General features: G+C 64.9%; 52 protein-coding genes, 2 tRNA genes, 1 pseudogene and 1 riboswitch (1 of these 56 cut by a window edge). Of the genes and pseudogenes, 25 read left to right on the top strand and 30 right to left on the bottom strand.

Annotated features, from left to right (window positions below; translation table 11 throughout):
* The 10 genes from ACE04A_RS09965 to ACE04A_RS10010 form a co-directional block, all read right to left on the bottom strand.
* Window positions 1-917: GlxA family transcriptional regulator (locus tag ACE04A_RS09965; protein ID WP_485820110.1), on the bottom strand; the 917-nt coding region annotated here is incomplete at its 3' end.
* Between the two features lie 127 nt (window positions 918-1,044).
* Window positions 1,045-2,160: an FAD-binding oxidoreductase gene (locus ACE04A_RS09970; protein WP_448718664.1), complete on the bottom strand. Its 1,116-nt coding sequence runs from the start codon at window positions 2,158-2,160 to the stop codon at window positions 1,045-1,047.
* Window positions 2,161-2,169: 9 nt separating this feature from the next.
* Entirely contained in the window at window positions 2,170-3,447 is a 1,278-nt protein-coding gene (locus tag ACE04A_RS09975; protein ID WP_448718665.1) for an aromatic ring-hydroxylating oxygenase subunit alpha, read from the bottom strand.
* A 9-nt stretch (window positions 3,448-3,456) separates the two neighbouring features.
* Entirely contained in the window at window positions 3,457-4,218 is a 762-nt protein-coding gene (locus ACE04A_RS09980) for an electron transfer flavoprotein subunit beta/FixA family protein (RefSeq protein WP_448718666.1), read from the bottom strand.
* Window positions 4,211-5,317 (bottom strand): electron transfer flavoprotein subunit alpha/FixB family protein, encoded by a 1,107-nt coding sequence (locus ACE04A_RS09985; protein ID WP_485820111.1) that lies wholly within the window; start codon window positions 5,315-5,317, stop codon window positions 4,211-4,213. Before ACE04A_RS09985 ends, ACE04A_RS09980 begins: the two co-directional genes overlap by 8 nt.
* The gene (locus ACE04A_RS09990) at window positions 5,317-7,215 is read right to left on the bottom strand and encodes a (Fe-S)-binding protein (protein WP_448718667.1); all 1,899 of its coding nucleotides are present in this window, start codon (window positions 7,213-7,215) and stop codon (window positions 5,317-5,319) included. Before ACE04A_RS09990 ends, ACE04A_RS09985 begins: the two co-directional genes overlap by 1 nt.
* A 2-nt stretch (window positions 7,216-7,217) precedes the next feature.
* A complete protein-coding gene (locus ACE04A_RS09995) occupies window positions 7,218-9,281 on the bottom strand; it encodes an oxidoreductase (RefSeq protein WP_485820080.1) in 2,064 nt (687 codons plus the stop codon).
* Between the two features lie 8 nt (window positions 9,282-9,289).
* Complete coding sequence (locus ACE04A_RS10000) at window positions 9,290-9,811, bottom strand: 4-vinyl reductase (RefSeq protein WP_259252258.1); 522 nt, start codon at window positions 9,809-9,811, stop codon at window positions 9,290-9,292.
* A 12-nt stretch (window positions 9,812-9,823) separates the two neighbouring features.
* A complete protein-coding gene (locus ACE04A_RS10005) occupies window positions 9,824-10,810 on the bottom strand; it encodes a dipeptidase (protein WP_448718669.1) in 987 nt (328 codons plus the stop codon).
* Between the two features lie 27 nt (window positions 10,811-10,837).
* Window positions 10,838-12,115, bottom strand: a complete 1,278-nt coding sequence (locus tag ACE04A_RS10010; protein ID WP_259252262.1) for a serine hydroxymethyltransferase — start codon at window positions 12,113-12,115, stop codon at window positions 10,838-10,840.
* Between the two features lie 291 nt (window positions 12,116-12,406).
* On the opposite strand from ACE04A_RS10010, the gene ACE04A_RS10015 reads away from it, so the two are divergent.
* From ACE04A_RS10015 to ACE04A_RS10035, 5 genes are all read left to right on the top strand, one after another.
* On the top strand, window positions 12,407-13,558 hold the full coding sequence (locus ACE04A_RS10015; protein ID WP_448718670.1) for a GlxA family transcriptional regulator: 1,152 nt from the start codon (window positions 12,407-12,409) through the stop codon (window positions 13,556-13,558).
* Window positions 13,559-13,694: 136 nt separating this feature from the next.
* Window positions 13,695-13,770, top strand: a tRNA-Gly gene (locus ACE04A_RS10020).
* Between the two features lie 55 nt (window positions 13,771-13,825).
* A tRNA-Cys gene (locus ACE04A_RS10025) sits at window positions 13,826-13,899 on the top strand.
* A 120-nt stretch (window positions 13,900-14,019) separates the two neighbouring features.
* Complete coding sequence (locus ACE04A_RS10030; protein ID WP_438858063.1) at window positions 14,020-14,382, top strand: hypothetical protein; 363 nt, start codon at window positions 14,020-14,022, stop codon at window positions 14,380-14,382.
* A gap of 2 nt (window positions 14,383-14,384) precedes the next feature.
* Entirely contained in the window at window positions 14,385-14,975 is a 591-nt protein-coding gene (locus ACE04A_RS10035; protein WP_448718671.1) for a DUF2946 family protein, read from the top strand.
* A gap of 19 nt (window positions 14,976-14,994) precedes the next feature.
* On the opposite strand, the gene ACE04A_RS10040 is transcribed toward ACE04A_RS10035, so the two are convergent.
* Window positions 14,995-15,396, bottom strand: a complete 402-nt coding sequence (locus ACE04A_RS10040) for a DoxX family protein (RefSeq protein WP_259252268.1) — start codon at window positions 15,394-15,396, stop codon at window positions 14,995-14,997.
* Between the two features lie 128 nt (window positions 15,397-15,524).
* Here ACE04A_RS10040 and ACE04A_RS10045 point away from each other — a divergent pair, with 128 nt between their 5' ends.
* From ACE04A_RS10045 to ACE04A_RS10065, 5 genes are all read left to right on the top strand, one after another.
* Window positions 15,525-16,457 carry a LysR family transcriptional regulator gene (locus tag ACE04A_RS10045; protein WP_448718672.1) on the top strand — a complete coding sequence of 311 codons (933 nt, stop codon included), beginning with the start codon at window positions 15,525-15,527 and terminating at the stop codon, window positions 16,455-16,457.
* A 10-nt stretch (window positions 16,458-16,467) separates the two neighbouring features.
* Window positions 16,468-17,049 carry an NUDIX hydrolase gene (locus tag ACE04A_RS10050; protein WP_100852912.1) on the top strand — a complete coding sequence of 194 codons (582 nt, stop codon included), beginning with the start codon at window positions 16,468-16,470 and terminating at the stop codon, window positions 17,047-17,049.
* Window positions 17,046-17,819, top strand: coding sequence for a leucyl/phenylalanyl-tRNA--protein transferase (gene aat / locus ACE04A_RS10055; RefSeq protein WP_448718673.1), 774 nt, complete (start codon window positions 17,046-17,048; stop codon window positions 17,817-17,819). Before ACE04A_RS10050 ends, aat begins: the two co-directional genes overlap by 4 nt.
* A gap of 40 nt (window positions 17,820-17,859) precedes the next feature.
* Window positions 17,860-18,594 (top strand): arginyltransferase, encoded by a 735-nt coding sequence (locus ACE04A_RS10060; RefSeq protein WP_259252281.1) that lies wholly within the window; start codon window positions 17,860-17,862, stop codon window positions 18,592-18,594.
* 64 nt (window positions 18,595-18,658) lie between these two features.
* The gene (locus tag ACE04A_RS10065) at window positions 18,659-19,702 is read left to right on the top strand and encodes a quinone-dependent dihydroorotate dehydrogenase (RefSeq protein ID WP_448718674.1); all 1,044 of its coding nucleotides are present in this window, start codon (window positions 18,659-18,661) and stop codon (window positions 19,700-19,702) included.
* 205 nt (window positions 19,703-19,907) lie between these two features.
* On the opposite strand, the gene ACE04A_RS10070 is transcribed toward ACE04A_RS10065, so the two are convergent.
* Window positions 19,908-20,486, bottom strand: coding sequence for a phasin family protein (locus ACE04A_RS10070; protein ID WP_100852916.1), 579 nt, complete (start codon window positions 20,484-20,486; stop codon window positions 19,908-19,910).
* A 383-nt stretch (window positions 20,487-20,869) separates the two neighbouring features.
* Between ACE04A_RS10070 and ACE04A_RS10075 the strand changes: the two genes are divergently transcribed.
* Window positions 20,870-21,847: a tripartite tricarboxylate transporter substrate binding protein BugD gene (locus tag ACE04A_RS10075; protein WP_259252286.1), complete on the top strand. Its 978-nt coding sequence runs from the start codon at window positions 20,870-20,872 to the stop codon at window positions 21,845-21,847.
* 73 nt (window positions 21,848-21,920) lie between these two features.
* On the opposite strand, the gene ACE04A_RS10080 is transcribed toward ACE04A_RS10075, so the two are convergent.
* The 3 genes from ACE04A_RS10080 to ACE04A_RS10090 form a co-directional block, all read right to left on the bottom strand.
* Window positions 21,921-22,784, bottom strand: a complete 864-nt coding sequence (locus tag ACE04A_RS10080) for an IclR family transcriptional regulator (RefSeq protein WP_100852918.1) — start codon at window positions 22,782-22,784, stop codon at window positions 21,921-21,923.
* A 123-nt stretch (window positions 22,785-22,907) separates the two neighbouring features.
* Complete coding sequence (locus ACE04A_RS10085) at window positions 22,908-23,723, bottom strand: competence/damage-inducible protein A (RefSeq protein WP_259252288.1); 816 nt, start codon at window positions 23,721-23,723, stop codon at window positions 22,908-22,910.
* Window positions 23,724-23,754: 31 nt separating this feature from the next.
* A complete protein-coding gene (locus tag ACE04A_RS10090) occupies window positions 23,755-24,564 on the bottom strand; it encodes an EI24 domain-containing protein (RefSeq protein ID WP_259252292.1) in 810 nt (269 codons plus the stop codon).
* A 63-nt stretch (window positions 24,565-24,627) separates the two neighbouring features.
* On the opposite strand from ACE04A_RS10090, the gene ACE04A_RS10095 reads away from it, so the two are divergent.
* Entirely contained in the window at window positions 24,628-25,011 is a 384-nt protein-coding gene (locus ACE04A_RS10095) for a thioredoxin family protein (RefSeq protein ID WP_448718675.1), read from the top strand.
* A gap of 73 nt (window positions 25,012-25,084) precedes the next feature.
* Here the strand turns inward: ACE04A_RS10095 and ACE04A_RS10100 are convergent, their stop codons facing one another.
* The 3 genes from ACE04A_RS10100 to ACE04A_RS10110 all read right to left on the bottom strand — a co-directional run bounded on the left by ACE04A_RS10100 (window position 25,085) and on the right by ACE04A_RS10110 (window position 28,046).
* Complete coding sequence (locus ACE04A_RS10100) at window positions 25,085-26,581, bottom strand: DEAD/DEAH box helicase (protein ID WP_279994820.1); 1,497 nt, start codon at window positions 26,579-26,581, stop codon at window positions 25,085-25,087.
* Window positions 26,582-26,964: 383 nt separating this feature from the next.
* Window positions 26,965-27,300: a branched-chain amino acid transport AzlD family protein gene (locus ACE04A_RS10105; RefSeq protein ID WP_100852923.1), complete on the bottom strand. Its 336-nt coding sequence runs from the start codon at window positions 27,298-27,300 to the stop codon at window positions 26,965-26,967.
* Window positions 27,297-28,046: an AzlC family ABC transporter permease gene (locus ACE04A_RS10110; RefSeq protein ID WP_167400933.1), complete on the bottom strand. Its 750-nt coding sequence runs from the start codon at window positions 28,044-28,046 to the stop codon at window positions 27,297-27,299. Before ACE04A_RS10110 ends, ACE04A_RS10105 begins: the two co-directional genes overlap by 4 nt.
* Window positions 28,047-28,355: 309 nt before the next feature.
* Here ACE04A_RS10110 and ACE04A_RS10115 point away from each other — a divergent pair, with 309 nt between their 5' ends.
* Genes ACE04A_RS10115 through ACE04A_RS10125 form a run of 3 tightly spaced genes read left to right on the top strand, consistent with a single transcriptional unit; the run spans window position 28,356 to window position 30,161 of the window.
* Entirely contained in the window at window positions 28,356-28,574 is a 219-nt protein-coding gene (locus ACE04A_RS10115) for a zinc-finger domain-containing protein (protein WP_100852924.1), read from the top strand.
* 46 nt (window positions 28,575-28,620) lie between these two features.
* Entirely contained in the window at window positions 28,621-29,043 is a 423-nt protein-coding gene (locus ACE04A_RS10120) for a YybH family protein (protein ID WP_050447305.1), read from the top strand.
* A 17-nt stretch (window positions 29,044-29,060) separates the two neighbouring features.
* Window positions 29,061-30,161: a YheT family hydrolase gene (locus ACE04A_RS10125; RefSeq protein ID WP_485820081.1), complete on the top strand. Its 1,101-nt coding sequence runs from the start codon at window positions 29,061-29,063 to the stop codon at window positions 30,159-30,161.
* Window positions 30,162-30,203: 42 nt separating this feature from the next.
* On the opposite strand, the gene ACE04A_RS10130 is transcribed toward ACE04A_RS10125, so the two are convergent.
* Entirely contained in the window at window positions 30,204-31,727 is a 1,524-nt protein-coding gene (locus tag ACE04A_RS10130) for a M48 family metalloprotease (protein WP_310508927.1), read from the bottom strand.
* A 57-nt stretch (window positions 31,728-31,784) separates the two neighbouring features.
* Between ACE04A_RS10130 and galU the strand changes: the two genes are divergently transcribed.
* The gene (gene galU / locus ACE04A_RS10135) at window positions 31,785-32,636 is read left to right on the top strand and encodes a UTP--glucose-1-phosphate uridylyltransferase GalU (RefSeq protein WP_100852926.1); all 852 of its coding nucleotides are present in this window, start codon (window positions 31,785-31,787) and stop codon (window positions 32,634-32,636) included.
* Window positions 32,637-32,655: 19 nt separating this feature from the next.
* On the opposite strand, the gene ACE04A_RS10140 is transcribed toward galU, so the two are convergent.
* From ACE04A_RS10140 to ACE04A_RS10160, 5 genes are all read right to left on the bottom strand, one after another.
* Window positions 32,656-33,528 carry a cytochrome c oxidase assembly protein gene (locus tag ACE04A_RS10140; RefSeq protein ID WP_438857574.1) on the bottom strand — a complete coding sequence of 291 codons (873 nt, stop codon included), beginning with the start codon at window positions 33,526-33,528 and terminating at the stop codon, window positions 32,656-32,658.
* Window positions 33,529-33,626: 98 nt separating this feature from the next.
* Window positions 33,627-34,733 (bottom strand): porin, encoded by a 1,107-nt coding sequence (locus ACE04A_RS10145; RefSeq protein ID WP_448718677.1) that lies wholly within the window; start codon window positions 34,731-34,733, stop codon window positions 33,627-33,629.
* A 62-nt stretch (window positions 34,734-34,795) separates the two neighbouring features.
* Window positions 34,796-37,600 carry a magnesium-translocating P-type ATPase gene (mgtA, locus tag ACE04A_RS10150; RefSeq protein ID WP_448718678.1) on the bottom strand — a complete coding sequence of 935 codons (2,805 nt, stop codon included), beginning with the start codon at window positions 37,598-37,600 and terminating at the stop codon, window positions 34,796-34,798.
* Between the two features lie 434 nt (window positions 37,601-38,034).
* On the bottom strand, window positions 38,035-38,373 hold the full coding sequence (locus ACE04A_RS10155) for a hypothetical protein (protein ID WP_050447311.1): 339 nt from the start codon (window positions 38,371-38,373) through the stop codon (window positions 38,035-38,037).
* 459 nt (window positions 38,374-38,832) lie between these two features.
* Entirely contained in the window at window positions 38,833-39,840 is a 1,008-nt protein-coding gene (locus tag ACE04A_RS10160; RefSeq protein ID WP_259252306.1) for a sodium:calcium antiporter, read from the bottom strand.
* Window positions 39,841-39,919: 79 nt separating this feature from the next.
* Window positions 39,920-40,085: riboswitch (yybP-ykoY riboswitch) on the bottom strand.
* Between the two features lie 135 nt (window positions 40,086-40,220).
* On the opposite strand from ACE04A_RS10160, the gene ACE04A_RS10165 reads away from it, so the two are divergent.
* The gene (locus ACE04A_RS10165) at window positions 40,221-41,564 is read left to right on the top strand and encodes an aminopeptidase P N-terminal domain-containing protein (protein WP_448718680.1); all 1,344 of its coding nucleotides are present in this window, start codon (window positions 40,221-40,223) and stop codon (window positions 41,562-41,564) included.
* A gap of 7 nt (window positions 41,565-41,571) precedes the next feature.
* Here ACE04A_RS10165 and ACE04A_RS10170 read toward each other — a convergent pair whose 3' ends face one another.
* Window positions 41,572-42,036, bottom strand: coding sequence for a TM2 domain-containing protein (locus ACE04A_RS10170; RefSeq protein WP_448718681.1), 465 nt, complete (start codon window positions 42,034-42,036; stop codon window positions 41,572-41,574).
* 90 nt (window positions 42,037-42,126) lie between these two features.
* Here ACE04A_RS10170 and ACE04A_RS10175 point away from each other — a divergent pair, with 90 nt between their 5' ends.
* The 6 genes from ACE04A_RS10175 (at window position 42,127) to ruvA (ending at window position 47,707) form a co-directional block, all read left to right on the top strand.
* Window positions 42,127-43,296, top strand: a complete 1,170-nt coding sequence (locus tag ACE04A_RS10175) for a UbiH/UbiF/VisC/COQ6 family ubiquinone biosynthesis hydroxylase (protein WP_485820082.1) — start codon at window positions 42,127-42,129, stop codon at window positions 43,294-43,296.
* A 152-nt stretch (window positions 43,297-43,448) separates the two neighbouring features.
* Window positions 43,449-44,474, top strand: a complete 1,026-nt coding sequence (dusB, locus tag ACE04A_RS10180) for a tRNA dihydrouridine synthase DusB (RefSeq protein WP_259252663.1) — start codon at window positions 43,449-43,451, stop codon at window positions 44,472-44,474.
* Between the two features lie 36 nt (window positions 44,475-44,510).
* Window positions 44,511-44,750, top strand: coding sequence for a helix-turn-helix domain-containing protein (locus ACE04A_RS10185; protein WP_006217670.1), 240 nt, complete (start codon window positions 44,511-44,513; stop codon window positions 44,748-44,750).
* A 106-nt stretch (window positions 44,751-44,856) separates the two neighbouring features.
* Window positions 44,857-46,446 carry a bifunctional phosphoribosylaminoimidazolecarboxamide formyltransferase/IMP cyclohydrolase gene (purH, locus tag ACE04A_RS10190; RefSeq protein WP_100852936.1) on the top strand — a complete coding sequence of 530 codons (1,590 nt, stop codon included), beginning with the start codon at window positions 44,857-44,859 and terminating at the stop codon, window positions 46,444-46,446.
* Window positions 46,446-46,994 carry a crossover junction endodeoxyribonuclease RuvC gene (gene ruvC / locus ACE04A_RS10195; RefSeq protein ID WP_448715904.1) on the top strand — a complete coding sequence of 183 codons (549 nt, stop codon included), beginning with the start codon at window positions 46,446-46,448 and terminating at the stop codon, window positions 46,992-46,994. The genes purH and ruvC overlap by 1 nt, the downstream gene beginning before the upstream one ends.
* Window positions 46,995-47,134: 140 nt before the next feature.
* A complete protein-coding gene (gene ruvA / locus ACE04A_RS10200; protein WP_100852938.1) occupies window positions 47,135-47,707 on the top strand; it encodes a Holliday junction branch migration protein RuvA in 573 nt (190 codons plus the stop codon).
* Here ruvA and ACE04A_RS10205 read toward each other — a convergent pair.
* From ACE04A_RS10205 to ACE04A_RS10225, 5 genes and pseudogenes are all read right to left on the bottom strand, one after another.
* Complete coding sequence (locus ACE04A_RS10205; RefSeq protein ID WP_448715903.1) at window positions 47,704-48,630, bottom strand: complex I NDUFA9 subunit family protein; 927 nt, start codon at window positions 48,628-48,630, stop codon at window positions 47,704-47,706. The genes ruvA and ACE04A_RS10205 overlap by 4 nt on opposite strands.
* 135 nt (window positions 48,631-48,765) lie before the next feature.
* Window positions 48,766-49,725: pseudogene (locus ACE04A_RS10210) on the bottom strand (threo-3-hydroxy-L-aspartate ammonia-lyase); the annotation flags it as partial.
* Between the two features lie 90 nt (window positions 49,726-49,815).
* Window positions 49,816-50,889, bottom strand: a complete 1,074-nt coding sequence (ruvB, locus tag ACE04A_RS10215; protein WP_100852941.1) for a Holliday junction branch migration DNA helicase RuvB — start codon at window positions 50,887-50,889, stop codon at window positions 49,816-49,818.
* A 53-nt stretch (window positions 50,890-50,942) separates the two neighbouring features.
* Window positions 50,943-52,547 (bottom strand): sensor histidine kinase, encoded by a 1,605-nt coding sequence (locus ACE04A_RS10220; RefSeq protein ID WP_448715902.1) that lies wholly within the window; start codon window positions 52,545-52,547, stop codon window positions 50,943-50,945.
* Window positions 52,547-53,248, bottom strand: a complete 702-nt coding sequence (locus ACE04A_RS10225) for a response regulator (protein WP_448715901.1) — start codon at window positions 53,246-53,248, stop codon at window positions 52,547-52,549. The genes ACE04A_RS10220 and ACE04A_RS10225 overlap by 1 nt, the downstream gene beginning before the upstream one ends.
* A gap of 227 nt (window positions 53,249-53,475) precedes the next feature.
* On the opposite strand from ACE04A_RS10225, the gene ACE04A_RS10230 reads away from it, so the two are divergent.
* Both ACE04A_RS10230 and recQ read left to right on the top strand, forming a co-directional pair.
* Complete coding sequence (locus ACE04A_RS10230) at window positions 53,476-54,774, top strand: fimbria/pilus outer membrane usher protein (RefSeq protein WP_448715900.1); 1,299 nt, start codon at window positions 53,476-53,478, stop codon at window positions 54,772-54,774.
* A 134-nt stretch (window positions 54,775-54,908) separates the two neighbouring features.
* Window positions 54,909-56,411: the 5' portion of a DNA helicase RecQ gene (recQ, locus tag ACE04A_RS10235; RefSeq protein ID WP_100852943.1), read on the top strand. 327 nt of this gene lie beyond the right edge of the window; only the first 1,503 of its 1,830 coding nucleotides appear in the window; its start codon is at window positions 54,909-54,911; the stop codon falls past the right edge of the window.

Raw genomic sequence — 56,411 nt, forward strand, 5'->3', positions numbered from 1 at the left:
CTGCTGGGCGCCCGCCCGAAGCGAGCGCGGTACGCCTTGCTGAAATGGCAAGGCGACTGAAAACCACAGGCTACCGTCACGCCCATGATGGTCATGCGCGTCTGCAGCAATAGTTCGCGGGCGCGCAGCAGCCGCAACCACAGGTAGTAGCGCATCGGCGACATGCCCAGGTAATACTTGAACATGCGCTGCAACTGCCGCTGCGACAGGCCTATCTGGCCGGCAATCTGCTTGAACGTCAGCGGGTCTTCGATATGCGCTTCCATCAGTTGGGCCACGTTGACCAGCTCTTCGCGGTTGAACCCGACCCTGGCCACCATGGGAATGTGCTGCGGCTCGGTGGACGCGCGGATCCGATCCAGGCCGAACTGCTCTGACACGCCGTCGGCCAGCGCCATCCCGAAGCGCTCCGCCGTAATGCCCAGCATCAGGTCGATGGGCGCGGTGCCGCCCGAACTGGTCAGGCGGTCGCGGTCGATCGCGAACAGTTCGTCGGTCAGTTCAACGGAAGGGAATTCCTCGCGCACGGCGTACAGGTTTTCCCAGTGCATGGCGCAGCGATAACCTGCCATCAGGCCAGCCTTGACCAGCGCATAGCTGCCTGTACAGATGCCGCCCAGCGCCACGCCTTGCCGGGCCAGGCCGTGGAGCAGCCTGACGACGGGCTCGGTGACGTGGTCCTGCACCTGTATGCCGCCGCAGACGAATACCGCGTCCCAGCCGTCTTCCCTTCCGGAAGGAGCCAGTGGCCCGATCGGCAAGTGGTTGCTGGCTTCGACTTCCGCGCCATCCAGCGTCATGACCGACCAGCGGTAGAGCTCGCGCCGACTGACGTAGTTGGCCATGCGCAGCACTTCCACCGCCCCGGAAAACGCAATCATCGAAAACTTCGGCAGCAGCAAGAATCCGAAATGCAGCTGGGGCGCGCCGGCGGTGTGCCGCGCGGGCTCGGGATCGGGCTGTAGCTCGGGTTGAGACACGGGCCAGGACTCAGCAGAAAGGCGCGCGAAAGCTCGGTGCGTAGTCATTGAATCTTGATCCCCATCACTTATCGATGAGCAAATTGCTTAGCGGACGGCTACAGCACAGCAACACCATGCCCTGATCGATCTCGCGCTGGCGGATTCCGCCCTGGTGCCGCATATCCACCCGCCCATCCAGCAAGCGCACCTTGCAGGTGCCGCACAGGCCCTGCGTACAAGACGCCGCCAGCCGCAGGCCCGCGTCACGCGCGGCGTCCAGCAAAGGCTGACCGGCCGCGCATTGTATGGTGCGCTGGCTTTTCTGGAAGTGGATGCTGAAGGCGGGTTGGGCCGCGCTTGCCAACGCCGCGTCGGTTGAAGCGACGGCCTCGGCGGGTTTGGACAGCGCATCAAACGAGAAGCTCTCTTCGTGATGGCGCGCCATGTCAAAGCCGGCCGACTCCAGCATGTCACGCACCGCCAGCATGTAGGGCGCGGGCCCGCAAACGAAAATTTCGCGCCGCAGGAAATCAGGCGCCATCAGTTCCAGCAGCGGCAGGCTCAGGCGCCCGGTCAGCCCGTGCCATCCTGCGTGCTGGCCCAACGATTCGCAGATGAAGTGCGCGCGAAAATGACGCTGGCTTGCCGACAGCAAGGCCAGCTCGCGGCTGAAAATAATGTCGTCAGGCGTGCGGGCGCTATGCACGAACACCGTATCGCGGTCATCGCAGAGATCGCGATGGGTGCGCACCATGGACATCAGGGGCGTGATACCGGAGCCGGCCGACAGGAAAAGATATCGCGGGGCGGGATGCAGGGCCGACGAAAATTCGCCCGCCGGACCCAGCACCCGCAACACATCCCCCACTTCCAGGCAATCATGCAACCAGTTCGACACCTTTCCCCCCGGCACCCGCTTGACCGTAATGGACAAGGTGTGCGGCCGAGTCGGCGGAGACGAAATCGTGTAGCAGCGGTTGAACGGTTCGCCGTCGATGTCCAGCTCCAGCGTCAGGAATTGTCCGGGCGAAAACTGAAACGCATGCCCGGCGCGCGAGCGAAAGTAGAAGCTCTTTACATCGGCCGTCTCTTGCCGCACCTGGCAGCACAGCAGGGTTTCCTCGACGTTGCTGTCCCACGGTGAAGGCAGCCGCTGCCAGAAGCCGGGCTGATGGATGCGTAAAAGCGCGTGCGGCATGGCGGCCTCTTAATCCACGTAGCGGGCCGCCAGGCGGCCGACATACCAATTGCAGAACTTGTCGACCAGGCTCTCGGTGTAAGGCGAATAAGGCCCGGGCTGATACGCCGGGCTGCGCACCCCCTGCTGCGAAAGTTCTACCAGCGCGCGGTCTTGCGCATTGGTGGCGCGCCACACGGCGGTCAGGTTGTCGACGCTGTAGTCCACGTTCTCAACCGCGTCCTTGTGTACCAGCCAACGGGTGCGCACCAGCGTCTTTTCGGGCCCCAGCGGCAGCGCCGAGAAGGCCACGATGTGGTCGCTCATCAAGTGAAACCAGGCGTTGGGCTGCGTCCATAGCGACAAGCCCCCCAGGTCGCGCCGCGACAACCCGCCCAGCAACTTCTTCGACGCCGCGTTGCCGTCCAGCGTCTGGGATTCCCCGGCAAGGTCCAGCGGCAGCCGCCGTACGCGGAAGCCCGTGACACAGCCGTCCAGCGCTTCAAGCTCCGCCGAGGGCAGGCCGGCGGCCTCCCATTCCTGGCAACGCTCTGCCGATATCCGGTCGAAGTGCGCCATTTGCTCGGCGTTCGCGGGCGATGGCTGATAGCCAAAACCGAATTCGAACAGCGACACGGTCAGCTCGGGATGATTCACCGCGCAGTGATAACACTCGCGGTTGTTCTCCATGGTGAGCTTCCAGTTGCAGTCTTCAATGATGTCGATCTGCGCGGCAACCTTGCAGTCGCGTATCTGGTGCGGCCGCAGGTAGGGCTCCACCTGTTCGCGCATCACGGCGAAGTCGTCCGGTGCGTCCGGATCCAGGCAGATGAAGATCAGGCCGCTCAGGCTCTCGACCCGCACGGGCTTCAGGCTGTAGAGGCTCTTGTCGAACCCATCGCCCATATGCTCGGCGTAGGCCAGCTTGCCGTTCAGCGTGTACGTCCATTGATGGTAGGAACACACCAGGTTGCCGACCGAGCCCTGCGGCTGCACGCAAAGGCGCGCGCCGCGATGCCGGCATACGTTGTGGTACGCACGCACCTGCCCTTCGTCGTCGCGAACCAGCACGACGGACTGCCGCCCCACCTCCACCGCCAGATAGTCGCCGGGTTCAGGAATGTCTGGTTCGACGGCTACGAATATCCAGTGGCGCCCGAATATCTCTTCCATGTCCGCATCGAAGATGGCTGGGCTCAGGTAGAAATCGGCCTCAAGGCTGTAACCCTGACGGCGCCGGGCGATCATCGCGCGGACCGAGTCGTCTACAGTCTGGCGAACAACGGGAATCTGCTTGATGAAGGTCATTGATCCACCTCAGTAATCGATCAGGCTGTGGGTGCGCAGATAGGCGATGACCGCCTGCGCCTTCTCAAGAGGGCTGCCGTCGGTGATGACGGCCCCGCCGCGGCTTTCCATCGTGATCGCGGCCAACAGCCGAGCATGACCCGACCGAGATTCGCGCGCCGCCAATTTGCGTGGGCGCCCATGCGCCGCTTCTATCCGCAGCGCGGCAAGCGGGGCGGCCACCGCCGTTGACTCGCGCGCCACGATCCGGCCGGCGCGCTGCCGTGCATAGACGTGGCGCAGGTCCAACGAGGCCAGGGGATGCACCGCCAGCACTGCCGGCAGCGTGGCGGCGACTTCACGCCGCCTGCCTTTGGGCAGCCATTGCTGCGTGACGACGCTGCCCGCGTGGTTCTCGGCCGACAAGACGGCGGGCAACAGCGGCCTGTGCAGCGCCTGCGCCAGCAGATAAGGCAGGAGGCCGCTGCCCGCGCCACTTTCCGCCCGCGTGCCGCAGAGCACCAGGTCGTAGTCGCGCACGTGCTCAGCCAGTGCTTGGAGGACGTCGCCGCCAGGGGCAACGTCAATCGCCTCGATCACGGCTGCGCCCAGCGCCAGGTAGTCGCGCAGCGCCGGGGCGGCGGGGTCGCCCGCGTGGACCACATCCACGTCACCGCCCGCAAGCATCCGCGCCAATGCCAGCGCAAGCGCGTCATTGCGGCTTGAGCGCGCCACCGCGCTGACGGGGTGTTCGCCCACCGATACCAGCACCACGATGCGCGGCTTAGTCATGGCTGGCCTTGGGGTTGCGACGGGCGGCACGCGCCTGCCTGACTTCGGCCAGTAGTGCCTCGGCTACCCGTTTGGTGTCGTCGATGATGCTGAGATCGGCGCGCCTGACCAGCGGCGCGCTGGCGTCCAGGTTGACCGCGATGACGTGCCGGCAATCTTTGATGCCTTGCAGATGCTGCACCGCGCCCGAGATGCCGAATGCCAGGTACGCGCTGGCGCTGACCGTCTTGCCCGTGGCGCCGATTTGCTGGCCCCGCGAGAAGCGCCCATCGTCAACCGCGACCCGGCTGGCGCCCACCGCTGCGCCCAACGCGTCGGCCAAGGCCTGGAAGCCGGACAAGTCGCGCACGCCATTGCCCGCCGACACGATCAGGTCGGCCTCTTCCAGGCCCACTTCCGTTGCGGGTAGCGTGCGAGTGCCCTGATCGCGGTAGGCCGAGTTCATCGGCAGCGGCATGACGCGCGCGCTCTCGCCTTGCCCGACGAAGGGCAGACGGTCATCGATGGCGTCCGGCGCCAGCAGCACGATGCGCGGCAAGGCCTGGCGCGCCCGGCGCAGGCCCGCCCGCAGATAGGGGCTGGCCACGCTATCGGCGCTAAGTTCCACCACATGGGCCGCCGCGGTATCGCCCGTGGCGGCCGCCAAGCGCCGGCCCAGGTCGCCGTCGGGCAGGCCGTTGTCAGGCAGGAAGACATGCAGCGGGCGGTCACGCTCCATCAGCGCCATCAAGATGGCCAGTTCGGCATCAGGCGCATAGGCGGGCGGCGCGGTGATGACGGTGAGGCGGTCCGCGCCCAGTGCCCCGGCATCGCCGTCGAATTCGCCGAAAACCAGCAAATGCACGAAGGTGTCTTGCTCGGCAAGCAGGGCGGCGGCGGCCACGGCCTGCCGCGCGTGCGGGTCCAGTTGGCCACGGTCGCTGTGCGCCACGGCGAGCATGCAGCGCCGTGCCTCGGCGGCCCGTAAGGGCTTTATTTCGGTATCAGCCTGCATGTTCGGGCCCGATGACGGGCTGCCTTCGCCCAGCACGATGCGCCGGATTCCTGCTTCCGTTACGGTGTGGGGTCTGCGCGGATCGACTCTGCGTATGCGATGCATCATGCCTCCAAGGCGTCGGCCACCAGTTCCGCGATATCGCGCACGTCCGGCCTTGGCCCGACCACGCCTTCCAGCATGGCCGTGCAGTTTGGGCAGGCGACCACCACCCGGTGTGCGCCCACGTCGCGAGCGTCCTGGATGCGAATGTCGGGAATGCGCCGTTCGCCCGGAATATCCGTCAGCGCGGCCCCGCCACCACCTCCGCAGCAGCGCCCATTCAACCCATGGCGTGTCATTTCGTTGACCGTCATACCCAGGTGGCGCAATAGCTCACGCGGCGCCTCGGTCTCGCCGTTGTAGCGGCCCAGATAACAGGGGTCGTGATAGGTCAGGGGCGCGGGGTTGTCGGCCGGCTTCAGCCGCAAGCGGCCCGTGCCCGCCAACTGCGCCAGCAAACTGGTGTGGTGCAGTACGCGGTAATGGCCGCCCAGCGCGGGGTATTCGTTGCGCAGGCTGTGCAAGATGTGCGGGTCGGCCGTGACGATGCGCTCGAACGTCAGGTGCGACAAGGTCCGCATGAGGCGGCCGGCCAGAAGTTGGAAGGTGGCTTCATCGCCCAGGCGTCGAGCGACGTCGCCGGTGTCGGTCTCGCAAGCGCCCAGCACCGCAAAGTCCACTCCACCCGCGCGCATCGCCTTGACCAGTGCCCGCAGGCTGCGCTGGTAGCGCAGACCGAATGCGCCCTCGCCGGCAATCAACAACACGTCCACGGGTTTGCCGGGCTGAGCCTCCGCCACATCCAGGTCCACTGCCCAGTGGTAGCGCGCGCCCAGGTCATAGCCCCCGGCCGAGCCCGTTTCGCGCAAGTTGGCCAGCACCGTGGGCGCCGTGCCCGGCACCGCGCCATGTTCAAGCGTCTGCTGGCGACGCATGTCGATAACGGCGTCCACGTGTTCGATCAGCATGGGGCATTCGTGCACGCAGGCGCGGCAGGTGGTGCAGGCCCACAACGATTCGGCGGCGAGCAGCCCCGGCACGATGGCGCTATGGGCCCCGCCCTTGCAGTTGCCCACGGGCCGGCCCGGCATGGGGCTGCCGGCGTACGCGGCGTCCGATCCGCCCGCCATGCCCACCACCATGTCCTGGATCAGTTTCTTGGGATTCAAGGGCTGGCCCGCCGCATACGCCGGGCAGGCGGCTTCGCATTTGCCGCACTGCACGCAGGCATCAAAGCTCAGCAGTTGGTTCCAGGCGAAGGACGCCGGCTTGCCCACGCCCAAGGGCGCGGACGCCGGGTCGGCAAGCAACGGCAGCGGGCGCAAGGCCGCCTTCTGGCCGGGTGACGCGCGGCCGAATCGTTCTGGCCGAGGATGAAAAGCCAGATGCAGCAGGCCCGCCAACGCGTGCTTCATCGGCCCCCCACGGGCCACGCCCACCGTCAGTTCCCACGCGCCCAGCGCCAGCAGCGCCACGGTGGCGACGCCCGCCGCGCCCGATAGCAACGTCGTCGACACCCCACCAAGCAAGAGCAGAGCCAACGCGAAGGCGCCCAGCATCCAGGGCAGACGGCTCCACACCCCGCGCGACAAGCGCGCGGGCGGCTGGCGACGCCGATGCCAGACGAACAGCAGGCCGCCCAGCATCACCAGCGCCGCCACGGCGATGGCATGGTCCAAGGCCGGAACGTACAACGCCAGGCCGTAGTTCACTGCCACCAGCGCCATCGCGGCCACGGCGGCGCCGGCCGTCGCCACGTGCGTGCGGGCGATGTAGGGATCGCGCGCCACCACGCGATGCAGATCGACGAAGTACCGCTTGGGCACGGCCAGCAGGTCGCGCCAGCGCACCGGAGCGGCACGGCCCACGCGCCATAGCGCGGCCCGGCGCAAGCCACCCACGCCCAGACCCAGCAGCGACAGCCAGAACAGCACGGTAATGGCGATGGCGAACGGTTGCATGATCAGAAGTCCTTGCACAGCCGCAAAGCGTCGTAGATGGCCGCGTGGATGTTGTGCATCGACACGCAATCACCCACGCGAAAGAGCAGGAATCGGCCATCGCCCAAAGGCTGGCCAAGCGCGGGTTGCGGGTCGGCCGCGTACAGCGCATGCACGTCGGTCTGCCCCATGTTGGCGGACTTGCGCTTGAGCATGCCGTAAAGCGCGTCGTTGGGCGTGATGCCGTTTTCAATGACCACCTGATCCACCAGGCGTTCTTCGCGCTCTTCGGTGTATTCGTTGCGCAGCAGCGCGACTTTCTTGTCACCCTCGGCGCTGACACGCAGGAGCCAATGGTTGGGGGTTAACACAACCTGCCGCGCATACAGGCGGCGATAGAAGATCGGGAAGGTGGTGCCGCCCACGTCGTCGGCCACCTTGGGGTCGGGCGTCACGATCTCTACTTGTGCGCCCCGGCTGGCCAGAAAGTCGGCCACGCCCGCGCCTGCGTGCGTGCTGACGCCGTCATAGACCAATACGTTGCGAGCGGGCTCGACCGCGCCCGACAGGATGTCCCAGGAGCTGACCGCCAGCCCGCGTGCGACGCCCCAGTCCGGCTGTTCGTGCACATGGCTCAAACCGCCCGTGGCCAGCACCACGATATCGGGACGCTGCGCCAACACCATGTCCTCGGTGGCCAGCGTATCCAGCCGGCAGTCCACGCCCAGGCGTTTGAGTTCCAGCGCAAACCACCGCACGATGCCGTCCATCTGCTCGCGCTGCGGCGCCTTTGCCGCCAGCAGGATCTGGCCGCCGATGGCAGCGCCCCGCTCGAACAGCACCACGTCATGCCCGCGCTCAGCACAGACACGCGCGGCCTCCATGCCTGCCGGGCCGGCGCCCACCACCACTATTTTTCGATGTGGGCCGCGTGAACGCGGAACCACGTGTGGCATGGTCTCTTCGCGGGCGGTCGCCGCATTCTGGATGCACAGCACGTCCAGGCCGTCGTACTGCCGATCGATGCAGTAATTGGCGCCCACGCACTGCTTGATCTCGTCTTCGCGGTCGTCACGTATTTTCACGACCAGATGCGGGTCCGCAATGTGGGCGCGCGTCATGCCGACCAGGTCGGCGTGGCCCGCGGCCAGCAGGCGCTCGGCCTGCACCGCGTCGCGGATGCTTTGCGCGTGCATCACCGGTATTCGCACCACCGACTTGATGCCGGCCGCCAGATACGCAAAGGGTTCGGGCGGAAGCGCCATCGGCGGCATGCAATTGGCCAGGGAATTGTGCGTGTCCGCCCCCGACCCGATCACACCCAGGTAGTCGATCAGCCCCGTCTCGGCCATGGCTTGCGCAATCTCGCGCAAGGCTTCGTGGTCAAGGCCGTCGTCGTGGAATTCATCGCCGCACATGCGCAGACCCACGCAGAAATCCGCGCCCACGGCTTCGCGGACGGCTTGCAACACATCCAGCCCAAAGCGCAGACGATTGCGCAGGCTGCCGCCATAGGCGTCGTTGCGGAAGTTGGTGCGCGGGCTCCAGAATTGGTCGATCAGATGCTGGTGCGCGGCCGATATCTCGATGCCGTCCATGCCCGCCTGCTGCACCCGCTTGGCGGCCGCGGCGAAGTCGCCGATGATGCGCCCGATCTCTTCCACTTCGATGGTCTTGGCGTTGCCCCGGTGCACGGGCTCGCGCACGCCGGACGGTGACAGCAGATGCGGCCAGTGTTCGCCATGCCAGGCCGAGCGCCTTCCCATGTGCGTTGCCTGGATCATGACCTTGGCGCCGTGGCGGTGCATGGCGTCGCTGAGTTTTGCCAGCGGTTCGATGACGCGGTCGGTCGTCAGGTTGACCGACCGCCACCAGCCTTGCGGACTGTCTTGCGACACCGGGCTGGACCCGCCGCAGATGGCAAGACCCAGGCCGCCCTTCGCCTTTTCCTCGTAATAGGCGATGTAGCGGTCACCGGGCAGGCCGCCGGGTTCCGCATGCACCTCGGCGTGTGCGGTGCTGACGATGCGGTTGCGCAGCACCAACCGGTTCAGCGTCAATGGCGCAAACAAATGGGGATAACGCATGACCGGCCTCAGGCGACAGGGCTAACGGTGAATTCGCAGTGCGCGTGCCCTTCCGCGGCGCACTGGCTTTCCACGCACTGCGCCCGCGTGGCGCCACCGTGCTGGTCGGCAAGCCAGTCCATGGCCCCCGCGAACCACCCCGAGAACATGTGGCAACACTTGCCGGCCGCCTGTGGTTGACCAAGCACGAAGGCGGAATGGCGCAACACGATGCGCGCGGTCATCGCGGTGGGATCGGCATCGGTCAGCCTGAACAGGCCCCAGCCTCGTTGCGACAGCCGCGTCAGATAGTGCTCATAGACGGCAAGGCCGGCCAGGCGATGTTCGCGCGCTTCCTGCTCGCACCAGTGGTAAGCGGAACGATGTCCGGCGCCGTACAGGATGCGCGCGTAGGCCTCGTGCCCCAGCGCGGCTTCGACAGCCGCATGGTTGTTGATGAAGAAATGTCGTGGCACATACAGCATCGGCATGCCGTCCGTGCTCCAGACGCCCGTCTGCTCGTTGACGTTGATCGGAACCTGGGGATTCATCTTCACCGCTCCTTAAGCTGCCTGCACGCCCAAGGGCCAGACTTCGCCGAACACGTGCAGCCAGTTCTCGCCCAGGATTTTCCGGATGTGGATCTCGCTCCAGCCCGCGCGCTGCATCGCGGCGGTCAGATTGGGGAATTCGCCGATGGTCTGAATGCCCTCGGGGTTGCGGATGGCGCCGAAGTCCGTCAGCCGACGATGGCGGCCCTTGTCGTGCGTCAGCCAATCGAAGAATGGCTGGCCATATCCTTGCGTGAAATCGGTGCCGATGCCCACCGCGTCTTCGCCGACCAGGTCGACGACATAGCCGATGGCCTCGACATAGTCGTCCACGGTGGATTCCACGCCGCGCTTGAGAAAGGGCGGAAACATCGTCACACCGATGAACCCGCCGCGCTCTGCAATAAAGCGCAACTGCGCGTCGCTCTTGTTGCGCGGGTGTTCTTTCAGCCCGGCCGGCAGGCAGTGCGAATAGCACACGGGTTTGGAAGAAGCCAGGATCGCCTCTTCGGACGTCGTGGCGCCTACGTGGGACAAGTCCACCATGATGCCGACCCGGTTCATTTCGGCGACGACTTCGCGGCCGTAGCCGGACAAGCCGCCGTCACGTTCGTAGCACCCTGTGCCGATCAGGTTCTGGGTGTTGTAGCAAAGCTGAACCACGCGCACCCCCATGTCGGCAAAGGCTTCAACCGTGCCCAGGTTGTCCTGGAATGCGTGGCCGTTCTGAAAGCCCAGGATGATGCCCGTCTTGCCGTCGCGCTTGGCTTGGCGGATATCTTCGGTGGTGCGCACCAAGGTCACCAGGTCTTCATTGGCGCGAATCAGCGCTTTCATGGCGGCGATGTTGGCGACGGTTTGTTCGAACCCTTCCCATACCGACACCGTGCAGTTGGCGGCCGTCAACCCGCCCCGCTTCATGTCTTTGAACACGGACCGGTCCCATTTCGAGATGATCAGGCCGTCGATAACCATACTTTTCTGATGAAGCGTAGTCATGCGGTTCCCCCCCGGGAAAGGTGCCGTTCAGTAGATGGGATGGCGCTGGCAGAGCGCCTGGACCTCGGCTCGGATCCGTCGCTCGGTGGCTTCGTGCTCGTCTGGGCTGGTGGCCAGCATGTCGATCACGTGGACGATCATTTCCCCGATGGCGCGAAATTCGTCCTCGCCGAACCCGCGCGACGTGGCTGCCGGCGTGCCCAGGCGGATGCCGGAAGTCACTGACGGGCTTTGCGTATCGAAAGGAATGCCGTTCTTGTTGCAGGTGATACCCGCCTGCTCAAGGGTGCGCTCGACATGGGCGCCCGTGAGCCCCTTGGAACGCAGGTCCAGCAATAGAAGGTGGTTGTCCGTGCCGCCCGAAACCAGGTCGATGCCGCCCGCCATCAGCACGTGGCCAAGCGTTTTCGCATTGATCAGGACGCGGTCGATGTAGCGCTTGAAGTCCGTTTGCAGGGCCTCGCCGAAGGCCACCGTCTTGGCCGCCACCACATGCATCAGCGGGCCACCTTGCAGCCCGGGGAACACCGCGGAATTGATCTTCCTGGCGATTGCGCCGTCGTTGGTCAGGATGAAGCCGCCTCTTGGACCGCGCAACGTCTTATGCGTGGTCGAGGTCACAACGTGCGCATGCGGGAACGGACTTGGATGCTTGCCGGCCGCGACCAGGCCGGCAATATGCGCCATGTCCACCATCAGCAGCGCCCCGGCCTCGTCGGCGATCTGGCGAAAGCGGGCGAAGTCCGGCTGCCTTGGGTAGGCGGAAAAGCCCGCGATGATGAGCTTGGGTCGGTGCGCCAGCGCCAGGCGCCGCACTTCGTCGTAGTCGATCAGGCTGTCGTATTGGCGCACGCCGTACTGCACGGCGTTGAACCAGCGCCCCGACATCGCGGGCCGCGCGCCGTGGGTCAGGTGCCCACCGGCATCCAGCGACATGCCCAGGACGGTGTCGCCGGGTTCCAGCAAGGCCAGCATGACCGCGCCGTTGGCCTGGGCGCCCGAATGCGGCTGCACGTTGGCGTAGTCGGCCTGGAACAGCTCGCGGACGCGCAGCAGCGCCAGCGATTCCACTTCGTCCATGTGTTCGCAGCCACCGTAGAAGCGCCGCCCCACATAGCCTTCGGCGTACTTGTTGGTCAACACCGAGCCCTGCGCTTCCATCACGGCGCGGGACACCAGGTTTTCAGATGCGATCAGTTCGATTTGCGTCTGTTGGCGGCGCAACTCGCGTTCCTGCATGGCCATCACGACAGGGTCGCGCTTGGCCAGCGGCGCGGAGAAAAAAGACGACGAGGACTGGAACATGACGACCCTGCCTTCGGTAGCAATGACGTTCGGAAATCCGGCATGAACCGGCCGTGTGGAGCATTCTTTCCCAAAGGTCCTGGACGCTGTTATCTGAACCGGACCAGATCTTGTCCGATTACGACAACGGCAATCGCCATCGGCCGGCAAGCCGCCTGCATCAATGTTCTGCAAATTTTCGTATTCGTCCTAAGGGCACGAGCGCGCGGCTGGCCTACGATGCAACGGTCCCATGCCGAATCCTTCGAGCCGGCATCCCAGTGCGCCCACATCCGACCAAGGAGCCTCGCCATGAATGCACGCTTGCCGAGCCCGGATCGCCAGCATCTTCGGCACTTCGGTTTCCTGCCCTTGCCGCAATTCACCATGCTGTCGTTCATGACCGCGATTGAAGTGCTGCGCATGGCCAACCATTTGCTGGGCCGGCCTTATTACCGATGGTCCATCGTCAGCGCTTCATCCGGGCCGGTCGCGGCCAGCAACGGGCTGGCCGTACACGCCAGCGTGCCGAACGATGCCGATCCGCCCGACGCCGTGTTCGTTTGCGGCGGCACGCGCGCAAACGCCGACTTCGACCGCGCCACGTTGCAATGGCTGCAACACCTGGCCGCGCGCGATGTGACGCTGGGTAGCCTGTGCACGGGCGCCCACGCGCTGCTGCGTGCCGGCCTGCTCGACGGCTACCGTTGCGCGACGCACTGGGAAGACCTGGCAATGCTGCAACGTGAATTCCCCAAAAGCCGCTTGTCGCAAGACCTGTTCGTGATCGACCGCGACCGCATCACGTGCACGGGCGGCACCGCGCCGCTGGACATGATGTTGAACCTGGTAGGGGTATCGGTCGGCGCCGGCATCGTCGCCCTGATCGCCAACCAGTTCACCATCGGACATGTGCGCGACCACAAGGACAAGCAGCGCATGCCCGCATCGATGCGCATGCCCGCCGCGCATCCCGCGCTGGCCGAAGTCATCGCGCTGATGGAGGTCAACCTGAAAGAGCCGTTGTCGCTGGACGAGCTGGCGCATCTGTCGGGGGCTTCGCAGCGGCAATTGCAAAGGTTGTTCCGCGAACACCTGGGCACTACGCCCAAGCAGCACTATCTAAGCCTGAGGTTGCGCCACGCACGCGCACTGCTGCGCCAGACGCCGATGTCGATCACCAGCATCACGTCCGCCTGCGGCTTCCAGTCGGCCTGTCATTTCAGCAAGACGTACCGGGCGCTCTATGGGGCCGCCCCCAGCTCGGAACGACGCAATCCGCAGTCGTTTGACCACGATCGGCATGGCCCGGCGTTGGGACCAGGATCGGGGCCGGGATCGGGGCCGGGATCGGGGCCGGGATCGGGGGCCGGGTTGGATGCCAGATTGGGGGCTGGCCTGAGCACGGACCTGGACCCGAACGCCTTTTTCCCCCGCGCCACCCGCAGCGCTACACAAGCCTGAGATTCTGTGTATAATCGCTGTCTTTGGTGAACACGGCCTTCGAGGAAAGCTTCTCGAATTTCACCGAAACCCGCTGAAAATTTTCATGAATTTCAGCAGTGGCAGTGCAGCAATAGCTGTACGACAGCAGTACAACGCGGGAGTAGCTCAGTTGGTAGAGCGCAACCTTGCCAAGGTTGAGGTCGCGAGTTCGAGACTCGTCTCCCGCTCCAAATACAAGAAGGAAGCATCGGCCAACACCGCGCTTCCTTTTTTCTTGCAAGTGCTGGCGCAATGGCAGAGTGGTTATGCAGCGGATTGCAAATCCGTGTACGTCGGTTCGATTCCGGCTTGCGCCTCCAGTATCTTTAAGGCTCGCAGCGATGCGGGCCTTTTTGTTTTCTGGCGCGGCACGGTCGAGCCTCCTACCCCGCCCCCCGCCTCTCGCAACTCGTTACGCATCCCTACGCGCGGACAATCGAATGATTGCTAAGGTGACGCCGTTTTCCACTCACGTCGACACCATGCACCGCATTCTGATTTCCCGCGCCTGTTCGCCCATGCTTGCCCTGTCGACCGCCGCCTTGCTGTCGCTTGCACCGATAGCTGCCCAGGCCGATGACGACGACCGCCATCACCATCGTCACGGACGCGAGTACAAGGAAAAATACTGGGACGGCGCGTGCAAGGTCGAGCGCAAATGGAAGCGCAACGGCGAATACCAGGAAAAGCGCAAGTGCCGCGATGATTATCGGCACGGGTACTATGCACAGCCCCAGGTTGTCGTGCCGATGGCGGCCCCCGCCATTGTCATCACGCCGCCTTCCATCATCATTCGGCCCTGAACATGGATCAATCGGTAAAGGACGCGCTCGCCCGCTGGCCCAACGTGCCGGCGGTGTTTGGCTGGCTGTCGCTGGACGGACGCGGCCGGTGGCGCCTGCATCCGCAGGGCCAGGCCGCGCAAGGCGGCGCGGGCGAATCCATTACCAATACCCAGATCCTGGACTTCATCAACCGCAACTATGAACATGACGACGCGGGCCGCTGGTATTTCCAGAATGGGCCGCAGCGGGTCTTCGTGCGCCTGGACGGCGCGCCGTTCGTGCTTCGCCTGAGCGACGACAACCGCCGCCTGTTGACGCATACGGATGTGGCGGTCGACGCCATCAGTAGCTGGTGGCTGGACGACGCGGGCCAGTTGTACGCGGCCACCCAGGCAGGCGCCGGCTTGCTGCTGGACCGCGACCTGCCCGCGGTGCTGGACAAACTGTGTACCGAGAATGGGGCCCCACTGATTGACACCTTGGCCGACCTTGCGCCTGACACGACGATCTCGGTTTCCTGGCCTGGCGTGTACGCCGCCGCGCCCCTGTGCGCGATTACGCGGCAGGATGTAGCGCGACGCCTGGGGTTCGATCCCAATCCGGCTGGCTGATTCGCCAGCGCGGGTTCTGTCAGCCGCGCCCGCTCTTGACCAGGGCAAACTTGCCATCACCCAGCAGCACCAGCACGGCGGCGGCCATGGTCAGGAAGATCGGATATTCCCAACCCCCGCCGGCATTGCCAAAGCCCCAGCCATTGCCAAAGTGCACGGTGGACGCCACGAACAATTGCACCACCGCGATCGCCGCCACCCAGCGCGGCACGATGCCCAAAATCAATAGCACGCCGGCACCCACTTCGAAGAACGTGACGGGATAGGCCAGCCAGCCGGCGAAACCGATCTTGGCGAAGAACTGCGCGGTGCCGGGCAGCGTGAACACCAGCAGCTTGGTCAGGCCGTGGGCCAGGAACATGACGCCAAGCGCCACGCGCAGCAGCAGCGCGGCGTAAGGCGCGGTACGGGTATCGATCATTGCAATTCCTTGTGCGGTTGGGAATCTCCCGACACGGGAGATCCTTCCAAGGGCGCTATTCTTGCGATTCCAAAAACAAAGATAAACCTGCAGAATTGCAAATTATTGTTCCCCGTTAGGAAACAATCTTGGATACCCACACCGCGATGCAGACCTACGCCAAGGTCGTTGAATTGGGCTCTTTTGCGGCGGCGGCCGACAAGATGGGCCAGGCGCGCTCCGTTGTGACGCGGCAGATTGCCTATCTGGAACAGAAGTACGGTGTACGCCTGCTGAACCGCACCACGCGCAAACTCAGCATGACCGACGCCGGGCGCGCGTTCTACGAGCGGGTGCGCCCGATTCTGGCGGAGGTGGCGGACCTGGAGTTGTCGCTACAGGCCGAGGGCCAGCGCCCCAGCGGGCGCCTTCGGGTCAGTGCGCCGGTATCGTTCGGCATTCTGCATCTGGGGCCCGCCATTGCGGAATATCTGCAACGCTATCCCGACGTAGTCATCGACCTGGACCTGAACGACCGCGTGGTGGACCTGGTGGAAGACGGCTACGACGTGGCGGTGCGGATCGGGCCGCTGCAAGACTCGTCGTTGGTGGCACGCCCCCTGGCCCCGCAGCAATTGCTGGTTTGCGCCGCCCCCGCCTACCTGAAGCACCATGGCACACCAAAGACGCCCGAAGATCTGAAGCAGCACCGTTGCTTGCACTACGCCTATGCCAGTACCGGCAATGAATGGCACTTCGAGAAAGACGGGGTCACGCATCTGGTGCGCATCACCGCCGCGTTACGCGCCAACAACGGCGACGTGCTGCGCACCGCGTCGCTGGCCGGCCATGGCATTATTCTGCAACCCGAATTCCTGGTCGGCGACGATATCCGCGCCGGCCGACTGGTGGCCTTGCTGGCCGACTACGCGCACACCCCGATTTCCATGTACGCCATCTACCCGCATCGCCGGTTTCTGTCGCCCAAGGTGAGGTCGTTCGTCGAGCACCTGGAAGAACGGTTCGGCAGCGCCGCCCCGGCCGTCCCCGGGGGACGCGCCGGTCCGCGCCGCAGCCGTTAGAATCGAGCCCATGACCGCCAAATCGTCCATCGAATACTTCCCCGCCCCCCGCCGTTCGCTTTTTTGCAGCCAGTGCGGCACGCCCGTCAACCGCCGGGTGCCGGAAGGCGACAACCGTGAACGCGACATCTGCGATCACTGCGGCGCCATCCACTACCAAAACCCGCGTTTGGTGGTCGGCACGGTGCCCGTTTGGGAAAACCGCGTGCTGCTGTGCCGGCGCGCGATCGAACCGCGATACAACACCTGGACGCTGCCGGCCGGCTTCATGGAGCTGGGCGAAAGCACGGCCCAAGGCGCGGCCCGCGAAACGCTTGAGGAATCGGGTGCGCGCATCCAACTGGGCGAGCTCTACACCATGATCGACCTGCCGCAGATCGATCAGGTACACGTGTTCTATCTGGCCCAGGCGCTGGGGCCCGAACTGGATCCCGGCCCCGAAAGCCTGGAAGCCCGCTGGTACGACGAAGCCGACATTCCCTGGGACGATCTGGCGTTTCGCACCGTGGCGACCACGCTGCGCCACTACTTCGACGACCGCAAGCAAGGCGCGTTCGTCCCCCATCACTACACCCTAGAATCGCACCGTTGAAGCTTCCCTGGCTTGCCGTCGACACTCCGTTTCCGCCCGCGGAATATGCGCTGACGGAACCTGACGGCCTGCTCGCGGCCGGCGCCGACCTGTCCACCGACCGCCTGATCCAGGCGTATTCCAACGGCATCTTTCCCTGGTATTCGGAAGGCGAGCCCGTGCTGTGGTGGAGCCCGGACCCGCGCATGGTGCTGGCGATCAAGGATTTTTCCCCCTCCCATTCACTGCGCAAGCTGCTGCGGCAAATTGCCAGCCAGGAACTTGACGCGCAGCCGCGCGTGCAGGTGCGGGTGGACACCGTCTTTTCCGACGTCATGGCGCAATGCGCGGCCCCGCGCGCGGGGCAGCCGGGCACCTGGATCACCAGCGCCATGCAGCAGGCGTATGCGGACTGGCACCGGGCGGGCTATGTGCACAGTATCGAAACGTGGATCGACGGCGAACTGGCCGGCGGCCTTTATGGCATCAGCCTGGGCCGCATGTTCTTCGGCGAATCCATGTTTACCCGCGCGCCCAACGCGTCAAAGATCGCCCTGGCCTACCTGGTGCGTTATCTGGCGGCGCAAGGCGTGGAACGCATTGATTGCCAGCAGCAGACACAGCATCTGGCCAGCCTGGGCGCCCGCCCGATCCCGCGCGCGCAGTTTCTCGAGTACGTCCGCCATGCCACGGCACAGCCCCCGATTTTCTGGGCGCGGGGCACCCTGGACAGCGCCGCGCGCCTGCTGCCGGACGCCCCATCCGGCGGCGACTTAAGCGTTAATATGTAGCCATCTCATCGCGGACGTACCGCGCGATGCGCACTACTCCATGAGCCAGCTCAAAGAACTCCCCTTCTCCACGCTGCAGTTCTACGCAACCGCTCCCTACCCTTGCAGCTATCTGCCGGGTCGCCAGGCGCGGTCGCAGGTTGCCGCGCCGGGCCATCTGATCAACGCGGGCACCTATTCGCAGTTGGTCGAACAAGGGTTTCGCCGCAGCGGGTTGTTCACGTACCGTCCCCATTGCGACAATTGCCGTGCCTGCGTGCCCGTGCGCGTGGACACGGCGGGCTTCGCGCCCAACCGCAGCCAACGGCGCGCCTGGCGTGACCATCAATCCCTGCAGTCGTTCGTGGCAGAACTGGCCTGGTCGCCCGAACACTATCGGCTCTACACGCGCTATCAGCAGGGCCGGCACCCGGGCGGCGGCATGGACGAAGACAGCCGCACGCAGTACGCGCAGTTCCTGCTGACCAGCCGGGTCAACACGCGCCTGGTGGAATTTCGTGACCCCGAGGGTGTGCTGATGATGGTCTCGATCATCGACGTGCTGGATGACGGGCTGTCGTCGGTCTACACCTTCTATGACCCCGACATCGAAGGCAGCCTGGGCACCTACAGCATCCTGTGGCAGATCGAGCAGTGCCGCACGCTGAACCTGCCCTGGCTCTATCTGGGCTACTGGATCGCCGAGAGCCGCAAGATGTCTTATAAGTCCAGCTTCCATCCCGCGCAGTTCCTGGTCGATGGCGAATGGCGGGACCAGGCCAATCCGTCCCTTTGACTTGATTCCGGGGTAGCCTGGGTTTAGCGCAAGCGCGGCGAAATTCGCTCTACAATTCCGCCCCATGTCTATCCTCTTCCACGCCTATCCCCTGGCCCGCCCGGCGTTGTTCGCCATGGATGCGGAAACCGCCCACGAAATTACGCTGTCGGGCCTGCAACGCGCGTATGAATGCGGCGCCACGCGCAAGCTGATGCATGCGCAGCCCAAGGCGCCATGCACGCTGATGGGCATGCAACTGGAAAACCCGATCGGGTTGGCGGCGGGGCTGGACAAGAACGGCGCCTATATCGATGCGCTGGGCAACCTGGGCTTTGGTTTTATCGAGGTGGGCACGGTGACCCCGCGCGCGCAACCCGGCAACCCCAAGCCGCGCATGTTCCGGTTGCCGCGCGCCAATGCGCTGATCAACCGCCTGGGCTTCAATAACCAGGGCCTGCCCGCCTTTCTGGCCAACGTGCAACGCAGCCAGTGGCGCAAGCAAGGCGGCATCCTGGGCCTGAATATCGGCAAGAATGCGGACACGCCCATCGAGCGCGCCGCCGACGATTACCTGATCGGCCTGGAAGGGGTGTACCCGCATGCCGACTACGTGACGGTGAATATTTCGTCGCCGAACACCAAGAATCTGCGCGCGCTGCAAAGCGGCGACGAACTGTCGGCACTGCTGGCGCAGTTGGCCGACAAGCGCCGGGCCTTGGAAGACCAGCACCAGCGCCGCGTGCCCATGGCGGTGAAGATCGCCCCGGACCTGACGCAAGAACAGATCGACGCCATTGCCGATACGCTGCCGCGCCACGGCATCGACGGCGTTATCGCCACCAACACCACGCTGTCGCGCGACGCGGTCGCGGGCCAGGCGCACGCCGAAGAAGCCGGCGGCCTGTCGGGCGCCCCGGTGCATGAATTGTCGTTGAAAGTGATACGCCGCCTGAAGGGACAGCTGGGCAACAGCTTGGCAATCATTGGCGTGGGCGGCGTGCTGTCGGGCCAGCAAGCGCGCGAAAAAATGGCTGCCGGCGCGGATGCCGTGCAGCTGTACACGGGCCTGATCTACCGCGGCCCGGCCCTGGTCGGCGAGTGCGTGCGCGCGACGGCAAAACGCTAGACGTCAAAAAGGTGTGCCCCGGGTGCTTCCGAAGTGCGCACTTGGGGCTTCCCGAGTGCACCCAGGGAGTGCTTCCCCTGTGCACCCGGCCAATAGCGCCAGGCAAAAAAAAGGGGCCACCCTGTGGGTGGCCCTAATTCCAGCTCTGCTCTGTCACTCAACAGTACTACATTACTGCGATTTGCGCAGCATCGCGCGCCAAGACTCAGGCGGTGCGACGGCTACGGCTGGCAACCTTGGTGGCGGCATCGGCGGCATCCGTTGCTGCCTTGAAGGTCGCGTTGGCGGCGGCATTCAGGTTCGACTCGGCAACTTCAGCAGCCTGCTTGGCGGCCTTGGTCACGGAATCGTAAGCGCTGGTCGCGGTGGCCAGCGAGGACTTGATCAGGGCGACGGCGCTTTCGGAACCAGCCGGAGCGTTCTTCGACAGTTGGTCGACGGCTTCGCTCAGTTGCTGCTGGCTTTCAGCGATTTGTTCTTCGGTCAGCTTGACCAGGCTGCCTTGCACACCGGCAACGATGTCATACACGTGCTTGGTGTAGGCCATGGCCTTTTCAGCGCCCGGCTGCAGCAGGCCCGAGGCAAACGCGGCGGCTTCCTGCGGATCCTTGACTTCAGAGGCTAGCTGCGACTTCTGGGCGACTTCGTCCAGCGTGGCGCGCACGACCTTCATATTCAGTTCGACCAGCTTTTCAAAGCCAGCGAAAACGGCGGACTGGGCAGCCACGAAAGTGTTGATGCTGGCCTTTTGGCGGTCCAGGACTTGTTGCGGAATTGCGCTCATAGAATGCTCCTTTAGAGGTAGCCGGACGCTTTCCGGCAAGAAGGATTGGTTGTCTGCGACGAGAGATAAAAACGTGCGCGGAAACTGGTACTACAAGCTACCGCCGGCCCGTTTGATGCACTGCACAATTCACATTCTAGACTGGCAGAAATTGTTGTCAAGCAGTTTTTGTGCAACGCAACAAGTATTTGCACTTTAACGGTGCACAGGTTTGCACGTCTTTGATCCTAGACAAGTTTTTCCCATGATTCGGGAAATACCGGACATGACGGCGTATCAATTCTTTTCTAAACTGCTTGCACGCTGATGACAGAAAAAACAAATCATAAATCAGCGGTCAATAACTAAATCGCAGCAAGCAAAACCCTGCAATTGGAGACTTCATGACCCTAATTCCCCGCACGCTTTCGGCCCTGCTCGCGGCCAGCGCCATGTTCGCGGCTGGCGCCGCCCAAGCGGAATATCCGGAACGCCCCATCAATATGGTCGTGCCGTTCGCCGCGGGTGGCCCCACCGACAACGTTGCCCGCTCCCTGGCGGAAGCCATGCGGCCAAGCCTGGGACAGACGGTCGTGGTCGAAAACAAGGGCGGCGCCGGTGGCACCATCGGCACGACGCAGGTTGCACGCGCCCAGCCGGACGGCTATTCCGTCCTGCTGATGCACGCCGGCTTCACCACCGCGCCCTCGCTGTACAAGAACCCTGGCTACGATCCGTTCAAGGGCTTCGAGCCCGTCGGCCTGGTGGTTGATGTGCCCATGACCATCGTCGCGCGCTCGGACTTCCCGCCCAACAACATCAAGGAACTGGCCGACTACGTCAAAAAGAACAAGGACAAGGTGTCGCTTGCCAACGCCGGCATCGGCGCGGCCAGCCATCTGTGCGGCACCATGCTGGTTGAAGCACTCGGCGTCCAGTTGCTGACGATTCCATACAAGGGCACGGCCCCGGCCATGAACGACCTGCTGGGCAAGCAGGTGGACCTGATGTGCGACCAGACCACCAACACCACGCAACAGATCGAAAGCGGCAAGGTCAAGGCCTACGCCGTGACCAGCCTGAAGCGTGTGCCCACGCTGCCCAACCTGCCCACCATGGACGAGTCCGGCTACAAGGGATTCGAAGTGGGTATCTGGCACGGAATGTGGGTGCCGAAGGGCACGCCCAAGCCGGTGGTGGACAAACTGGTCAAGAGCCTGCAAGCCGGCTTGGCCGACCCCAAGTTCCAGGAACGCATGAAGCAGCTTGGCGCCTCGGTGCTGACCGCGGAAGCCAACCCGCAGGCGCTTGAGGCCAAGGTCAAGCAGCAAGTCCCGCAATGGGCCGAGCTGTTCAAGAAAGCGGGCCTTGAGCCCCAATAATGCAGTAGGCAAGAACGAGAAAAGCCCCGCAAGGGGCTTTTCTTTTTCCTCATGGAGGCAAGCTCTGCCCGCTCTATGGCCGCAGGGCTTCCGCGGCCATACCCAAACCATTGAAGCCGGTGGAAACCGAGGGCTCGTAACCCAGCGCTTCGGAAATACTGGCAGCGGTGTCGACCAGCGCCTTGATCCAATCGTCCTGCAAGCGTTCGGCGGGCGCCGAGATGGACAGCCCGGCCACCAGCTTGCCGGTGTCATCAAAAATGCCCGCGGCGATGCAACGCACGCCCAGCTCAAGCTCTTCGTTGTCGCGCGCATAGCCGTGGCGTCGCACCAGCGCCAATTCCCGTTCCAGGCGGTCCAGGTCGGTCAGGCTGTTGCGCGTATGGCCGGCAAGACCGGTACGCAGCGCGTAGGCGCGCACCTGCCGCGTGTCGCCGGTGGACAGGAACAGCTTGCCCGTCGACGTCAGGTGCAACGGCGCGCGCCCCCCGATGGCGCGCACCACCTGCATGCCGGAGCGCTCGCTCCAGGCACGGTCGATATAGACAATTTCATCCCCCTGCTGCACCGACAGGTTGATCGTCTGCCCGGTCAGCTTGTGCAGGGAACGCATGGCCGAAATGGCGGCCTCGCGAACATTCAGACGGCCCTTCACCAATGACCCCAATTCCAGCAGCCGCATGCCCAACTGGTACAGGCCGTTGTCGACGCGCTCAACGTAGCGGCCCACAACCAGGTCATTAAGAATGCGGTGCGCGGTGGACGCATGCAGCCCCGTGGTGGCCGACAATTCCTTCAGCGTGACGGGATCCTGCTGCGCGGCCAGGGCATCCAGCAGACGCATGGCGCGCTCGATCACCTGGATGGCGATGGGATGGCTGGACGCGCCTTCGGTCTCGGCGTCCAAGGGAGTGCGGGGTGTCGAAAGACGGGGCATAGGTTAGATAAGGCTAGCGCCGCAACACCGAAAAAGCCCGGTCTTGCGGCAACGCAGCAAACAGTCCTTTCCCGTATTGTGAAATTTACGACGCCATTTTGCAATGGCTTTTTGCAAGATTTCCTATGCGGCGGCCGGCGGAGCCAGCTTTCCACCCAGCCGCAAGACCTCGGCACGCAGGAACTCAAGCGCCTCGGCAGCACCGACCGGTTCACCCTTCACACCCAGCTCGATATGGGGCGTCCCGCCAGCTTCGCCGACGCTGGGCAAGCTGAACGCGCGCACGTCCGGCCACCGGCTTTCCACGCTGACCATGGCCGGTGTGATGCGTGATTCCGGCATGCTGAACACCAGGAAAGAATGCTCGACGTGGGCCCGCACATGCTGCAGCGCACGATAGCGAGTGTCCAGCGTCCATTCCAGCATCGGCCAGGCCATCACGGGAAAGCCGGGCACGAAGGTGTGATCCTGAATGAAAAAGCCCGGAATGCGGTTGTACGGGTTCGGCACGATCTCGCAGCCTTCCGGGAACATGCCCATCTGCAGGCGCTGCTGGTTCTCGGGCGCGCTCATGTCGGCCGTGCCCTGCCCCTTCTCGGCCATTTCAGCGGTGCGCAAGGCGATGGCTTGCTCGGCTTCCGGGTGCAAGGCCAGCGGCAAGCCCAGGGCGGCGGCCGCCGCCTGACGGGTATGGTCGTCGGGCGTGCCGCCGATGCCGCCACACGAAAACACCACGTCGCCGGTGGCGAAGCTGCGCCGATACGCGGCCACCAAGGTGTCGCGGTCGTCGGGCAGAAACTCGGCCCAGCCCAGTTGCATGCCGCGCGCGCTTAGCAGCTCGACGACTTTCGAAAAATGCTTGTCCTGACGACGGCCCGAGAGGATTTCATCCCCGACGATGATGAGGCCAATGCGGCGGGCGGCGGATTCTGCGGCCATGTCCAATTCCAGAAGGTAAGAAAAGTTGCGGTCAGACGTCGATGACATTGTCCTGGCGCAGGCGCTTGAGCGCGTCCAGCCCGTAGTGGGCGTAAACCAGCGCCGAAAACACCGGCAGGATAATCCAGGCGGGCGGCAAGAGGTTCAGCAGCGAACAGATCAGGCCGATGGTCCAGAAACCGCGATTATTGCGATCCAGGATCAACTTGCGTTCTTCGGGGCTGGCATGTTCGACGATGGCGTCCACGCGCATCATGCGCGAGAACGCGAAGGCCCACCAGAAGATCGACAGGATGATCGCCATGGGCGGCACCAGCCACAAGGGCAGCGTCAGCACCCAGCCGACGGCGAATGCGGCCGACACCCAGACCGCATTCCACACGCTGACCGCCGTTGAGAATTTGCCCCGCCGCGTGACGCTGGCGTATTCGCGCTGCCCCACGTGGCGCAGCACCAGCGGCATCACGAACACCGCGGCAATCGCCAGGCCCAGGATGCCGGACACGGGCAGCAAGATCGCGGCGGCAATGACGGGAATGAGATAGATCTTGAGCGAAAACAAGCCCATGGCGATCATCCATTCGTCGGCCTGGTTGACCATGTCCCAGTGCGATACCTCGGCGCGCAACCAGTCCGTCAACGGCGTCCAGAAGAGGTACAGCAACAGGAACGCGCCAACCAGCGCAATCAGGAAGGGGAGCAACACCGCGAACAGCATCGTCGGGTGGCATTGGGACACCAGGGCGCGCTTGAACGCCTGGCCGACGCTGACGGCGCCGCCGGCCGCGCCAGAGAATCGGCCATTGCCGGGCGTGGCGGTATCAGTGCGCAAAACGGTCATGGGAGCGGAAAAAGGGGGTGGACATCCCGGGTATGATAGTCAAACACGCCCCGATCTGCTCACATGTCTCTACTCGTACCCGGCAACGACCTGGCCGCCCTGCGCGCGCGTCTTGGCACCACCCCCGACACCTGGCTCGTCGCCTGCTTCTGCGCGGCATGGTGCGACACCTGCGAACAGTACAAGCCCAAGCTGCAAGCGCTGGCCGACGCGCTGCCGCAACATGTCTTTGCCTGGATCGACATCGAAGACGACGCCGAATTGCTTGGCGACATAGACGTTGAGAACTTCCCCACTCTGCTCGTGCAGATTGGATCGCGCGTAGTGTTCTACGGCCCCATGCTGCCGCATATCGGGCATCTGGAACGCCTGCTTGAAAGCGTGAACGCAGACAGCCCGCCCGTGGCCACCGAATTACCCGACTTGCCCAAGCTACTGGCGACCTGATTCCCGCGCTGCCGATAAAAAACCCGCAAGGCCTTTGGGCGTTGCGGGTTTTTTCATGCGTACTGGCTGGCGATCAGTTCTTGCGCGAACCGCCCAGCAGTACCGCCACTTGGCGCTTGGGCGCGGACGAACCGCTGTCGTTCTTGGGCGCTTGCTCTTCGGCGGACGTGGCCGAAGGCGAAGGCTCGTAAGGCTTCAGGAAGAAATCGTCCACCGGCTGGCGCGGGCCGCTGGAGGTGTAACCCGAACGACGATCCGACGAACGGCTACCGCGGTCGCCACGGCTGTCACGGCCGCCTTCGCGCCCTTCACGTCCCTCACGCCCTTCGCGCGAGGACGAGCCGGAGCGTTCTTCGCTGCGGCGGTGGCTGCGCGCCACGGCGTCTGCCGGCAGGTCGAGCGTGCCGCGAGGCACTTCGCGCTTGATCAGCTTTTCGATGTCGAGCAAAAACCGTTCTTCGTCGGGTGTGAACAGCGCGATGGCTTCGCCCGAGGCGCCCGCGCGGCCGGTACGGCCGATGCGGTGAACGTAGTCTTCGGCGTTGTACGGCAGGTCGTAGTTGATGACGCACGGCACGCCGGCCACGTCCAGGCCGCGAGCGGCCACGTCGGTGGCGACAAGCACTTCCAGGTCGCCGGCCTTGAAGGCTTCCAGCGCCTTCATGCGGTCCGCCTGCGTTTTGTCGCCGTGGATCGATTCAGCCCTGACGCCATCGCGTTCAAGTTCGCGGGCAAGCCGCGCCGTGCCGATCTTGGTGTTCGAGAACACGATGACCTGCTTCAGCCCGCGCGACTTCACCAGATGCACGACCGCGGCGCGCTTGGCGTCGCTGGGCATCTTGTAGGCGATCTGCGTGATGTTCGTGGCAGTGGCGTTGCGCGCCGCGACTTCGATTTCCACCGGCTGGTTCAGGTACGAACGCCCCAGCTTGCGGATTTCGTTGCTGAAGGTAGCCGAGAACAGCAGGCCCTGACGCTGCGCGGGCAACAGGCGGATGATGCGTTCCAGATCCGGCAAGAACCCCATGTCCAGCATGCGGTCCGCTTCGTCCAGCACCAGAATGCCGACCTGGCTCAGGTTCACGTTCTTTTGTTCAACGTGGTCCAGCAGACGGCCAGGTGTAGCCACCAGGATTTCGCAACCGCGACGCAGCGCTTCTTTTTGCGGACCGATATCCACGCCGCCAAACACCACGGCCGAACGCAGCGGCGTCTGCTTGCTATAGCGCTTGACGCTTTCAAACACCTGGTCCGCCAACTCGCGCGTGGGCGTGAGAATCAGTGCGCGCACCGGGTGCCGCGCAGGCGACGCGCTGGCGTTGGCCAACGGCATCAGGCGATGCAGGATGGGTACGGTGAACGCGGCGGTTTTACCCGTGCCGGTCTGGGCGGCGCCCATGACGTCGCGCCCTTCCACCACGACAGGGATGGCTTGCGCCTGAATGGGCGTCGGAATGGTGTAGCCGGTTTCGGCGATGGACTGCAGCAACAACGGGTGCAGTCCAAAATCGGCAAACGTCGGCGCGGGCGCGTCGGCGGTGGGTGCTACGGATTGAGTGGATTCAGTCATCAGGGTTTGGCAGATACCGGGACCAGTGAAAAAGAACAAAACGAGAGTGCTACATGCACTGCACTACATACGCATCGGGGCAATCTGAATACACGTGGTCGCGTTGCGACGGCACGCAAATTGACGCGAAGCAGATACGGCTTCGCGGGCAATCGGCACCCTGCCATGCAGGCCAGCGGGCGCATTCTGGATTCGATACTTATGAGGGCAGTACCAGGCCCGGATTGCTGTGGATAACTTGGATTTTAGCGCAGGCGCCTTACCACAAGGTCAAACCGTGGTTTCAAGCGGGGGCACGAAGCATCGCCGGGCAATGGGCGCGCCCGCTTCCCGGCGATTCGGAGTGTCCATCAGATGGACTAATCATGATTAAAGACCGGACATCAACCGGCTAACCAGCGTAGTCCCCACAACACCAGCATGCCCGCCACAATAACCAACACGGCGCTGCGGGTACGCAAAAAAACCAGGATGGCGACCAGGCCGGCCACCAATTTGTAATCGAACACCGGGCCCAAGCCCGCCTTCCAGGGCAGCAGGTCGGGCACGACGATGGCGGTCAGCGCGGCGGCGGGCGCATAGCGCAACGCGCGACGCACGCCATCGGGCAAAGGAATGTAGTCGCCAAACAGCATGAAGCCGGCGCGCGTCAACACGCTGCACAAGGCCAGCAACAGGATGGCCGAATAGACGTAGATTTCAGAGGGCCAGAGGGTCATGGGCGCGCCTTGAAGAATCGTTCGGCCCACATGCCGGCCACCACGCCGGCCACGACGGCCGCCGCCAGCCCCAACCGCAAAGGCAGCACCTGCCCCGTCCAGGCGACCACCCCAGCGGCCAGCATGGATACCAGCATCGGCTTGGAACTGGCCAGGGGCACGGTGATTGCCAGCAGCGCCAGCACCGCGGCGAAATCCAGCGACCACCCGGTGGGCACCATGGTCCCTAGATAAATACCCACGATCGAAGACGATTGCCAGACCAGCCAGCCCGGCACGATCGTGCCCAGGAAGAACCACAGCTGGTCGCGCGTGCCGCGTTCGGCCGAATCCCCGTAACGCGGCATGAACAGGACGAAGCCCATGTCGGTGGTGAAGTAGCCCAGCCCCAGGCGCTTGGGCCAGGACAGGTGGCGGAAGTACGGTTGCAATGCCGCGCCGAAGATGATGAAGCGGAGGTTCACCACGAAACCCGCCGCGAAAATCAGCCACAGCGGCGCCCCCGTGGCGATCAGCGGAAGCGACGTCAGTTGGGCCGAACCCGCGTACAGCAGCAGGGTCATGGCCAGCGCCATGGATTCCGTCAGGCCGGACTTGACCATGGCCACACCGGTTACCAAGCCCCACGTCGCGGTGGCGATCAGCGCGGGCACGATGGCGTGGACGCCCGAGCGAAACGCGTTCAGACGTTGCTGGCGAACCGCACCGGGATCTTCGGATTCAGGAAACGCGGATTCAGAGGACAACGGCTGACCCCTGGCGATTCGGACAGGACGACATGGGAACTCTTACGGATTGCGTGGGCCGAATGGCACCACGCCGGTGCGCGAATAGGCCAGTATTGTAACCCCGTCGCTTGATACAATAAGCGCCTGAAATTTCTTGGCTGGTGGCGGCCTGGCGCACTCCAAAATCGGCCGTGGTGAATGGCCGCGTCCCGAAGTACCATCACTGGCTACGTAAGATGCGATCTTAATTCGTCATTCGCGCGGGCGGTCCCAGACCGGCCACCCTGCCCAACCTGCCGTTTATCGGTTTTTTATTCAGGAATATCCATGACCGCTGCTGCTCCGGCCGCCGTCCCCAACGCTCACGAAGTCATTGAAGTCGGCGCTGAAGACCTGCCCGTTTTCTGTCCCGGCCCGAAAGCGCCGCTGTGGAGCATGCACCCCCGCGTCTTCCTGGACGTGGCCCGCACCGGCTCCGCCAGTTGCGCCTACTGTGGCGCGCAGTACCGCCTGAAGGCCGGCACGGTGCTGCACGGCCACCACTAAGCACGCCGACGCCGACCCGCCGCACAACGCCACCGTCACAGCAGCCATGTTTGCCACACCCGAAGAAGCCGAACACGCATTCTACGAAGCCCTCGAACAGGGGGACAGCGTCCGTCTGATGCAGGTGTGGGCCGACGACGAAGAAGTCATCTGCATCCACCCTGGCGGCCTGCGCATCGTCGGACACTCGGCGGTGCAGGAATCCTGGCAACAGGTGCTGTCCAATGGCCCGCTGCACGTACGCCCATTGCGCCCACTGGTCATGCTGAGCATGATGTGCGCGGTGCACGTGCTGGTTGAACAGGTGGCCGTGCGCACACGGGAAGGCATGCAGTTTGCAAACTGCTACGCGACGAACATCTACCACAAGGGCCCAACCGGCTGGCGCATGGTCATGCACCATTCGTCTTCGGCGCCCACGGAAGCCGGGGTGCTCGACTTGCACGACGTACCCGACATGCTGCATTGAATCGGGTGGATTTTTAGTTGGCCGCTGCTCGTCTTGACTCGTCCCCCTGCCCCGTTCCCTCCTGGTTGCCCGGAGGCGACAGCCAGACGGTCTACGCATCCCTGTTCGCGCAATACCATCGGATCGCCTTCGTGCGGGATCGGGTGGACACGCCCGACACCGATTTCGTGGACTTTGACTGGACCGGCCCAGGGCTGTTTCCGCACAAGGCCGCCGATGGCGCGCCCGTCAGCGGACAGGGGCCTGTCGCCAACGGCAAAACCGCCGCGGCGCGCTGGATGACGGCGCCCGACTGGCAGTCCCTGCCGCAGACGCCCGACACGCCCGCGCTGATACTGCTGCATGGTTTGGAAGGCGGCAGCAACAGCCGCTATGCTCAGTCCATCGCCCACTATTTCCGCGCGCGCGGCTGGATCGTGGTGATCGCGCATTTTCGCGGTTGCTCGGGGGTTCCCAACCGGCTGGCCCGTGCGTACTACTCCGGCGATTCCGCCGAAGTCGGCTTTTTGCTGAAAACCGGGCGCGACCGCATACCCCATGCGCGCTGGCACGCGGTGGGCGTTTCGCTGGGCGGCAACGCGCTGTTGAAATACCTGGGTGAACACCAGGAAGACACCCCCTGGTTGACCGCCGCCGCGGGCGTGTCGGTACCGCTGGACCTGGTCGCCTGCGGCAAGACCTTATCCACCGGCATCTTCAACCGGCGCGTGTACACCGCCCATTTCCTGAAGACGCTCAAGCACAAGGTGCTGGAAAAGGCACATCGCTTTCCGGGCTCCATTGACGTGATGCGTATCGCGCACGCCCATGACCTGCGCGAATTCGATGACACCTACACCGCGCCCATGCACGGCTTTCGCAACGCGCTGGATTACTGGACGCGCGCGTCCAGCAAACCCTGGTTGCCCAAGATCTCGGTACCCACACTGGTGCTCAACGCGCGCAACGATCCGTTCATTCCGGCGGCTTCGCTGCCCAAGCCGGAAGATTGCTCGCCTGTGATCTTGCTGCACCAACCCAGCGACGGCGGGCATGCCGGATTTCCCACGGGCGCGTTTCCCGCACATCTGAACTGGTTGCCGCAGCGCCTGGGGCGCTTCTTCGAAACGGGCCTGTAGGGCAACGCGCCCGGCGTTCAGCCGGGCCGCGCGCCTGCCGCGTCAACCCGATTTGAAGCGTTCCAGCAACTGCCGCTCTTCGGCCAGCTTGTCTTTCACTTCCTTGATCTGCACGTCGATCTGCGATTGCTCGTAGAAATCGGTGGACAGCCCGCGCGCCTGCTGCAACTGCGACTCCGCGGCGGCAAACGCGCCGGTCATCACATAAAAGCGCGCCAGGTCGCGGCGCGCCTGCACCGGTCTGCCGTTGCGCTCTTCGCTTTGCGCCAGCATCTGATAAAGACTGGGTTCGTCGCTACCCCATTGCTTGATCTTCGCGCGCAGATAGTCTTGCGCGTCGGCATGGCGGCCATTGCCTTGCAGCGCCTGAGCATAGGCGATGCCCAGCGCCCGCTGGTCGGGCCAGCGCTTGGTGGCCGATTGGGCAAGTTCCAGCGCGCGCGGATAGTCCTTGCGGGCTAATGCGATATCGACGCTGAGCTTGGCAAGCTGAGCGGAATTGCGCCCCCCGGCCGTGGCCAGATTCCAGAGCCGCTCCGCTTCCGTCAGGTTGTTGCGCTGAAACGCCTGCAAGGCCAGCCCATAGTAGGCAGCCGACTGGCGTACGCCGGACAGCGCCTGCGCCTCATCCTGCAATTGCTGGCCGGCCGACCGCAAGCTGACGGCATCGCGCCCCTGCACCACGCGCATCTTGGCGCGTACGTACCAGAAGTCGTCGCTATCAATATGGCGCGAGGGCGGCAGCGAGCGCACGCGGTTCTGCACGTCAGACATACGCTCGATGGACAGCGGGTGGGTGCTGGCCCACGAGCCCCCGCCCGCGCCCTCGTTCAGGCGCGAGGCGTTCATCAGGCGCGAGAACATCTGCGACATGCCTTCGGCGTCGTAGCCCGCCTTGGTCAGCATCTGGAAGCCGGCGCGATCCGCCTCGCGTTCGGCATCGCGTGAAAAACCCAGTTGGCGGTTGATGGCCGCCGCCTGGCCGAACGCCGCGACGCCCATCGCCAGGTTGCCGCCGCCGCCCGCCAGCGCCGCCAGCAGCGCCCCCGCCAGACTGGCCAGCATCACCATGCTGTTCTGGCTCTGCTGCGTCATGCCGCGCGCGATGTGGCGCTGCACGACGTGGCCGATTTCGTGCGCCAGCACAGCGGCCAATTCGGACTCACTGGCCGACGACACAATCAAGCCGGTATTCACACCGATGAATCCGCCGGGCATGGCGAAGGCGTTGATCTCGGGGTCGCGCACGCCGAACATTTCCACCTCGGGCACGGCGCCGGGCGCAAACGCGGCCAACTTGCGGCCCATGGTCGTCAGGTATTGGCTGAGTTCAGGGTCATCGACGTAAGTGGGGTCGCGCCTGCCCTGCGACATGATGGCTTCGCCCAGGCTGCGTTCCAGCATCGGGGAGAGCTCGGCGGCGGATGCCGCGCCCATGGATGGCAGGCCAACCGGTTGCGCCCAGGCGGCAACCGGAATGGAGGGGGCGATCAAGGCGGCGCTCAGGCCGAGAATCGCGCTTCGTTTCGCAATAGCGCAAATGGATGGCATTTTCCTGCGGTTCATAAGCCTATGATAGCGATGAGCTTAAAATGTTTCATCGATACTCCCAACGAGGTCTCAATGCGTCCCGTCCGTAAAGCCGTTTTCCCCGTCGCCGGGATGGGCACCCGCTTCCTGCCCGCCACCAAGGCGATGCCCAAGGAAATGCTGCCCGTGGTCGATAAGCCGTTGATTCAATATGCCGTTGAAGAGGCCGTGGCCGCCGGCATCACCGACCTGATTTTTGTGACTGGCCGCAACAAGCGCGCCATCGAAGACCACTTCGACTCCGCCCCCGAGCTTGAGTCCGACCTGGAAAGCAAGGCCAAGCATGAGCTCTTGGCCATGGTGCGGGGCATTCTACCCGCGCATGTGAATTGCCTCTACATTCGCCAGTCCGCCCCGCTGGGCTTGGGCCACGCCGTGCTGTCGGCCGCCCCCGCCGTGGGCGACGAGCCCTTTGCCGTGTTGCTGGCCGATGACCTGATCGACGCCGACACGCCCGCCATGAAGCAGTTGGTGGATGTTGCGGTTGCCCAGAACGCCAGTGTGCTGGGCGTGCAGGACGTGCCCCGCGCCGATACCCGCAAGTACGGCATCGTGGCCACCCGTGCCGGCGAGACCCATCTGGATCCCCGCACCGAGCGCGTCACGCACATTGTTGAAAAGCCCGAACCCGATGTCGCTCCGTCGACGCTTGCGGTCGTGGGCCGCTACGTGCTGGAAGCCGCCATCTTCGACCATCTGCGCTCAACCAAAATGGGCGCGGGCAATGAAATCCAGTTGACCGATGGCATTGCCTCGATGATGCGCGAACGCGCCGTGTTCGCGCACCGTTTCGAGGGTGTGCGCTACGACTGCGGCAACAAGGCCGGCATGTTCCAGGCCACCGTGGCGCTGGGCAAGAAATACCACGGCCTGATACCGGAATAAGCCCGAGCCAGGGCCCGCGCTAGCCTGATAGCGCCGCCCGAGCCTTGGCCCGGGCGCGCGCATCGCGGTCCACCTTGCGCAGCCGCCCCTTGGCGGACAGGCGCATCAGGGTGCCCAGCGCCACCATCAATCCAATCACCTCGACCAGCGCGGCGGGAATCCACATGGTCAGGCCGCCGATGGTCTGGTCCGTTTGGGCCGACATCGCAATGGCGCGGCCGCACAGTTCAAACAAGGGATAGATATCGCTTTCGGTGAAGGCGATGACGGCGCCCGCCACCATTTGCGGCAGCATGGTCAGCACGGGGGATATGACGCGACCACCCGGCGTCATGGCCGCGGGCGGCGCGGGGCGACGGTCCAGGATCAGGTTCCAGTACATGAAACCGCTGATCACGACCGACCAGTTCATCAGGCGGTACAGCCGCCAGTCCAGCATGGAATAGAACTGCACCGACGGAATCAGCCAGATCAGCACCAGGAAGACGAACAGCGCGGGAACGAAGATTTTGTTGGTCAGCACCGCGACCGTGACCCGGCCGCTGCGCGTGCGCAGAAAATCACGCAGCCGGAGGCGCCAGGCCATCGGCAGGCCGGCGCGCATGACTTGCCCCGGAAAGGCCGCCATCACCAGCAGCGGACCCAGGTGGTGCAGCACCAGATGCTGGATGCGATGGATGAAGAACATCCGTTCAGCGTAGTAATCCACCCGGGTGTGCAGCGACAAATACAACAGCACCAACCCGGCCCAGAACAGGAAGCGGCGCGCCCCGGTCACATGGTGCACACGCTGGCCGCGCACGAACAGCACGATCGCCACCACGAAGGAAGCGACCAGCGTGGGAGAGAACTCCCAAGGTATGAGCCATTCAAGACTATCCATGCGGGCCATCCGAAAGACACCGGGGAAGACAAAGGCGGCGACAGGCGCCAACCCGTGCGCTGATTGTAGTAGACCGCGCCGGCCCGTGGTCCGGTGGGTCGGCAGGATCAGAAGTGATGCGAAACGCCCGCTCCGACGCGCGTGGTGTGGGAATGGGCGGAGTCAAACTGCGTATCCAGCGTGTAGTTGGACGCATAGCCGGCAAAGCCGTAGAGCGTCGTGCGCGCGGACAGGGCATAGGTATAGCCCAAGGTGGCCACCTGCGCCTTGCGCGCCGTCATGCCGTTGTCCCATTGCCAGTCGGGCCGCGCCATCGACCACTGCACCAGCACGGCGCCGGGGCCCACGGGCACGCTGGCGCCCAGCAGCCAGGCATTGATGGCCCCGCCCTGCACAAACGGGGCCAGACCCAGCCCCTGGCCCGGCGTGTCGGGGTCACCCCCGTTCAGTCCCACATAGCCATTTTTCTGGCGTGTCCAGGCCAACGAGACCTTGAGCACATCAAAGTCGACCGCCGCGCCCAATTGCACGGCGCGCGGTCGCTTGCCACTGCCTGCCGGGGAATCCGCCAACTGCAATTGGTCCCAGGTGGCCACGGCCAGCAGCGGGCCACTTTCGAACTTCAAGCCGGCGCTGGCGGCGCGCGGGTTCTGCCGGGTCCGAAAATGATTTTGGTCGTCGGCATCGAAGGAATAGCCGACGCCGATTTGAAAACCGTTCCAGTCCGCCGACGTAACGTTCACCATATTGCTGAACTGGAAGTTGTCCGAGGCCTTGAACGTGGCGCCCATGCCCATGTCCTTCCACGAGGCGATCTCCAACGCGGACCCGTAGATCTGGCCGATCGTGGATTGGCGCCCGATGCGGACCTCGCCGTAGCGGTCGCTGCCCACGCCCACCCAGGCCGCGTAGTTGAACAGGCGGCCATCATCTTCCGCCTTGCCGCTGGAAGGATCGAAGCCGCTTTCCAGGCGAAAGCGAGTACGCCAGCCGCCGCCCAGATCTTCGGTGCCCGACAGCCCCCACAGCGAATCCGTCAGACCCCCGTTCAACACGCTAGCGCCGCTACCTTGGCCGGACACCCGGGTTACCGCCACGCCGGCGTCAACCACGCCGTACAAGTGCAGGCCGATGTCTTCGACCGCCGCCGCGGCAACCAGCGCCGGCGGCATGCTCAGGCCCGCCATGAGCGCGGTGCAAAATGCTTTTTTCATGCTCTTCTCCTATCAGGGCGGACACCCGCGCCCGCCCTGTCAGATGTGACCCTATCGTGGTCTTATTGCCAGCCGTAGCGGCGTACCCAGATGCCCTTGAGCAACTGCGTCAGCACGCAATAGCTCAGCAACACCCCCACCAGCCAAGGGAAGTACGCCCACGGCAAGGCCTGCAACTGGAAGTACTCAGCCAACGGCGAGAACGGCAGTGCCAGGCCCAGCACCACCACCATTCCCGTCATGGCCAGCAATGGCCATGACGCGCGGCTTTGCAGGAAGGGAATCCGGCGTGTGCGGATCATGTGCACGATCAGGGTCTGCGACAGCAGGCCTTCCACGAACCAGCCGGACTGGAACAGCGTCTGATGCTCGGGCGCATTGGCCTGGAAGATGAACCACATGATGGCGAACATGGCGATGTCGAACAGCGAGCTGATCGGACCGAAGAACACCATGAAGCGTCCCAGACCATCCGCGTCCCATTGCTGCGGCTTCTTCAGCAGTTCTTCGTCGACGTTGTCGAAAGGAATCGCCGTTTGCGAAATGTCGTACATCAGGTTTTGCAGCAGCAGATGGATCGGCAACATCGGCAGGAACGGCAGGAAGGCGCTGGCCACCAAGACCGAGAATACGTTGCCGAAGTTGGAACTGGCCGTCATCTTCAGGTACTTGAGCATGTTGCAGAAGGTCTTGCGGCCTTCGATCACGCCGTCCTCCAGCACCATCAGGCTCTTTTCCAGCAAGATGATGTCGGCGGCTTCCTTCGAGATATCCACCGCTGAATCCACCGAGATGCCGACGTCGGCGGCGCGCAGGGCCGGCGCATCGTTGATGCCGTCGCCCATGAAGCCCACCGTGTCGCCTTGCGCGCGCAGGCTGCGCACGATGCGCTCTTTGTGCGCGGGAGTCAGCCGGGCGAAGACATTGGCTTCACGCACGGCAACAGCCAGTTGCGCGTCGTCCATGGCCTCGATCTCCGCGCCAAGATAGACGTGGCGCACGTCGAAACCGACTTCGCGGCAGACCTTCTGCGTGACCAGTTCCACGTCGCCGGTCAGCACCTTGACCTCGATGCCTGATGCTTTCAGCGCCGCCAGGGCCGGGGCGGTCGATTCTTTTGGCGGATCCAGGAAGGCCATGTAGCCCACCAGCACCAAGTCGGATTCGTCGGCCACGCCATAGGTCAACTGCGTGGGCGGCATTTCCTTGACGCCCACCGCGATCACGCGCAGTCCATCGCGGTTAAGTTCCGCCGTCACGCGCCGGATATCCGCGCGCCGCGCATCCGTCAACGGAAGCACCGTGTCGCCCACGCGCAGCCGCGTGCAAGCCAGCAGCATTTCTTCCAGCGCGCCCTTGCAGATCAGTTCGTGATGGTCGCGGCCGTTCTCGGTTTCATTGACCACGACGGACATCCGGCGACGCGAGAAATCAAAGGGAATTTCATCCACTTTGCGATACCTGGCGGCCAGGTTCAGGCTGCGCTTGACCTCCGCGTGCTGCAGCACCGCCACGTCCAGCAGATTCTTCAGGCCGGTCTGGTAGTAGCTGTTCAGATAGGCATAGGCCAATACGTCGTCGCTGCTGGATCCATAGACGTCGGTATGCCGTTCCAGCACGATGCGGTCTTGCGTCAGCGTGCCGGTCTTGTCCGTGCACAGCACGTTCATCGCGCCCAGGTTCTGGATGGCGTCCAGCCGCTTGACCACGACTTTACGGCGCGACATGCGCAAGGCGCCCTTGGCCAGCGTGGCCGTGACAATCATCGGCAGCATTTCGGGGGTCAAGCCCACGGCAATGGCCAGCGCAAACAGCAGCGCCTCCAGCCAGTCTCCCTTGGTGAAGCCGTTGATGAGCAACACGATGGGCGCCATCACCAGCATGAAGCGGATCAGCACCCAGCTGACGCGGTTGATGCCCTGCTGAAACTGCGTCGGCGCGCGGCTGGCCTGCGTCACCCGGCCGGCCAACTGGCCGAAATAGGTATTGGCGCCCGTGGCGATGACCAAGGCGCTGCCCGAACCGCTGACCACGTTGGTACCCATGAATGCCATGTTTTCCAGCTCAAGCGAGTTCTCGGTCGCTTCGCGCTGGACGGCATGCTTTTCAACCGGCAGTGACTCGCCCGTCAACGCGGCTTGAGCAACGAACAGGTCTTTGGCGTTCAGGATCCGGCAATCGGCGGGAATCATGTCGCCCGCGGACAGCAGCACCACATCGCCCGGCACCAGCTCGGCCAGTGGCACTTCCATCTGGTGCGAGCCTGAGTCATGCAGGGGGGCGCCGAACAATCGCCGGGCGTTGCCGGTCGTCGGCGCGTCGGCGTTCACGCGCAGCACGGTGGCGGTGTTCTGCACCATGGCTTTCAGCGCTTCGGCCGCGCGGTTCGAGCGCAATTCCTGAGCGAAGCGCAGCACGGTGGAGATCAGCACCATCGACCCGATGATGCCCACCGCCGTCCACGATTTGTCGTCGGGCTCGGCCATGCGCACATCGGTCAGCCACGACAGGCCGGCCAATGCGGTCAACAGCAGATTGAAGGGATTGCGATAGGACAGCCACAGGTGCGAAACCCAGGAGAGCGGCTTTTCGTGGTCGACCTCGTTGGCGCCATGCCGTTCACGCGCCGCTTGCGCCTGGGCTTCCGACAGGCCTCCACGCCCGCTGGCCAGCTGCGAGAACAAGGCATCAAGCCCCATGCGCGACCGCTCCAGCATATGGCGGTTGGCGCGGCGCGAGGCCTCGGACGGCGTCGACACGGCGCCGTTTTGGCCGCCCTGTTCAAGAATGGGAGTGCGCCGGAAATGCCGGCTTGCGCGCCGCCGGCCCGAGGCGGACGAAAAAAAAGATTTCAGGAAGGTAAACATCGGAGTGCTCCGGTTCTTGTTTGATTTCTTGTCGGAGACACGGGCGCACCTGCCCCTGGGCCTGGCACGCGGGCAGCGACGGGCCGCGGCTTTCACGCTGAAAGCCGTCAAGCCGCCCCTGATGGGCGTGCGCAGGCACCGGGGCGAAGTTGCCGGTGTCCGGATCGCGGTGAAGTCGCGCCGGAGTGCGGAAAACGGAAAGGGAGCTAGCTAGGAATCGAGTCCGACGCCTTAGGGCGCGTCCGTCGTCAAAGACGGGGCCTTGGCCGGGGATTCATTGCTGCGGAGTCCGCCAGAACCGGAATAGCTGTCCGGCCGGTCGGCTCGCAAGAGTAGACAGGTCAGACAGGCATGCCGGCGCCACACACAGGGCGCAATCGAGGGTCGGGGTCTAAGGCACTAGGCATGATCTCTCCTGGGGGAAGCAGCGGTTCTCAAGCGGCCATTGCGGCGGCTTGCGCGCCAAAATGCACGTGGCGAACGGCGGGGTTGGCGCTGAGGCGGCGCGCTTGCGACATCAATTCAGCGCGCAATTCGGGCGGGCAATTGACGGTGATGCAAGCGGACGCCAGGTTCGGGTCGCGGCCTTGGTCGACCTGCACTTGCGAGACATCCAGGCCGGCGGCGCTGAAGTCCAGGCAGATCTGCTTGCGCAAGGCGCCCAATTCGTCGCGCGGACAAATGACCGTCAAACGCGACGTGCCGCGACGGCGGCTCAGGGCGGTGGCACGGTCTACGCCAGCGCGGCGTAGGAACAAGTCGAAGAAACGCATAACGACCTCCATTGCAAGATGGGGAGCGGTATCGCGAGTACGCGAGCAGCCGGACGCGGCGCATGGCGGACGAACACAAGACGTGCACGAACGCTGACGCTGCGACTAGCCGCGGTTCTGGCGGTTTATGTTGGGGAATTTCCCGGCAAGCCGAAGGCCTGCGCTATTGCCCGGGTAGAAGCCCGAAGCTTGGGATACGCCGCAACCTGTATGACAGGATGCGGCAGATGGAGCTCTGCGTGTTTCCTGTCAGACAGCGATGTCGATGCAAGATCGACTACTTTCGCCGGAATCGGTATTCACGAAGACTGCTCCTGAGATGGATAACGGACGGATTTTACGCGGGTTTCCACTGATGGACAAGGTTTTTGCGGTTTAACGTCACAACGATGCAAAAAAAGATAAAGCGGCGCAAAACGCGTCGGCCTCGCGCCGCTTTTCCCATTCACCTTGCCAGCGTCAGGCGTAGAAATGCCACCCCAGATAGGTGGCGAACAAAGCATAGAAACCGCCCACCGCCGACAGTGCCGGCACGGTCATCACCGAGCGGCGGAAACGCAGCCACAGCAGGCCGATCGACAACATGGTGAACAGGCCGGCCGCCAGCAAGGGGGCGTCCAGCAACCACGGCGTCATGAAGATTCCCAGTGAGCTGGGAATGGTCGCCTGGATCATCATCGCGCCCGAAATATTGGCCAGCGCCAGGCGTTCCTTGCCCTGGCGCACCCAGATCAGCGCGTTCATGATTTCCGGAAGTTCCGTGGCAACCGGCGCCAGCAGCAAGGCAGCGACGTGCGGCGATGCGCCCATGGCGATGCCCAAGAGCTCGATCTGGTTCACGAAAACGTGCGACGCGCCGGCAATGACAAGCAACGCCAGGATGGTTTGCGTGGCGGCCCAGAACATGGACGGGTCGGTGTCGCTGGGGCGCAGCTTCAACGGTTCAAGGTCTTCGCTATCCGCACGCGCCTCGTCATGGCTGAGTTCGCGCCTGACGTACATGCCGTAGGTGGCCAGGAACAGGATGCCCAGCCAGGGCTTCCACGCAAAGGCCAGCAAGCCCAGGCCCACCTTGAAAAGGAAGATGCCCATGAACCAGGCCTGGTCGCGGGCCAACCGGCGCTGGTCCGCGTTGATACAGTTGGCTTTTTCCGGCTGGCCGCCGCGGCGTGCGCGCCACAGGGCAATACCCACCACCGCGTACGCCAAGGTGGCCAACACCAGCGGGCCGCCCATTGCCGCGCCGACGCCGATGTCTTTCTGTTCAGGGGTGTCGCCGAACACGACCGCCATGAAGGTGACCGCGCTTTCCGGCAACGCCGTACCAAAGGCCGCCAGAATCGTGCCGGTGGCGGTGGCGCCCAGGTGGAAGCGGTGTCCGACCCATTCCACGCCATTGACGAAGAATTCGCAGGCGAAGTAAATCACTGCCGCGGACAGGAAAAACAGAAACAGGGTGAGCAACATATGAATACAGCCGGACGAGCAGAAACCAATTGGCGCGACGCAACGGCTCGCCCGGCTAGGGTGAACGCTACGCGGCCAAAGGTCTCGCCTGGCTGATCCATGCGGCGGGCAATGCCGCGTGCATGGAAACCGTTAGCGCCATGGAGTTCTAGCAACCGCTACGCGGCACTGAACCACCAAGTCTGTTGACGCTAACTCCTTTGGGGACAAAGGATGGCTACTCCCCAATGACAGAGCCGCGATTGTAGCAGCGCGAATCGGGCCGTCCAGTGAATCCCGCGCGGGGTTCGCGTGATGCGCATCCGCTGTTGTTTGCGCGCGATAGCGGGGTAAAGTAGGCCGCATCCACATCTTTCGCGGGGTTCGCGCCCCTGCCCGCCATGAGCCTGCCTCCCGCTGACATCGCCCCGTTCGTCGCCCGCCGCCAACGCCTGATGGAACGGATGCGCGCCGATGGCGGCGGCATCGCCATCCTGCCGACCGCCCCCGAAGCCATCCGCAACCGCGACGCCGAATTCCCGTACCGCCACGACAGCGACTTTTTCTATCTCACCGGCTTTACCGAACCCGGGGCCTGGCTGGTGCTGATCGCGGGCGCCACGGACCGCGCGGTGCTGTTCTGCCGGCCGCGCCATGTGGAACATGAAATCTGGGAAGGCAAGCGGTTCGGCCCCGAGGCGGCGGCCGACTACTTCGGCTTTGACGACGCCCATCCGATCGATGCGCTGGATGAATTGATCCCCAAACTGATGCTGGACCATCCCACGCTTTATGCGCCGCTGGCGGGCGACAAGCGCAGTGATGGGCACTTGCATCGCTGGCTGGCCGCCGCGCGCGACGCTGGCCGCGCGGGCCACGCTCCGCCCGTCCGCCAACAGGACATCCGCGCGGTGTTGGCGGAAATGCGCCTGGTCAAGGACCCGGCCGAAATCGCCACCATGCGGCGCGCCGCCAAGATATCGGCCGGTGCGCACGCGCGCGCCATGCGGGTCACCCGCCCCGGCATGCACGAGTACGAACTGGAAGCGGAATTGCTGTATGAATTCCGCCGCCACGGCGCGCAGGCCGTGGCCTACAACAGCATCGTGGCGGCCGGCGCCAATGCCTGCGTGCTGCACTACCCGGCCGGCGAGGCCGTGCTGCGCGACGGTGACCTGGTCCTGATCGACGCAGGCTGTGAAGTCGACAGCTACGCCAGCGACATCACCCGGACCTTTCCCGTGAACGGACGCTACAGCGGCCCGCAGCGCGCGCTGTATGACTTGACCGTGGCCGCCCAGCAAGCCGCCGCGGCCGCGCCCGCGCCCGGGCGCACGTTCAATGACGGCCACGAGGCCGCATTGCGCGTATTGGCGCAAGGCATGCTGGACCTGAAATTATTGAAGGGGTCACTTGACGGCGTGCTGGAGTCCGGCGACTACAGCCGCTTCTACATGCACCGCACCGGCCACTGGCTGGGCCTGGACGTCCACGACGCGGGAGACTACCGCCAGCCCGGCCCGGCGCAAGGCGGCGACCGCCCGTGGCGCACACTGGAGCGCGGCATGATGCTGACGATTGAACCGGGCATTTATGTGCGTCCGGCGGACGACGTGCCGGAAAGCTACTGGAACATTGGTATCCGCACGGAAGACGATGCGCTGGTTACGGATGAAGGCTGTGAACTGATCACGCGCGGCGTGCCGGTGGAAGCCAGCGAGATCGAGGCATTGATGCGCGAATAGGCGCGGGCTACAGCTTCAGGCCGTCCAGCCAGCCCATGGCCACCCAGACGTAGACCACCACCATGGCGATGGCGAACATCGACACCACCGAGCCCACCAGGCACGCCATCAGCGCCACCAGCACCGGCCCCCAGCCCGTGGACGTGGGCCGGCCCTGCCCGGGGTTGTAGCGCCGGTCGAATTTTTCGTCGGACATCAGCGAAAACACCGCGCTTTCGATGAAGCCGTCGATCATCGGAATGAACAACAGGAAGAAGGCGGGGTTGTCGTACCAGACGGGGTAATAGCGGAACGCACAGAACAGGCTGACCACGGCCAGCAGTGTCACGGCCCAGGCGTAGCGGCGGCCCAGATACCACCAGTGCGCGCCCAGCCACCCGAACAGACAAGCCAGCAGCCCCACGGCGACCTTGCCGCGCGGTCGTCGGGCGGGTGCGGCGGACAGTGAAGGTGAAGCCTGAACCTGCGTCATGGGAATCAACCTCGGGATCAACCGTAAAGGGTGAGGCGCGGCTAGCCGCGCTGGCTGTGCCGGATTGTAGTGGACGGTTAAAATCCCGCCATGACTGCATCCGCCTTCGACATTGCGATTCTTGGCGCCGGCCCCGTGGGCCGCGTGCTTGCCCTGATGCTGGCGCGCGTGGCGCCGGACCCGGCGCGCATCGCCCTGCTCGCCGGCAGCGCGCCGGCCCCGGCCACCCCCGCGGCGGCCGTGCCTGCCGCGGACCCCCGCGTGCTGGCCATGAACCACGGCAGCCGCGTGCTGCTGGAATCGTTGCAGGCCTGGCCCGAGCGGTCGGCTGATATCCGCAACATCCATGTGTCGCAACGCGGGCGTCTGGGCCGCACCGTCATTCAGCACACGGATTTCGGCGTGCCGCAGTTGGGCAGCGTGGTGGCCTATTCCGGTTTGCACGCCAAGTTGGACGAGCGCGTGGCGGCCTGTGGCGTCACCGTGCTGCCCGGCCCCGGCGCCCTGATCGAAGGCCAGGACGCCGACGGGGTGCGCATCACGCAAGGGGACCGCACCCTGCTGTGCCAAGTTGCCGTGCAGTCTGACGGCGCGGGCGCCACCGACGTGCGCCGCGACTATGGCCAGCATGCCGTGCTGACGACGGCCCACGCCACGCTGCCGCGCCGAGGCTGGGCCTGGGAACGCTTTACTTCCGAAGGCCCGCTGGCCCTGCTGCCCCACCCACAGACGCCGGACGCCTATTCGGTGGTCTGGTGCAGCGCGCCGGAACGGGCCCAAGAACTGGCCGCGTTGGACAACGCGGCGTTCTCGTCGGCGCTGTCCGCCGCCTTTGGCGACCGCCTGGGCAGATTGTCGAGCCAAGCGCCCCGCCCCGTTTTTCCGCTGGCGCTGGCCGCCCGCCGCGCCCAGGTGCAAGGGCGCGTGGCCGCCATCGGCAACGCCGCCCAGACGCTGCATCCCGTGGCGGGCCAGGGCCTGAACCTGGGCCTGCGCGACGCCGCCAGGTTGGCCCAGACGCTGGCCGGCTGGCTGGCCCGGCCCGAGTCCAGCCCGACTTCCCTGTTGACCGAGTTTGCCCAGGCCCGTCAGGTCGACCGCGCCATCACCGCGGGCCTGACCGACCTGATGCCGCGCGTGTTCGCGACCGGTCTGGCCCCGGTTGAACATGCCTGCGGGCTGGCCTTGCTGGGAATGGATCTGGCGTCGCCGTTGCGCGCCCCGCTGGCCCAGCATCTGCTGCAAGGCTTTCGCGCCTGATCCACGCGCGATCCGAGCACAATCCGGCCCCGCCACCCGGCCCTGAAATGGGACCCAGGAATAGGGTCGGATCCGCCTGATTTCTCCCTTCTTGTTACCAAGCTGTCGCCCTCGAAAAATGGGGGTTTGATCGAGCCGGTTAAAATGTGACCATGCGCATAGGCCAGTGGACCCTTCCCAACAACGTTCTAGTCGCGCCCATGGCGGGCGTGACGGACCGTCCATTCCGACAACTTTGCAAGAAGTTGGGGGCGGGCTATGCCGTGTCCGAAATGGCTGCCAGCAACCCCAAGCTGTGGGACAGCGTCAAGACGTCGCGCCGCCTGAACCACGATGGCGAAATTGCGCCCATTTCGGTCCAGATCGCGGGCGCCGACCCGGCCATGATGGCCGAGGCCGCCGTCTTCAACGCCGGCAAGGGCGCGCGCATCATCGACATCAACATGGGCTGCCCGGTCAAGAAAGTGTGTAACGTGGCGTCGGGGTCGGCGCTGCTGCGCCATGAAGACCTGATCGTCCGCATCCTGGACGCCGTGGTGTCAGCCTGCGCGCCGCTGGGCGTGCCGGTCACCTTGAAGACCCGCACGGGTTGGGACCGCGATAGCCGCAACGCCTTGCGCGTGGCCAAGCTGGCCGAAAATGCCGGCATCGCCGCCCTGACGCTGCACGGCCGAACCCGCGCCGACCTCTATACGGGCGAGGCGGAATATGACACTATCCGCGCCGTCAAGGCCGAGCTGAGCATCCCCGTGATCGCAAACGGAGATATCGACTCTCCTGAAAAAGCCAAGCAAGTCCTGGATTACACTGGCGCCGACGCGGTCATGATCGGCCGGGCGGCACAGGGCCGTCCCTGGATCTTCCGCGAAATCGATCACTATTTGCGCACGGGCGTATCACTGGCCCCGCCCTCCCATGGGGAAATGCGCGAGCTGTTGCTTGAACATCTCGACGACCATTACCGCTTCTATGGCGAGCACACCGGCGTACGCACGGCGCGCAAGCATATCGGCTGGTATCTGGACGGCCTGCCGGGCGCGGATTCGTTCTGCGCCCGCATGAACCTGATCGACAATACCCGCGACCAGTGGCGGGCGGTGTCGGATTGGTTCGACACCCTCTCGCGCGACGGCGAGCCCCACCCGGCGCCGGTCGCAGAAGCCCTGCTGGCGGCATGACCGCCTCAACACCAACATAAAAATATCTGTACTCAAATGAGCAAGAAAGATGTCCTGGAAGAATGCGTGCGCGCCAGCCTGGAGCGCTATTTCGAAGACTTGGGTGAATCCGAGCCCCACGATATGTGGGACATGGTGATGCGCTGCGTTGAACGCCCGGTGCTTGAAGTGGCGCTGGAGCGATCGGGCGGCAACCAGTCGCGCGCGTCTGAAATGCTGGGCATCACCCGCAACACCCTGCGCAAGAAGTTGCTGGCGCACAATATCCAGGTATAGCTTTTCCGCGAGGGCAGCCCCCCCGGCGGGCGCCGCCCTCTTCTACGCCGATTTCCCATCCTGACCTGAACGAGAAAGGCGCACCGCCCGACTCCCGTCCCCCACCATGAAAATCGAAACCGCCCTGCTTTCGGTGTCCGACAAGACCGGCATCGTTGAATTTGCCCGCGCCCTGGCCGCGCGTGGCGTGCGCCTGCTGTCAACTGGCGGCACCGCCAAGTTGCTGGCCGACGCCGGCCTGACCGTCACCGAAGTGGCCGCCCACACGGGTTCGCCGGAAATTCTGGATGGCCGCGTCAAGACGCTGCACCCCAAGATTCACGGCGGTCTCCTGGCCCGTCGCGACAGCGCCGAGCACATGGACACCATCAAGGCAGCGGGCATCGATCGCATCGACATGCTGGTGGTCAACCTGTACCCGTTCCGTGAGACGGTGGCCAAGCCTGATTGCACGTTCGCCGACGCGGTCGAGAACATCGACATCGGCGGCCCGGCCATGCTGCGCGCGGCCGCCAAGAACCACGGCACCGAAGCGGGTGGCGTGACGGTCGTGATCGACCCGGTGGACTATTCGCGCGTGCTGGCCGAAATGGACAAGAACGGCAGCACGTCTTATGGCCTGCGCCTGGCGCTGGCCTCGAAGGTGTATGCCCACACGGCCGCCTACGACGGCGCCATCGCCGCCTACCTGACCAGCCTGACCGAAGCCGAACCGGCCCAGGAAGCCGTGCCGGCGCGTAACGAATGGCCCGGCACGCTGACCTTGCAGGTCAAGCAAGAGCAGGCGCTGCGTTACGGCGAAAACCCCCATCAGACCGCCGCCTTCTATGTGGACGCGCAGCGTCCGGCCGGCCTGTTGGGCAACTACCGCCAACTGCAGGGCAAGGAACTGTCCTACAACAACATCGCCGACGCCGACGCCGCATGGGAATGCGCGCGCAGCTTCGACGCGCCTGCCTGCGTCATCGTCAAGCACGCCAACCCCTGCGGCGTGGCCGTGGCGGCCAACACGCTGGGTGCCTACCAGCAAGCGTTCAAGACCGACCCGACCTCCGCGTTCGGCGGCATCATCGCCTTTAACCGTCCGGTGGACGCCGCCACGGCCGAAGCCGTCAGCGCCCAGTTCCTGGAAGTGCTGCTGGCACCCGCCTACGACGGCGCCGCGCTGGCCATCCTGGCCGCCAAGAAGAACGTGCGCGTACTGGAAGTGCCGATGGGCGTGGGCCAGAACGCGTTCGACATCAAGCGCGTGGGTGGCGGCTGGCTGGTGCAAAGCCCGGACGCCTACAACGTGCCGCGCGATGCGCTGAAGGTGGTCAGCAAGCGCCAGCCCACCGAACAGGAAATGAACGACCTGGCTTTCGCCTGGAAGGTTGCCAAGTACGTCAAGTCCAACGCCATCGTCTTCGTGGGCGGCGGTATGACCTTGGGCGTGGGCGCCGGCCAGATGAGCCGCATCGACTCGGCGCGCATTGCGTCGATCAAGGCGGAAAACGCCGGCCTGACGCTGAAGGGTTCGGCCGTGGCGTCGGACGCTTTCTTCCCGTTCCGCGACGGCCTGGACGTGGTGGTGGCGGCGGGCGCAACCTGCGTCATCCAGCCCGGCGGCAGCATGCGTGACGATGAAGTCATCGCCGCCGCCGACGAGCATGGCATCGCCATGGTGCTGACCGGCACCCGCCACTTCCGCCACTGATGCGCGTCCTGGGCATCGATCCCGGCTTGCGCCGCACCGGCTTCGGTGTGATCGATGCCGACGGCTCGCGGCTGCGCTATGTGGCCAGCGGGACCATCGTGGTCCCGCTGGCGCTGACGCTGGCCGAGCGCCTGAAAGTCATTCTGGACAATCTGCGCGAAGTGGCGCGCGACACGCAACCCGATGTCGCCGCGCTTGAAATCGTCTTTCTGAACACCAACCCCGCATCCACGCTGCTACTGGGCCAGGCCCGGGGCGCGGCGCTGTGCGCATTGGCGGACAGTTCGCTGGCGGTGCACGAATACACCGCCTTGCAGATCAAGAAGGCCGTGGTGGGCACCGGCCGCGCCGCCAAGGAGCAGGTGCAGATGATGGTGCAGCATCTACTGTCGCTGGACGGTGTGCCCGCGCCCGACTCCGCCGACGCGCTGGCCTGCGCCATCTGCCACGCGCACGTCGGCCCCTTGCAGGACAAGCTGGAACGGCTGGGCACGGCATTGCGCATGGGCGGCAAGACGCGCTTGCGCAACGGCCGGTTGATCGGCTGATTCCTGCCCGCCAGGCCGCGCGGCGTTCAAGCGCTGCGCCCGGACACCCCCTACCCGCCTCGTACCGACTCTTGCGCGTATAGAATGCCCGCATTCGCCGCGCATTCCGCGCGCGCCATTGCTACCAGGCCATCATCACCATGATCGGACGCATTACCGGAACCCTGATCGAAAAGCTGCCTCCCACCATCTGCGTGGACGTGGGCGGCTTGGGGTATGACATCGACGTGTCCATGAGCACGCTGTACTCGCTGCCGGAAACCGGCGCGCGCGTCACGCTGTATACGCACCTGACGGTGCGTGAAGACGCGCACATCCTTTATGGCTTTGGCACGGCCAGCGAACGCAGCGCGTTTCGCGAGCTGATCAAAGTCAGCGGCATCGGCGCGCGCACAGCGCTGTCGGTACTGTCCGGCATGTCGGTGGCCGACCTGGCGCAAGCCATCACCTTGCAGGAGACCGGCCGTCTGACGCGCGTGCCGGGCATCGGCAAGAAGACCGCCGAACGGTTGTTGCTGGAAATGCGCGGCAAGCTCGGCGCGGACATCGGCGCCACCTCGCACGCCACGCCGGACAACCAGTCAGACATCCTGAACGCACTGCTGGCGTTGGGCTATTCGGAAAAGGAATCGCTGTCGGCGCTGAAGACGCTGCCCGAAGGCGTGGGCGTGTCCGACGGCATCAAGCAGGCGCTCAAGGCACTGGCGCGCTAGGTCTGGGTAGTGCGCTGCAAATAACGCGGCGCCACGGCCTCAAGACCCGTCGGCACCACATGCAATTCGGGCGCGATCGGGCCCACGCAGATGTTGTCGCGGCGCAAGGAATCCAGGTTGTCGCGCGACATCAGCGGTTCGCCCGGCATGCATTCGAACAGGCGCGCCTGCATGCGCCCCACCCCCATGGGCACGGGAATCACGGGCCGCGGGTTACCACTCCAGGCGGCGCACAAGCGGGCGATCTCACCCAGCGTGTAGATCTGCGGGCCACCCAGCTCGTACGTCTTGCCGCAGGTGTGGGTATCGCCCAGCGCCGTCGCCATGGCCGCCACCACGTCGCCCACATACACCGGCTGCATGCGCGCATGCGCGCCGGCCAAGGGCAAGACCGGCAGCCAGCGGGCCAGTGATGCAAACATATTGGTGAAATTGTCGTCCGGGCCGAAGATGACCGACGGGCGGAAGATGGTCCAGCCGCCGTCGTTGCTGGATGAAAATTCGCTTTTGATGGCGGCTTCGCCATCGCCCTTGGAACGCTGGTACATGCTGTCGCCCTGCGAATCGGCGCCTAGCGCGCTGATGTGCAACAGGCGGCGGACGCCATGGCGCTGGCAGGCCCGCGCAATGCGCTGCGGCAGATGTACGTGCGCGCGCGCAAAATCAGAGCCGTAGGGCTTGCCGACGTTGCCGTGCAGGATGCCCACCAGGTTCACCACCACGTCGCAATCCGTGACCAGTTCGTCCAGCGCGGCATCGTCATGGATGTCGGTCTGGATCAGTGTGGTGGTGGGATGGACTTGCAGTTCGCTGCCGCGCGCCAACAGGCGGGTGGGCACGATGATCTGGTGCAGGTCGCCGGAAAGCCGGGCAATCAGGTGACGGCCGATGAAACCGGTGCCGCCGATGACAAGGATACGCATGCCGCAGCCCCCTGTTCGTCAGGATCGAGACCCGATTCTGCCCTGCACGGACAACAACCGCAAGCACGCATCGGCGGCCCGGGGTGCGGGCCACTTGATGCGCGTCATATGGGCGTCATTCTGGCGGGGGCAGGACGCCAGCAGCTTGGCGTAAGCCGGAAGATCGACGTTGCCGCCGCTGATGATGACCCCGACCCGCGCGCCCTGCACCGGCACCACGTTCTGCATGACCGCGGCCGCGGCCAGGCAGCCGGTGGGCTCCACCACCATCTTCATGCGTTCGGCGAAGAACTTCATGGTGGTGACCAGTTGGGCGTCCGACACCGTAACGATATCGCGCACGTATTTCTGGATGAGCGGGAAGGTCAGGTTACCCAGGTGCGTGGTGGCGGCGCCATCGGCCAGGGTCTTGGGGGCGGGAATTCGGACGATTTCACCCTTGCGCAGCGACTGCTGGCCGTCGTTGCCGGCTTCGGGCTCAACGCCGTACACCAGGCAGCGCGGGCTGAGCGCAAAGGCCGACAAGGCGGATCCCGACAACAGGCCGCCGCCGCCCAGGCAGACGAACAGATAGTCCAGTTCGCCCACTTCCTCGAACAATTCCTTGGCCGCCGTGCCCTGCCCCGTGATCACGTCTTCGTGGTCGTAGGGCGGAATCAGCGTGGCCCCGGTTTCGGCCTGGATACGCCGCGCGATCTGTTCGCGGTCTTCGGTGTAACGGTCATAGGTGACGATCTTGCCGCCGTAGCCTTCGGTGGCGGCGCGCTTGGCCGCCGGGGCGTCCAGCGGCATGATGATCGTGGCCGACACGCCCTGCAGCTTGGAGGCCAGCGCAATGGCTTGCGCATGGTTGCCCGACGAGAACGTCACCACGCCGGCGGCGCGCTGCTCGGGCGTCAGGCGCGCGATGGCGTTGTAGCCGCCTCGGAACTTGAAGGCGCCCATGCGCTGGAAGTTCTCGCACTTGAAGAAGATCGACGCGCCGCTGATGGCGTCGGCCGTGGCCGAGGTCAAGACGGGCGTGCGGTGGGCGTTGCCGGCCAGGCGCTCGCTGGCGCGCACGACGTCATCATAGGTAGGCAGTTCGGGCAGCATGGGAATCCGGTCCTTTGATAGCGGGGATGTCGAAACCCAAGGATCATAAACCCGCCACGCCGATCGCGCCGCGCCCGCGACCCAACCCGCCTACTTGTTGAAGAGTTCGCCGGTGCCGGTGGCCGCGCCAGCGGGAGGCGCCAGGCCCAGATGGCGCCAGGTGGACAGCGTGGCGGTGCGGCCGCGCGGCGTGCGTTGCAGATAGCCGTGCTGGATCAGGTAGGGCTCGATCACGTCTTCGATGGTGTCGCGCTCTTCGCCGATCGCGGCCGCCAGGCTGTCCACGCCCACCGGGCCTCCATCGAACTTGTGGATGATGGCTTCCAGCAGCTTGCGGTCCATCAGGTCCAGGCCCTGGGGGTCGACTTCCAGCATCGCCAACGCGCGGCCGGCGACGTCGGCATCAATGGTGCCGCTGGCCTTGACCTCGGCGTAGTCGCGCACGCGACGCAGCAAGCGGTTGGCGATACGCGGGGTGCCGCGCGCGCGGCGCGCCACTTCCGCCGCGCCGTCGGGCGTGATGACGGCGTTGAGCAAGCCCGCGCTGCGCGTCACGATATGGCCAAGGTCCGTGGCGTTGTAGAACTCGAGCCGCGACACGATGCCGAAGCGGTCGCGCAGCGGGTTAGTCAGCATGCCCGCCCGCGTGGTGGCGCCCACCAGCGTGAACGGCTGCAGGTCCAGCTTGACGCTGCGCGCGGCCGGGCCTTCGCCGATCAGGATGTCGATCTGGAAATCTTCCAGCGCCGGATAGAGAATTTCTTCAACCACGGGCGACAGGCGGTGGATTTCGTCGATGAACAGCACATCGTTCTTTTCCAGGTTGGTCAGCAACGCGGCCAGGTCGCCCGGGCGTTCCAGCACGGGGCCGGAAGTCTGGCGTAGTTGCACGCCCATTTCGTGCGCAATGATGTGGGCCAGCGTGGTCTTGCCCAGCCCAGGCGGGCCGAAGAGCAGCACGTGGTCCAGGGCTTCGCCGCGCTTGCGCGCCGCGGCGATGAAGATTTCAAGCTGCTCGCGTGCGCGCTGCTGGCCCACATATTCCTGCAACGCCTTGGGCCGCAAGGCGCGCTCGATCGATTCCTCGTTGGGCGATACCGGCTGCGGCGCCACAATGCGGGGGGCGTCGGGACGAGAGGAAAGGGAATCGGACTGGATGGCCATGGTGCGGAAAACGACAAGGGACGAAGCAGGATGCATCGTACCGTATGGTGGGGCTATGCGTTTTCCGAAAGCGGCAGCCTTACCCGCACGCACAGGCCGCCGGATTCCGCCTGGCGAAGCTCCAGCGAACCGCCGTGCGCGCGCGCAATGGCCTCGGCCAGCGCCAGGCCCAGCCCCACGCTGCCGGTGCGCGTGCGCGCATCGTCCAAGCGGCTGAACGGGCGTAGCGCCTCCTGGCGACGTTCGGGCACGATACCGGGGCCGTGGTCCGCCACATCCAGCACCGCCTCGCGCGCTTCGCGACGCAGGCTGACGTCTACCGGTGGGGCACCATGGTTCAGCGCGTTGCCGATCAGGTTGTCCAGCAGGCGGCCCAAGGCCACCGCGTCGGCCTGCACCACAAGCGGCGCGTCGTCGTCCACCGACTTCAGCGTGATGTCGGTACCGGCGCCATGCCATGCGCCGACACGCTCGACCAACCATTCGGACAGCACGATGGGCGCATAGCGGTAGGCGGCCGGATCCGTGCCGCGCACGAAGCCAATGAACTGGTCCACCATGTGCTGCATGTCTTGCAGATCGGTGCGCAGGCCTTCCTTCAGCTTGGAATCGTCGGCCATTTCAATGCGCAGCCACATGCGCGACAACGGCCCTTTCAAATCGTGCGGCAAGCCGGACAGCAGCGTGCGGCGTACCGAGTCAGACTCGGCCAGCGCGTCCAGCATGGCGTTGAAGCGTTCGCCCAAGGCGCGGGTTTCATGCGGCCCCGAGGGTTCCACGCGTTGCGGTTGCCCGGCGGCCAAGCGGTCAGCGGCGTCCGCCAGCCGGGTGATGGGCCGCGTGATGTGCCAGGAGAAACCCACGGCCAGCAACAGCAACAGGCCCAGTCCCCCCAGCCAGGCGGCGATGAAGGGCGTGGCCACGGGCGGGTCCAGCCGCTCAAGGGGAATCACCAGCCATTCCCGCAGGCGCGGTACGTCTTCGCTGGCCGAATTGGGCGCCAGCGAGATAAAGATCTCGGGCGTGGGGCCACGCGACAAGGCCACGCGGGTGCCGTCGTTCAGCCGTTCGTTCAGCAACTGCACCAGCGCCTTCAGGTCGCGGCGGATGTCGTCGGGCTCGGGCTTGTTATGGCGCCGCATGCGCTCTTCGTGCGCCGCGCGGTCGGCCTCGCGTTGCTGGGCGGTGCGCGTGTCAGCCTGGTCGGCATCGGCCTCGTGCTCGCCGCCGCGCTCGTCGCCACGGTCGTCGCCATGCCCGTCCGGCGGGGGCGGCGGCATGTCGCCAGGCCGGGCGTCCGAAGGCGGCGGGGGTGGCTGCCGGGGCGCGGCGCGGGGCGGCGGCGGCGGACGCCGGCCATTGAAGCGTTGCAGCTTGGCTTCGGCAGGCAGCACGCGCGACCACAGGCGCCATTGGTTCTGAGACGCCGTGCGCACGAAATCCGCGCGGTCCTCGGCGGGCACTTCGGACAAGGCGGCGCGCAGGGTGCGGATGGTGGTGACGATGTAGCCGATGGCCACGTCTTCCATGAACTTGTGCCGGAAGTAAGACACCGTCACCAGCGTGGCCGCTTGCGTCAGCAGGACGGAACCCAGGATCAGCAGAATCAAGCGCGCCCGCAGCGAGCGCGGCACCAGGAAGCGGGCAAGAAAACGCATCAGGGCGAGAACCGGTAGCCAATGCCCCAAACGGTCTGGATCCAGCGCGGCTGTTTCGGGTCGTCTTCGATCACGCGGCGCAAGCGCAGGATGGCGATGTCGATGGCGCGGTCGTTGCGTTCGCCGGAGTCATCGTCGCGCGCAAGCGCCAGCAGGCGTTCCCGCGACAGCGGCTTGCCCGCGTTGCGCACCAGGGCTTCCAGCAAATTGATCTCGCCCCCCGTCAGCTTGACCACCGTGCCATCGCGCGACAACTGCCGGGTGGACGGGTCGAACAGGAACGGGCCGAAGGTGACCGGCGCGTCCTTGGTCAAGGCGGACGGGCCGCGCTTGCGGCGCAACACGGCTTCAATGCGGGCCAGCAGCTCACGCGGGTCAAACGGCTTGCCGACGTAATCGTCGGCGCCTGCTTCCAGACCGATGATGCGATCCACGGCCTCGTCGCGCGCGGTCAGCAGAATGACGGGGATGTCTTCGCCTTGCTCGCGCAGGCGGCGACATGCGGCGGCGCCGTCACCGCCGGGCAGCATGCGGTCCAGCACGAGCAGGTCGGGGGCGTAGCGGGTGATGCGCGTCGACAGGTCGGTGGCGTCCGGCGCCAGCAAGGTGTCGTAGCCGTGCCGATTCAGGTAGTCGGCCAGCAACTGACGCAGGGCCGGGTCGTCGTCAACGACCAGCAGCTTGGTATGAGGATTGTCCATGGACGCCATAGTGCGGCGCGGCGCGTCCAACCGCAAGGGGCAAGAAATCAACTGAAATAGAGCTGTTGCATGATGTACGGTGTCTTGTCGCGCGCGTGATCGGTCCTAAAATGATGCCCTTGGTCTTGCCGCTGGTCCGGTTTACTAAAAATCGTTTACAGCTACGGCAGCGTCCCCTCTTTACACTGATTTTTATGGTCGCCCCTGCAATCTGGCGCAGACGGTTGTTGCACGCGGCGCTGACGGCGGGGGTGGTTTGCCCACTGTCGGCCGCGTTTGCCGACACGCTTGATGCGTCCCCCTCTTCTGTCACGTCGCCCGCACCGGGTGCGCCGGTGCTGATGGCACGCGGCATCGGCGTGCTGTCGCCGGTGCAGCCTATTCCCGTGCGCCCGGCGCCGTCGATCGCTTCGCGCGCCGTTCCCCTGGACCCGCCCCTGTGCGGTCTGGAAGTTGCCGAACCCGCCATGGACACCAGCGTGCGCGGGGGCGAAGACGAGGGCGAGAGCTACGGTTTGATCCCCGGACTGGGATCCAGCCTGTCGGGAAGCAGCGAAGACATCCCGCTGGAATGCGAGAACACCCCTGCGGCGGTTGTTGAGGACACGCCCGACTATTCCTTCGCCTTGGAAGACGGCGACATCCCGCGCGTGCCCGTGGTGGTGATCTCGGGCGTATCGCGCCCGACCCGCCCCTGGTTCGCGTCGGTCAGCGGCCAGGACGGCCTGCGCTACGGTGGCGACCGCAACTGGGTATACCGGAACACAGCTGGCCCGTCGCTGACCGTGGGCAATATCAACGCCAATGCGCCCGTCTGGGGCAGCAGCGCGCCGGTGGGCGGAGTGCAGATTTCCAACTGGGCCGGCTCGGCCGCCACCGTGCCGGAAGGCAGCTTCGGCTACTCGTCGTCGGTCGGCAAGCTGAACCTGATGGATCCCACCGCGCGGGCGGGCGCGGTGGATTACGGCGCGTCGGTGGGCTCCGGCAGCGTGCGGTACGGGCTGACGCCGGCGCTTACGCTGGAAGGCCAGATGCAGAGCGCGCCCGCGCTGACCACGCGCGGCATGGGCACGACCTATGCGGCGGGCGAATACGGCACGTTCCAGGCGGGCGCCACGCAAAGCTCGTTTGACGCTTCCAACGCCTGGCGCTACCGCTTCGGCTACAACGTGGACGTGGCCGACATCGTCAACCTGGGCTACACCAACGAACAGATCGGCGCGGGGTTCGGCGACCTGTCCACCTACTCCGGCGGCGTGGCCTCGGCGCCGCAGACGCGCAACACGCTGTCGGCGGGCGTGCCCATCACCGGCTGGGGCACCTTCAGCGGCACCTATTCGGGGCTGCGCGAGGGCTCGACCCTTGCCGAGCAGCGCGTGGGCCTGTCGCACAGCATGTTCGTGGCGCCCAAGGTGCAACTGGCGGTGGGCGCCGACCGCGACATCGTGTCGGGCAACTACGAATGGCGCGCGAACCTCAGCATGCCCGTGGACACCTTCATGCGCGGCACGTGGTTGAGCTGGTAGTGAGCCAGTAGGCCGGCGGGCCACGAGGTGTTACCGGAACCCGGACCGCAAAGCGGACGGAAATATCCCCCCGAAAAGAGCCGCCCTGGAATTGCGGCTTAAAATCCCCGCCATGATGCTTCCGGCCTACCCCCATGTCTGACGCGCGCGCCCTTGGCGTCCTGCAGCGCGTTTTCGGTTACGAATCCTTCCGCGGCGACCAGCAAGCCATTGTCGAACAAGTGATCGACGGCGGTGACGCGCTGGTCCTCATGCCCACGGGCGGAGGGAAATCGCTCTGTTACCAGATTCCGTCCCTGGTGCGCGAAGGCACCGGCATCGTCGTGTCGCCCCTGATCGCGCTGATGCAGGACCAAGTCGACGCCCTGACCGAACTTGGCGTGCGCGCGGCCTTCCTGAATTCCACGCAGGATTGGCGCGTGGCTCGCGACGTTGAACAAGCGTTCCTGGCCGGCGAACTTGATTTGCTTTACGTCGCGCCCGAACGGCTGCTGACCGACCGCTGCCTGCAACTGCTTGAGCGCGGCCGCATCGCCCTGTTCGCCATCGACGAGGCGCACTGCGTGTCGCAATGGGGGCATGATTTCCGGCCGGAATACCTGGGCCTGTCCATGCTGCACGAGCGCTGGCCCGACGTGCCGCGCATCGCGCTTACCGCCACGGCCACGGCGGACACCCGCACCGAGATCGCGCAGCGCCTGTCGCTGGACGATGCCCGGCATTTCGTGTCCAGCTTTGACCGCCCCAACATCCGCTACCGCATCGTCGAAAAGAACGAGGTTCGCAAGCAACTGCTGGAAATGATCCGCACCGAACACGACGGCGAATCCGGCGTGGTGTATGGCTTGTCGCGGGCGCGGGTCGAAGAGACGGCCGAATTCCTGTGCAACCAGGGCATTGACGCCATGCCCTACCACGCTGGCCTCAGCCCACAGGTGCGCGCGGCCAATCAGTCCCGCTTCCTGCGCGAAGACGGCGTGGTCATGGTGGCCACCATTGCCTTCGGCATGGGTATCGACAAGCCGGACGTGCGCTTCGTGGCACACATCGACCTGCCCAAATCCGTTGAAGGCTACTACCAGGAAACCGGCCGAGCCGGCCGCGATGGCCTGCCCGCCACGGCCTGGCTGGCCTACGGCCTGCAAGATGTGGTGCAGCAGCGCCGCATGATCGACGAATCCCCGGGCGACGAGTCCTATCGCCGACGCCTGGGCCAGCAACTGGATGCCATGCTGGGCCTGTGCGAAACGGTGGAATGCCGGCGGGTGCGCCTGCTGGCGTACTTCGGCCAGCAGATCACCGCCTGCGGCAACTGCGACGTCTGCCTGGAACCGCCGCAAGCGTGGGACGGCACCGTGGCCGCGCAGAAAGTGCTGTCGGCCGTCTATCGCTTGTGGAAGGAACGCGGGCAGCGCTACGGCGCGGGCCACATCATCGACATCCTGCGCGGCAAGGTCACCGACCGCACCAAGCAGCACGGCCATGAAACCCTGAGCGTGTTCGGCGTGGGCGAAGACCTGAGCGACACCGCTTGGCGCGGCGTGCTGCGCCAGTTGCTGGCGCAAGGCTTGTTAACCGTCGACAACGAAGGCTTCGGCACCTTGGCGCTGACGGAAGGCAGCCGCGCCGTGCTCAAG

The organism is Achromobacter colocynthidis, from assembly GCF_057334535.1.

Coding starts and splice junctions, on each gene's coding strand:
- ACE04A_RS10155 (WP_050447311.1), bottom strand. CDS start 38,373: ATGCGTTTCTTCGACTTGTTCCTACGCCGCGCTGGCGTAGACCGTGCC.
- ACE04A_RS10000 (WP_259252258.1), bottom strand. CDS start 9,811: ATGAATCCCCAGGTTCCGATCAACGTCAACGAGCAGACGGGCGTCTGG.
- ACE04A_RS10050 (WP_100852912.1), top strand. CDS start 16,468: ATGACCGCCAAATCGTCCATCGAATACTTCCCCGCCCCCCGCCGTTCG.
- ACE04A_RS10070 (WP_100852916.1), bottom strand. CDS start 20,486: ATGAGCGCAATTCCGCAACAAGTCCTGGACCGCCAAAAGGCCAGCATC.
- galU (WP_100852926.1), top strand. CDS start 31,785: ATGCGTCCCGTCCGTAAAGCCGTTTTCCCCGTCGCCGGGATGGGCACC.
- ACE04A_RS10175 (WP_485820082.1), top strand. CDS start 42,127: ATGACTGCATCCGCCTTCGACATTGCGATTCTTGGCGCCGGCCCCGTG.
- ACE04A_RS10010 (WP_259252262.1), bottom strand. CDS start 12,115: ATGTTCCAGTCCTCGTCGTCTTTTTTCTCCGCGCCGCTGGCCAAGCGC.
- ruvB (WP_100852941.1), bottom strand. CDS start 50,889: ATGGCCATCCAGTCCGATTCCCTTTCCTCTCGTCCCGACGCCCCCCGC.
- ACE04A_RS10080 (WP_100852918.1), bottom strand. CDS start 22,784: ATGCCCCGTCTTTCGACACCCCGCACTCCCTTGGACGCCGAGACCGAA.
- ACE04A_RS10225 (WP_448715901.1), bottom strand. CDS start 53,248: ATGGACAATCCTCATACCAAGCTGCTGGTCGTTGACGACGACCCGGCC.
- ACE04A_RS09970 (WP_448718664.1), bottom strand. CDS start 2,160: ATGCCGCACGCGCTTTTACGCATCCATCAGCCCGGCTTCTGGCAGCGG.
- ACE04A_RS10165 (WP_448718680.1), top strand. CDS start 40,221: ATGAGCCTGCCTCCCGCTGACATCGCCCCGTTCGTCGCCCGCCGCCAA.
- ACE04A_RS10040 (WP_259252268.1), bottom strand. CDS start 15,396: ATGATCGATACCCGTACCGCGCCTTACGCCGCGCTGCTGCTGCGCGTG.
- ACE04A_RS10220 (WP_448715902.1), bottom strand. CDS start 52,547: ATGCGTTTTCTTGCCCGCTTCCTGGTGCCGCGCTCGCTGCGGGCGCGC.
- ACE04A_RS10085 (WP_259252288.1), bottom strand. CDS start 23,723: ATGGCCGCAGAATCCGCCGCCCGCCGCATTGGCCTCATCATCGTCGGG.
- ACE04A_RS10035 (WP_448718671.1), top strand. CDS start 14,385: ATGGATCAATCGGTAAAGGACGCGCTCGCCCGCTGGCCCAACGTGCCG.
- ACE04A_RS10205 (WP_448715903.1), bottom strand. CDS start 48,630: ATGCGTATCCTTGTCATCGGCGGCACCGGTTTCATCGGCCGTCACCTG.
- ACE04A_RS09990 (WP_448718667.1), bottom strand. CDS start 7,215: ATGCAACCGTTCGCCATCGCCATTACCGTGCTGTTCTGGCTGTCGCTG.
- ACE04A_RS10140 (WP_438857574.1), bottom strand. CDS start 33,528: ATGGCCCGCATGGATAGTCTTGAATGGCTCATACCTTGGGAGTTCTCT.
- ACE04A_RS10095 (WP_448718675.1), top strand. CDS start 24,628: ATGTCTCTACTCGTACCCGGCAACGACCTGGCCGCCCTGCGCGCGCGT.
- ACE04A_RS10075 (WP_259252286.1), top strand. CDS start 20,870: ATGACCCTAATTCCCCGCACGCTTTCGGCCCTGCTCGCGGCCAGCGCC.
- ACE04A_RS10065 (WP_448718674.1), top strand. CDS start 18,659: ATGTCTATCCTCTTCCACGCCTATCCCCTGGCCCGCCCGGCGTTGTTC.
- ACE04A_RS10090 (WP_259252292.1), bottom strand. CDS start 24,564: ATGACCGTTTTGCGCACTGATACCGCCACGCCCGGCAATGGCCGATTC.
- dusB (WP_259252663.1), top strand. CDS start 43,449: ATGCGCATAGGCCAGTGGACCCTTCCCAACAACGTTCTAGTCGCGCCC.
- ACE04A_RS10060 (WP_259252281.1), top strand. CDS start 17,860: ATGAGCCAGCTCAAAGAACTCCCCTTCTCCACGCTGCAGTTCTACGCA.
- ACE04A_RS09980 (WP_448718666.1), bottom strand. CDS start 4,218: ATGACTAAGCCGCGCATCGTGGTGCTGGTATCGGTGGGCGAACACCCC.
- mgtA (WP_448718678.1), bottom strand. CDS start 37,600: ATGTTTACCTTCCTGAAATCTTTTTTTTCGTCCGCCTCGGGCCGGCGG.
- ACE04A_RS10145 (WP_448718677.1), bottom strand. CDS start 34,733: ATGAAAAAAGCATTTTGCACCGCGCTCATGGCGGGCCTGAGCATGCCG.
- ruvA (WP_100852938.1), top strand. CDS start 47,135: ATGATCGGACGCATTACCGGAACCCTGATCGAAAAGCTGCCTCCCACC.
- ACE04A_RS09995 (WP_485820080.1), bottom strand. CDS start 9,281: ATGCGTTATCCCCATTTGTTTGCGCCATTGACGCTGAACCGGTTGGTG.
- ACE04A_RS10100 (WP_279994820.1), bottom strand. CDS start 26,581: ATGACTGAATCCACTCAATCCGTAGCACCCACCGCCGACGCGCCCGCG.
- ACE04A_RS10120 (WP_050447305.1), top strand. CDS start 28,621: ATGTTTGCCACACCCGAAGAAGCCGAACACGCATTCTACGAAGCCCTC.
- ACE04A_RS10015 (WP_448718670.1), top strand. CDS start 12,407: ATGAATGCACGCTTGCCGAGCCCGGATCGCCAGCATCTTCGGCACTTC.
- ACE04A_RS10130 (WP_310508927.1), bottom strand. CDS start 31,727: ATGAACCGCAGGAAAATGCCATCCATTTGCGCTATTGCGAAACGAAGC.
- ACE04A_RS10030 (WP_438858063.1), top strand. CDS start 14,020: ATGATTGCTAAGGTGACGCCGTTTTCCACTCACGTCGACACCATGCAC.
- ACE04A_RS09975 (WP_448718665.1), bottom strand. CDS start 3,447: ATGACCTTCATCAAGCAGATTCCCGTTGTTCGCCAGACTGTAGACGAC.
- ACE04A_RS10005 (WP_448718669.1), bottom strand. CDS start 10,810: ATGACTACGCTTCATCAGAAAAGTATGGTTATCGACGGCCTGATCATC.
- ACE04A_RS10105 (WP_100852923.1), bottom strand. CDS start 27,300: ATGACCCTCTGGCCCTCTGAAATCTACGTCTATTCGGCCATCCTGTTG.
- ACE04A_RS10115 (WP_100852924.1), top strand. CDS start 28,356: ATGACCGCTGCTGCTCCGGCCGCCGTCCCCAACGCTCACGAAGTCATT.
- ACE04A_RS10160 (WP_259252306.1), bottom strand. CDS start 39,840: ATGTTGCTCACCCTGTTTCTGTTTTTCCTGTCCGCGGCAGTGATTTAC.
- purH (WP_100852936.1), top strand. CDS start 44,857: ATGAAAATCGAAACCGCCCTGCTTTCGGTGTCCGACAAGACCGGCATC.
- ACE04A_RS09985 (WP_485820111.1), bottom strand. CDS start 5,317: ATGCATCGCATACGCAGAGTCGATCCGCGCAGACCCCACACCGTAACG.
- ACE04A_RS10170 (WP_448718681.1), bottom strand. CDS start 42,036: ATGACGCAGGTTCAGGCTTCACCTTCACTGTCCGCCGCACCCGCCCGA.
- ruvC (WP_448715904.1), top strand. CDS start 46,446: ATGCGCGTCCTGGGCATCGATCCCGGCTTGCGCCGCACCGGCTTCGGT.
- ACE04A_RS10185 (WP_006217670.1), top strand. CDS start 44,511: ATGAGCAAGAAAGATGTCCTGGAAGAATGCGTGCGCGCCAGCCTGGAG.